The sequence below is a fragment of the Pseudomonas sp. KK18 genome (genome assembly GCF_037094675.1).
GTDB lineage: Bacteria > Pseudomonadota > Gammaproteobacteria > Pseudomonadales > Pseudomonadaceae > Aquipseudomonas.
The window spans coordinates 2334620-2390963 of sequence record NZ_CP146605.1; the positions used below are offsets into that span (position 1 = coordinate 2334620).

A 56344-nucleotide genomic window follows, 5' to 3' on the forward strand; every position below is an offset into this window, starting at 1 on the left:
GTGCAGGCGTTCACCGGCACCGGAGAAGCTGCCGGTCTCGGCGATGGCGATAAAGGCATTGAGGTTGGCCAGGTCCATTGTGCTATTCCAGTTGGTAATCCAAAGCATAAAAAATATGAATTTGAGTTATTTAATGTAGCGCCATACCATCAGCCTCACAAGCCAAAGGGTTATTGAATCGTTCAAGGCCCGGGGCATAGAAACACCTGATGAGGACCGCGTGATGGCCGGCAAAACGCTTTACGACAAGCTTTGGGATTCCCATGAAGTGAAACGGCGCGATGATGGGTCGTCGCTGATCTACATCGACCGTCACATCATCCATGAAGTGACCTCGCCCCAAGCGTTCGAAGGCCTGCGACTGGCCGGGCGCAAGCCTTGGCGCGTCGACTCGATCATCGCCACCCCGGACCACAACGTGCCGACCACACCGGAGCGTAAAGGCGGGATCGACGCCATCGTCGACACCGTGTCGCGCCTCCAGGTGCAGACCCTCGATGATTACTGCGACGAATATGGCATCACCGAATTCAAGATGAATGACGTGCGCCAGGGCATCGTTCACGTGATCGGCCCGGAGCAGGGCGCTACCTTGCCCGGCATGACCGTGGTTTGCGGCGATTCCCACACCTCTACCCACGGGGCGTTTGGCGCCCTGGCCCACGGTATTGGTACCTCCGAGGTGGAACATGTATTCGCCACCCAGTGCCTCGTCGCCAAGAAAATGAAGAACATGTTGGTGTCGGTGGAAGGTGAGTTGCCTTTCGGCGTCACCGCCAAAGACATCGTCCTCGCGGTGATCGGCAAGATCGGCACCGCCGGCGGTAACGGCCACGCCATCGAATTCGCCGGCAGCGCGATTCGCGACCTGTCCATCGAGGGCCGCATGACCATCTGCAACATGTCCATCGAAGCCGGTGCCCGCGTGGGCATGGTGGCGGCGGACGAAAAGACCATTGCCTACGTCAAGGGTCGCCCGTTCGCACCTGCCGGTGCTGATTGGGACGCCGCTGTCGAAGCCTGGAAAGACCTGGTTTCCGACGCCGATGCGGTGTTCGACACCGTGGTTACTCTTGATGCCGCCCAGATCAAGCCGCAAGTCAGCTGGGGCACCTCGCCGGAAATGGTGTTGGCCGTTGACCAGAACGTGCCGGACCCGGCCAAGGAAACCGACCTGGTCAAGCGTGGTTCCATCGAGCGCGCCTTGAAGTACATGGGCTTGAAAGCCAATCAGGCGATTACCGACATCCAACTGGATCGCGTATTCATCGGCTCCTGCACCAACTCGCGGATCGAGGATTTGCGCGCTGCGGCGGTGATCGCCAAGGGCCGCAAAGTCGCCTCGACCATCAAGCAGGCGATCGTGGTGCCAGGTTCGGGCCTGGTCAAGGCCCAGGCTGAAGCCGAAGGCCTCGACAAGATCTTCCTCGAAGCCGGTTTTGAATGGCGCGAGCCGGGTTGCTCGATGTGCCTGGCGATGAACCCGGACCGTTTGGAGTCGGGCGAGCATTGCGCGTCCACCTCCAACCGTAACTTCGAAGGGCGTCAGGGCGCCGGTGGCCGTACCCACCTCGTCAGCCCGGCCATGGCTGCTGCGGCTGCCGTCAACGGTCGTTTCATCGACGTTCGCGAATTGATCTGAGGAATACCCGATGAAAGCTTTTACTCAACACACCGGTTTAGTCGCGCCGTTGGACCGTGCCAACGTGGACACCGACCAGATCATTCCCAAGCAGTTCTTGAAATCGATCAAGCGCACCGGTTTTGGCCCGAACCTGTTCGACGAGTGGCGCTACCTGGACGTAGGCTACGCCTACCAGGACAACTCCAAGCGCCCGCTGAACAAGGACTTTGTGCTCAACGCCGAGCGTTACCAGGGCGCCAGTGTATTGCTGGCCCGGGAAAACTTCGGTTGCGGCTCCAGCCGTGAGCACGCGCCGTGGGCCCTGGAAGAATATGGCTTTCGCAGCATCATCGCGCCGAGCTACGCCGACATCTTCTTCAACAACAGCTTCAAGAACGGCTTGCTGCCGATCATCTTGAGCGATGCCGAAGTGGATGAGTTGTTCCAGCAGGTGGAAGCCGATGTGGGCTACCAGTTGACCATCGACCTGGCGGCGCAGACCGTGACCCGTCCGGACGGCAAGGTGTATCACTTTGAAGTGGACGCCTTCCGCAAGCACTGCCTGATCAATGGCCTGGACGACATCGGCCTGACCTTGCAGGACGGCGATGCGATTGCCGCGTTTGAAACCAAACACCGGGCCAGCCAGCCTTGGTTGTTTCGCGACGCTTGATTCCATGTAGACCGGACTGGCCCCTTCGCGAGCAAGCCCGCTCCCACATTTGATTGCATTTCAACTGAAGGAACTCGGTCGAATGTGGGAGCGGGCTTGCTCGCGAAAGGGCCAGCAACAGCAACACAAAAACCAGGGACATCATCATGACCAGCACCGCCCACACCCAAGTCGTGCAAAAACAATTCGGCGAACAGGCCTCGGCCTACCTGAGCAGCGCAGTACATGCTCAAGGCACCGAATTCGCGCTGCTCCAGGCCGAACTGGCCGGGCAGGGCGCTGCACGACTGCTGGACCTGGGTTGCGGCGCCGGTCATGTGAGTTTCAACGTGGCACCGTTGGTCAAGGAAGTGGTGGCGTACGACCTGTCCCAGCAGATGCTTGACGTGGTCGCCGCCGCTGCCGTGGACCGTGGCCTGGACAACATCCGCACTGTGCACGGCGCCGCCGAGCGCCTGCCGTTTGCCGATGGCGAATTCGACTTCGTGTTCAGCCGCTACTCGGCGCACCATTGGAGCGACCTGGGCCTGGCCCTGCGTGAAGTGCGCCGGGTGCTCAAGCCGGGTGGCGTGGCCGCTTTCGTGGACGTCTTGTCACCGGGCAGCCCGCTGTTGGACACTTACCTGCAAACCGTCGAAGTGCTGCGCGACACCAGCCACGTGCGTGACTATTCCGCCGGCGAGTGGATGCGCCAGCTCAGCGAAGCCGGTTTGCATGTGCGCAACAGCAGCCGCCAGCGCCTGCGCCTGGAATACACCTCGTGGGTCGAGCGCATGCGCACCCCAGAGGTATTGCGTGCCGCGATCCTGGAGCTGCAAAAGGCAATGGGCCAGGAAGTGCGCGATTACTTCGAGATTCAAGCCGACGGCACCTTCAGCACCGACGTGCTGGTGGTGTGGGCCGAACGCTGATTAATTTTTCCCGACCTGCCCACGGGCGGGTCGCTTGATGAAATGAGGAACGCATGAGCAAGCAGATTCTGATTCTCCCTGGCGACGGCATTGGTCCGGAAATCATGGCCGAAGCGGTCAAGGTGCTGGAAGTGGCCAACACCAGGTACAGCCTGGGCTTCGAACTGAGCCACGACGTGATCGGCGGCGCGGCCATCGACAAGCACGGCGTGCCTCTGGCCGACGAAACCCTGGAGCGTGCCCGCGCAGCCGACGCCGTGCTGCTGGGCGCCGTGGGTGGCCCGAAGTGGGACAAGATCGAGCGTGACATCCGCCCTGAGCGCGGCCTGCTGAAAATCCGTGCGCAACTGGGCCTGTTCGGCAACCTGCGCCCGGCGATCCTTTACCCGCAACTGGCGGACGCTTCCAGCCTCAAGCCGGAAATCGTCGCGGGCCTGGACATCCTGATCGTCCGCGAACTGACCGGCGGTATCTACTTCGGCTCGCCACGGGGCGTGCGCGAGTTGGAGAATGGCGAGCGTCAGGCCTACGACACCCTGCCGTACAGCGAGAGTGAAATCCGCCGTATCGCCCGTGTCGGTTTCGACATGGCCCGTGTGCGTGGCAAGAAGGTCTGCTCGGTGGACAAGGCCAACGTATTGGCGTCCAGCCAGCTGTGGCGTGAAATCGTCGAGGAGGTCGCCAAGGACTACCCGGACGTCGAGCTGAGCCACATGTACGTCGACAACGCCGCCATGCAGCTGGTGCGTGCACCGAAGCAGTTCGACGTGATCGTCACCGACAACCTGTTCGGCGACATCCTGTCCGACCAGGCCTCGATGCTTACCGGTTCCATCGGCATGCTGCCGTCGGCCTCCCTGGATGCCAACAACAAGGGCATGTACGAGCCGTGCCACGGTTCGGCGCCGGACATCGCCGGGCAGGGCATTGCCAACCCGTTGGCGACCATTTTGTCGGTGTCGATGATGCTGCGTTACAGCTTCAACCTGACCGACGCCGCGGATGCCATCGAGCAGGCCGTGAGCCTGGTGCTCGACCAGGGCCTGCGCACTGGCGACATCTGGTCCCAGGGTTGCACCAAGGTCGGTACGCAAGAAATGGGCGACGCAGTAGTCGCCGCGCTGCGGAATCTGTAATCTCTCGGGCCCGCTTGCAGATGTTGCTGCAAGGCGGCCCACTTTTGAACAAGGTGTAGTTGCGATGAAACGTGTAGGTCTGATCGGTTGGCGCGGTATGGTCGGTTCCGTGCTCATGCAGCGGATGCTGGAAGAGCAGGATTTCGATCTTATTGAGCCGGTGTTTTTCACCACCTCCAATGTAGGTGGTCAAGGGCCGTCCGTGGGCAAGGACATTGCTCCGCTCAAGGACGCCTACAACATTGAAGAACTGAAGACCCTCGACGTCATTCTGACCTGCCAGGGTGGCGACTACACCAGCGAAGTCTTCCCCAAGCTGCGCGAAGCCGGCTGGCAGGGTTACTGGATCGACGCCGCTTCCAGCCTGCGCATGCAGGATGACGCGGTGATCGTGCTGGACCCGGTCAACCGCAAGGTGATCGACCAGCAACTGGACGCGGGCACCAGGAACTACATCGGCGGCAACTGCACCGTCAGCCTGATGCTGATGGGCCTGGGCGGCTTGTTCGAAGCCGGCCTGGTGGAGTGGATGAGCGCCATGACCTATCAGGCGGCCTCCGGTGCCGGCGCGCAGAACATGCGTGAACTGATCAAGCAGATGGGCGCGACCCACGCCGCTGTCGCCGATCAACTGGCTGACCCGGCCAGCGCGATCCTCGACATCGACCGCCGTGTGGCCGAGGCCATGCGCAGCGAGGCCTACCCGACCGAAAACTTCGGTGTGCCATTGGCCGGCAGCCTGATCCCGTGGATCGACAAGGAACTGCCTAACGGCCAGAGCCGTGAAGAGTGGAAGGCCCAGGCCGAGACCAACAAGATCCTCGGTCGCTTCAAGAGCCCGATCCCGGTGGACGGTATCTGCGTGCGCATCGGCGCCATGCGTTGCCACAGCCAGGCGTTGACCATCAAGCTGAACAAAGACGTGCCGATCGCCGATATCGAAGGGCTGATCAGCCAGCACAACCCTTGGGTCAAGCTGGTGCCGAACAACCGTGATATCAGCATCCAGGAACTGAGCCCGAACAAGGTGACCGGTACCCTGAATGTGCCGGTTGGCCGTCTGCGCAAGCTGAACATGGGGACGCAGTACCTGGGCGCGTTCACCGTCGGCGACCAACTGCTGTGGGGCGCGGCTGAGCCGTTGCGTCGCATGCTGCGGATCTTGCTGGAGCGGTAATCGCTGCTGGTAATACGAAACCCGCGTTCTGGTGACAGGCGCGGGTTTTTTATTGCGCGCTCGGGCCTCTTCGCGAGCAAGCCCGCTCCCACATTTGATCGCATTTCAACTGAAGAAACTCGCTCGAATGTGGGAGCGGGCTTGCTCGCGAAGAGGCCATCAGCCACACCACAACCCCCAGGTTAATTGCCTCACCCCCAGCCACCCGGTAAAGTGCCGCTCCCCCCGCAATGCCCGAGGCAGCCCCCATGACCCAGACCTTTGATATTGCCGTGATCGGCGCCACCGGCACCGTTGGCGAAACCCTGGTGCAGATCCTCGAAGAGCAGGACTTCCCGGTAGGCAGCCTGCACCTGTTGGCCAGCAGCGAGTCGGCCGGGCATTCGGTGCCGTTTCGTGGCAAGAACGTGCGGGTGCGGGAAGTCGATGAATTCGATTTCAGCAAAGTCCAACTGGTGTTCTTCGCCGCCGGCCCTGCGGTCACCTTGAGTTTTGCCCCGCGCGCCACCGCTGCGGGCTGCACCCTGATCGACTTGTCCGGCGCCTTGCCGGCCGATCAGGCGCCGCAGGTAGTGCCGGAAGCCAACGCGCAGATCCTCGATGGCCTGAAAAAACCTTATCAGGTCAGCAGCCCAAGCCCGTCGGCCACTGCCCTGGCCGTGGTGCTGGCGCCACTGCGCGGCTTGCTGGACATTCAGCGCGTCAACGTCACCGCCAACCTCGCCGTTTCCGCCCAGGGCCGTGAGGCTGTCAGCGAGCTCGCCCGGCAGACCGCCGAGTTGCTGAATGTGCGCCCGCTGGAGCCGAAGTTCTTCGACCGGCAAATGGCCTTTAACCTGCTAGCCCAGGTCGGCAAGCCTGACGCGCAAGGCCACACCCCCCTGGAAAAACGCCTGGTGCACGAATTGCGCGCCGTGCTGGAAATGCCTTTGCTAAAGATTTCCGTCACTTGCGTTCAAGCCCCGGTGTTTTTTGGCGATAGCCTGACTGTGTCACTGCAATTGGGGGCAGCGGTGGATCTCGCTGCCGTCAACCGTGCCCTGGACTCGGCACCGGGTGTCGAATTGGTGGAAGAGGGCGATTACCCCACGGCTGTGGGCGATGCGGTCGGTCAGGACGTGGTCTACGTGGGCCGGGTTCGTGCCGGTGTTGATGACCCCGCGGAACTAAATATGTGGCTGGCGTCAGATAACGTACGCAAAGGGGCGGCACTGAACGCCGTACAGCTGGCGCAGTTGTTGATAAAAGGCCTTGTGTAAAAGATACTTGGCGGCAATTTGTAGATTGATTCTAGCCAAGCGCTATGCTTGGCCCCAAGCTGGAAAAATTGCGCGTCGGTGACCTATCGGCTCGCCATGCCTAATGGCAGCGGTTACCCACCTTCTCGCCGGCCGGGGAGTGTTCAAAAAGGATGAGGCTATGGTTCAAGTTCGCAAACTGGTGTTAGCAATAGCGGCCGCCTCGGCGCTGTCCTCCGGTATGGCGCAAGCACTGCAGCTTGGGGAGATGACCCTCAAGTCGAAGCTGAACCAGCCGCTGTCGGTGGAAATCGAGTTGCTCGATGTCGGTGGCCTGACCGCCTCCGAGATCACCCCCAGCCTCGCGTCGTCCCAGGCCTTTGTGGATGCGGGCGTCGATCGCCAGGCGTTCCTGAACGACCTGACCTTTACCCCGGTGGTCAATCCCAACGGCCGCAGTGTGGTGCGTGTCACCTCCAGCAAGCCGCTGCCGGATTCCTACGTGCGTTTCCTGCTGCAGGTGCAATGGCCCAACGGCCGCCTGATGCGCGACTACAGCGTGCTGCTGGACCCGGCCAAGTTCGACCAGTCGACCCCGGCCGCCGGTGCACCTGCACCCGCGCCACGCTTGAGTGCGCCTGCGACGACGGCTCCGGCAGTCACCAAGGCCAAGGAACACACCACCACTTCCCGTGACACCTTGTGGGAAATCGCCGCGAAAAACCGCAATGGCGCCTCGGTGCAGCAGACCATGCTGGCCATTCAGGCGCTGAACCCTGACGCCTTTATCGACGGCAACATCAACCGCATGAAAACCGGCCAGGTCCTGCGCCTGCCGGATTCGGGGCAAAGCACCAGCCTGCCGCAGCCCGAGGCGATTGCTGAAGTGACGGCGCAAAACGCGGCGTGGCGCGAGGGTCGCCGTGGCGGCAATCAGCTCGCCGGCAAGGCGCAGCTGGATGCGACCAAGCGTACCCAGGCGGGTAATGCACCGTCGCAGACCAATACCAAGGACAATTTGAGCCTGGTCTCGGCCGAAGCGGCCAGGAAGGGCGGGAAGGGCGCGGCGGGCGACAGCCGGGCCTTGAACAACAAGCTGGCGGTGACCCAGGAAAGCCTGGATTCGACCCGTCGCGAGAATGAAGAGCTGAAAAGCCGCATGGCTGACCTGCAAAGTCAGCTGGACAAGCTGCAGCGGCTGATCGAGCTCAAGAACAACCAGCTGGCCAAGTTGCAGACTCCGGGTGGCGCTGCGGCGCAGCCTGCTGCAACGGCGGCGATGCCGGCCGAGCTGGCTGCACAACCGGCGGCGCCGGCAACGGCAGCTCCGGCAGCAACCCCTGCGGCTGCGCCGGTCGAGACCCCGGTCAAGCCGGATGCGGCGCCTGCCAGCACTGAAGGTAAATTCAACGACCTGCTGACCAACCCGATCGTGCTGGGTGTGATCGGCGGCGCAGCGGGTTTGCTGGTGCTGTTGCTTCTGCTGCTGTGGGCCCGTCATCGCAATGCGCGCCTTGAAGAAGAAAAGCACCTGCGCATGGCGCGGGCCCTGGCTGAAGAGCCGGAATTTGCGCCGAACATTGATCACGATCTGCCATCTGACAGTTTCGAAGGCCTTGATGTGCCGCCGCCGAACGTCAAGCTGGCTCCAGCTCCAGCTCCAGCTCCAGCTCCAGCTCCAGCTCCAGCCCCGGCGGCGGTGGTTGCCCCGGTGATTGCGCCGGTGGTCGCACCTGTTGCTGCGCAGCGTCCGACTGACGCCCTGGCGCAAGCCCAGTCGCATATCGACCGTGGCCACCTGAACCAGGCTGCGGAAGTGCTGGAAGATGCAATCAAGCAAGAGCCCGCCCGCAGTGACCTGCGTCTCAAGCTGATGGAAGTCCACGGCTTGCAGGGCAACAAGGACGGGTTTGTCACCCAGGAGCGCCAGTTGGTCGCCAATGGCGACAACCATGCCCAGGTCGAACAGCTGAAAAGCCGCTTCCCGGCCATGGCCGTGTTCGCAGCAGGCGTCAGCGCTGCCGTCGCCGCTGCCGCTCTCGACGCCCAATACGTCAAGGACCTGCTCAAGGACGACCCGGCACCGCCTGCACCTGAGCCTGCGCCGGACGCGTTTGACACTGACTTCGACCTCAGCCTGGACGATCTGGAGGCTGCTTCGCCAGCTGTGGTCCGCCCGACGTCGGACGACGACCTGAGCTTTGAATCGGTGCTGCAACAGCAGACCGAGGCCAAGGCCAGCGCGGAAGACCTGTCGGATTTCGACCTGGACCTGCAACTCGATCCACCCTCGTCGACCCAGTCAGACGACGACTTCCTCTCCGGCCTTGAAGACCAGATGAAGGACCTGCCGCCGGTAGAGCCGCCGACACTGACGCCGGCCGACCTGGACGACCTCGACCTGCCGGAGGATTTCGACCTGTCCCTGGCCGACGAGCCCGAGGCGCCTGCAGCGGCCAAGCCGGACGCGTTTGCGTCGGAGCTTGATGATGTCAACGCCGAGCTGGATCGCCTGTCGCAAAGCTTGGAGCATCCGCCAATCGAACCGTCCTTCACCGCCGACGACGCGGCGTTGGGTGGCGATGAGCCGGAATTCGACTTCCTCTCCGGTACCGACGAAGTGGCCACCAAGCTCGACCTGGCGCAGGCCTACATCGACATGGGCGATGCCGACGGTGCGCGGGACATTCTTGGCGAGGTGCTCAAGGAAGGCGATGACGGTCAGAAGGGCGAGGCCAAGGAAATGCTCAGCCGGCTGGCTTGATACGCGCGGTAAATACAACGGCAGCCTTCGGGCTGCCGTTTTGCCATCCAGGCACCAAATCCATGGCGTCCCAGGCGCGCGGCCTTATAATGGCCGCCTTTGCGCAACTCATCAGGCTCTCAGTTCTTGGCAAATATAGATAACGCGGCCGCCGAAATGGCGGCCGCAGGCTTTTTCAGAATCGCCCTGGGCGTGGAATACAAAGGCTCGCGCTATCGTGGCTGGCAACGCCAGGCCTCCGGTGTGCCGACGGTGCAGGAAACCCTGGAGAAGGCCCTGTCGAAAGTCGCCGACTCACCGGTGTCGCTGATGTGTGCCGGACGTACTGACGCCGGCGTGCACGCTTGCGGGCAAGTGGTGCACTTTGACACTCAGGCCGAGCGCTCGATGAAGGCATGGGTGATGGGCGCCAATATCAACTTGCCCCACGACGTCAGCGTCAGTTGGGCCAAGGTGATGCCGGCGGACTTTCACGCGCGCTTCAAGGCCATCGCCCGGCGTTATCGCTATGTGATCTACAACGATCAGATCCGCCCGGCCCATCTCAACGAAGAAATCACCTGGAACCACCGCCCGCTGGACGCCGAGCGCATGGCCGAGGCGGCCCAGCATCTTGTAGGTATCCACGATTTCAGCGCGTTCCGTGCCGGGCAGTGCCAGGCCAAGTCGCCGATCAAGGAAGTCCACCACCTGCGGGTGACGCGCCACGGCAAGATGATCGTGCTGGATATCCGCGCCGGCGCGTTCCTGCACCATATGGTGCGCAATATCGCCGGGGTGCTGATGACCATCGGTACCGGCGAACGCCCGGTGGAATGGGCCAGGGAAGTCCTGGAAAGCCGGATTCGCCGTACCGGCGGCGTCACGGCGCATCCGTTCGGCCTGTACCTGGTGGATGTGGAGTACCGCGACGAGTTCGAATTGCCCCAGCGATTCATCGGGCCACACTTCCTCACAGGTTTCAGCGAACTTGGCGGCTGACGCCCTCAAAAGCATTTGTTACCATCCGGGACTTTCCCGGACACGCCCTGAGGTTTCATCGACATGTCTGCCGTTCGCAGCAAGATTTGCGGGATTACCCGCATAGAAGACGCGTTGGCGGCGGTCGAGGCGGGGGCCGATGCCATCGGTTTCGTGTTTTATGCCAAAAGCCCGCGGGCGGTGAATGTGTTGCAGGCGCGGGCGATCATTGCCGCGTTGCCGCCGTTCGTGACCACCGTGGGGTTGTTCGTCAACGCCAGCCGCTGCGAGCTCAATGAAACCCTCGACGCCGTGCAACTGGACATGCTGCAGTTCCATGGCGATGAGAGTCCGGACGAGTGCGAGAGCTACCAGCGCCCGTACATCAAGGCGCTGCGGGTCAAGGCCGGGGACGATATTGCTGCGGCATGCGCTGCCTATGGCGGGGCTCGCGGGATTCTTCTCGACACCTACGTCGAAGGCGTTCCCGGTGGTACGGGCGAGGCGTTTGACTGGTCGTTGATTCCCGAGGGGTTGAGCAAGCCGATTATCCTCGCGGGCGGCCTGAATCCGGACAACGTGGCCAGTGCCATCCAGCAGGTTCGGCCGTATGCCGTGGACGTCAGCGGCGGGGTAGAGCAGGGCAAGGGCATCAAGGATCACGCAAGGATTCGCGCATTCATGCAGGCCGTGCGCGACAGCAGCGGGACGATGTGACGGCTGGCAGTCTGCCGCCGTCCATAACTACCACTGTGTAAAACAGCCCGGCGCCGCCTGTGGGAGGCCCGGAAATGAAGTGGCAACCCTGCACGGCAGGTTGTCTGGAAGGCTGAGGGCACAGGCAGGAAATGGCTGGTCGAACGTCTGACCCCGTCCAGTTTGTGTCATCGCCACATATGAATTTAGCTCAAGGGCATACGCGGGGCTGTGTTCAAGCCACCGGTACTGGAGAAAGAAAGCATGAGCAACTGGTTAGTAGACAAACTGATCCCTTCGATCATGCGTTCCGAGGTGAAGAAAAGCTCGGTTCCTGAAGGTCTTTGGCACAAGTGCCCATCCTGCGACGCGGTGCTGTACCGCCCGGAGCTGGAAAAGACCCTGGACGTTTGCCCCAAGTGCAATCACCACATGCGTATCGGCGCCCGCGCCCGCATTGATATTTTCCTCGACGCCGATGGTCGCTCCGAACTGGGCGCTGACCTGGAGCCGGTTGACCGTTTGAAGTTCCGCGACGGCAAGAAGTACAAGGACCGCCTGACCGCGGCCCAGAAGCAGACCGGTGAAAAGGACGCGCTGATTTCCGTCAGCGGCAAGCTGCTGGGCATGCCGGTGGTGGTTTCGGCCTTTGAATTCTCCTTCATGGGCGGCTCGATGGGCGCCATTGTCGGTGAGCGTTTCGTACGTGCCGCCAACTACGCGCTGGAAAACCGTTGCCCGATGATCTGCTTCGCCGCCTCCGGCGGTGCGCGGATGCAGGAAGCACTGATCTCGCTGATGCAAATGGCCAAGACCTCCGCGGTACTGGCGCGTCTGCGCGAAGAAGGTATTCCGTTCATCTCCGTGCTGACCGACCCGGTCTACGGCGGTGTGTCCGCCAGCCTGGCGATGCTGGGTGACGTGATCGTCGGTGAGCCGAAGGCGCTGATCGGCTTTGCCGGCCCGCGTGTTATCGAGCAGACCGTTCGCGAAAAACTGCCGGAAGGTTTCCAGCGCAGCGAGTTCCTGCTTGAGCACGGCGCGATCGATCTGATCATTCCGCGCGGCGAACTGCGTCCGCGCCTGGGTAGCCTGCTGGCGCAAATGATGGGCCTGCCGACACCTGTGTACGTCGCGCCTAAAATCGAGCCGATTGTCGTGCCACCGGTGCCTGCAAACATATGACCCAACGTACCCTGGGCGAATGGCTCGCCTACCTTGAGCAGTTGCATCCGTCAGCCATCGACATGGGCCTGGAGCGCTCGCAACAGGTAGCGGCCCGCCTCGGGTTGGGCCGGCCGGCGCCGCGTGTGATCACGGTGACCGGCACCAACGGCAAGGGCTCTACCTGCGCCTTTGTCGCGGCCTTGCTGCAAGCCCAGGGCCTGAAGGTCGGCGTGTACAACTCGCCGCACCTGCTGCGCTACAACGAGCGGGTGCAGCTCAATGGCGTCGAAGCCACTGACGAGCAACTCTGCGAAGCCTTCGCCGCACTTGATGCCGGGCGTGGCGAGATTTCCCTGACCTATTTCGAGATGGGCACCCTGGCGGCGTTCTGGCTGTTCGAGCGTGCGCAGCTGGATGTGGTGGTGCTGGAAGTCGGTCTGGGCGGGCGTCTGGACACGGTCAACGTGGTGGATGCCGACCTGGCGCTGATTACCAGTATTGGTGTCGACCATGCGGACTACCTGGGTAACACCCGTGAGTCCGTGGCCTATGAAAAAGCCGGGATCTTCCGCCAGGGCAAGCCTGCACTGTGCGGCGACCTGGACCCGCCGCATACCTTGCTGGACAAGGTGCGCGAGCTGGATTGCCCGTTCTTCCTGCGCGGGCGTGATTTCAATCTCGAGATTGGCGACCAATTCTGGCAATGGCGCGGGCTTGACGCGCGCGGTCAAACCGTCGAGTTGCGCGACTTGCCACTGCTGAACCTGCCGATGGAAAACGCCGCGCTCGCGCTGCAAGCCTACCTGTTGCTGGATTTGCCCTGGCATGCCGAGCAGATTGCCGCTACGTTGCAGGCTACTCGCGTGGTGGGGCGCCTTGACCGGCGCACGTTCGACTGGGAGGGCAAGCGCCTGAACCTGCTGCTGGATGTGGGGCATAACCCTCACGCCGCTGAATACCTGGCCAGGCGCCTGGCACGCACGCCGCCCGCCGGTCGCCGCCTCGCGGTGTTCGGGTTGTTGTCCGACAAGGACCTGGACGGCGTGGTTGCACCCTTGCTGGGCGACGTCCAGGCCTGGGCGGTTGCACCGCTGGATACGTCCCGCAGTCGTCCTGCCATCGAGTTGCAGGTTGCCTTGCAGAACCTTGGCGCGTCCGTGACGTCCCATGCAAGCGTGACAGCCGCCCTGGAAGCCCAGTGCGCGGTTGCGACGCCTGAGGATGAGATTCTGTTGTTCGGATCATTTTATTGTGTTGCCGAGGCGCTCGAATGGTTGGCCCGGAACTCCACGGAGGAAGCTGCACATGGCATTACTGGATAGCGCATACAAGCAGCGAATGGTTGGAGCCCTGGTCCTGGTGGCGTTGGCGGTGATTTTCCTGCCGATGCTGTTTTCCCGTCAGGATGAGCAGCGCCAAGTGACCGTTGAAGCGCCAGCTGCGCCCCAGGCGCCTGCGGTGCCTCAGGTTCAGGTTGAGCCGGTGGTGGTTCCCGAGCCGCAAGCGCTGCCGGAAGAAGAGCCGGTGCCGACCGATGACGAAGTGGCTGCACAGCAAGCGCCGTCGATGCCGGTGCAGCCGAGCGTGCCGGTGGTTAAGCCTGCGCCTGCTGCTCCTGCAGTTGCTGCGAAGCCTGCGGCGCCGGCGCCAGCACCAAAACCTGTGGCCCCGCAACCTGCGGCACCGGGCAAGCCGGACGTGGGCCAGAGCCGTATTGACCCGAATGGCTTGCCGATCAGCTGGTCGATCCAGCTGGCCAGCCTGGCTAACCGCGAAAGTGCTGATGCGTTGCAGAAGAAGCTGCGCACCCAGGGTTACAACGCCTATATCCGCAGCGCCGATGGCAAGAACCGGGTATTCATCGGGCCGCTGATCGAGCGGGCTGAAGCCGATCGCCTGCGGGACCTGTTGGATCGCCAGCAGAACCTCAAGGGTTTTGTGGTTCGCTTCCAGCCCGAAAAAGGCTGAGGCTGCAAGGATTCAAGCTGGAATGCGGTCAATGTGGGAGCGGGCTTGCTCGCGAAGCGGTGTATCAGTCAGCAGATTTATTGGCTGCCCCACCGCCTTCGCGAGCACGCCCGCTCCCACAAGTGTTTTGGGTGTGCCGCAACAGGCCGGTTTCCCCTATAACTCATTGATTTCAAATGCACTGCCAATCACAGCTTACCGATAGCCCAGCGCTCTGCTAAAATGCGCCGCCTTATCCGTCTGTAGGCTGAACTGTGCCATTTACCTGGGTTGATTGGGCGATCGTTGCAATCGTCGCCATCTCCGCTTTGATCAGTCTGAGCCGCGGCTTCGTCAAAGAAGCATTGTCGCTGCTGACATGGATCATCGCAGGAGTTGTAGCCTGGATGTTCGGCGGTTCATTGTCTGTCTATCTGGCCGGATACATCGAGACACCTTCGGCTCGCGTCATCGCGGGCTGCGCCATCATGTTCATCGCCACGTTGTTGGTGGGGGCAATGGTCAATTATCTTATCGGCGAATTGATACGCGTCACCGGCCTCTCCGGGACCGATCGATTTCTCGGCATGGCCTTCGGCGCCGCGCGTGGCGGCTTGCTGGTGGTCGTGGCGGTCGGGCTGTTGAGCCTGGGGCCGGTACAGCAGGATTCGTGGTGGCAGGAGTCGGTACTCGTGCCAAAATTTCTATTGGTTGCAGATTGGTCCAAAAACCTCATTTTGGGGTGGAGCAGTCAGTGGCTGGCCAGCGGGATCAGCGTACCCGCTGATCTTCCGTTCAAGGAACACCTCTTGCCGGCCAAAACGCCTCAGTAAGTTGTGTTCAGTCAAGATTCATTAAGTAGGGGTTGCGTCGCATGTGTGGCATCGTCGGTATCGTCGGTAAGTCGAACGTGAATCAGGCGCTGTATGACGCGCTAACCGTCCTCCAGCACCGCGGCCAGGATGCTGCCGGTATTGTGACCAGCCACGACGGCCGGTTATTCCTGCGCAAGGACAATGGTCTGGTGCGTGACGTGTTCCATCAGCGCCACATGCAGCGCCTGGTCGGGCACATGGGCATTGGCCACGTGCGCTACCCGACAGCGGGCAGCTCGACCTCGGCCGAAGCCCAGCCGTTCTACGTCAACTCGCCCTATGGCATCACCCTGGCGCACAACGGCAACCTGACCAACGTTGAACAACTGGCCAAGGAGATTTACGAATCTGACCTGCGCCACGTCAACACCAACTCGGACTCCGAAGTACTGCTGAACGTGTTCGCCCACGAGCTGGCCCAGCGCGGCAAGCTGCAGCCGACCGAAGAAGACGTGTTCGCTGCCGTGACTGACGTGCACAACCGCTGCGTCGGTGGCTATGCGGTAGTGGCGATGGTGACCGGCTACGGTATCGTCGGTTTCCGCGACCCCCACGGCATCCGCCCGATCGTGTTCGGCCAGCGTCATACCGACGAAGGCGTCGAGTACATGATCGCTTCCGAAAGCGTGTCCCTGGACGTGCTGGGCTTTACCCTGATTCGCGACCTGGCGCCGGGCGAAGCGGTCTACATCACTGAAGACGGCAAGCTGCACACCCGTCAGTGCGCACTGAACCCGAAACTTACCCCGTGCATCTTCGAACACGTCTACCTGGCGCGTCCGGATTCGATCATCGACGGTGTTTCGGTGTACAAGGCGCGCCTGCGCATGGGCGAGAAGCTGGCGGACAAGATCCTGCGCGAGCGCCCGGATCACGACATCGACGTGGTTATCCCGATCCCGGACACCAGCCGCACCGCTGCGCTGGAGTTGGCGAACCACCTGGGCGTGAAATTCCGCGAAGGCTTCGTCAAGAACCGTTACATCGGCCGTACCTTCATCATGCCTGGCCAGGCTGCGCGCAAGAAGTCGGTGCGCCAGAAGCTCAACGCGATCGAGCTGGAGTTCCGCGGCAAGAACGTGATGCTGGTGGATGACTCCATCGTACGCGGCACCACCTGCAAGCAGATCATCCAGATGGCCCGCGAAGCCGGTGCGAAGAACGTTTATTTCTGTTCCGCCGCGCCTGCCGTGCGTTACCCGAACGTGTACGGCATCGACATGCCGAGCGCCCACGAACTGATCGCCCACAACCGTTCGACCCAGGACGTTGCGGACCTGATCGGCGCCGACTGGCTGATCTACCAGGACCTGCCGGATCTGATCGAAGCCGTCGGTGGTGGCAAGATCAAGATCGAGGAGTTCGATTGCGCGGTGTTCGACGGCAAGTACGTCACCGGCGATGTCGACGAGGCCTACCTGAACAAGATCGAGCAGGCCCGTAACGATTCCTCGAAGATCAAGACCCAGGCGGTCAGCGCGATCATCGACCTGTACAACAACTGAGTAGACACCGGCCCTGAGGGGCCGGTTTTGTATCTTTGATAAAGCATTCGAGTTGAGGAGTAGAGCATGAGTCAGGAATGGGATGCCGGTCGCTTGGACAGCGACCTCGATGGCGTAGCTTTCGATACCCTGGCTGTGCGCGCCGGCCAGCACCGCACCCCGGAAGGTGAGCACGGTGACCCGATGTTCTTTACCTCCAGCTATGTGTTCCGCACTGCGGCCGACGCCGCTGCGCGTTTTGCCGGTGAAGTGCCAGGCAACGTTTATTCGCGTTACACCAACCCGACCGTGCGCGCGTTCGAAGAGCGTATCGCCGCGCTGGAAGGCGCCGAGCAAGCTGTCGCCACTGCCACGGGCATGGCTGCGATTCTCGCGGTAGTCATGAGCCTGTGCAGCGCCGGCGACCACGTCCTGGTATCGCGCAGCGTGTTTGGTTCGACCATCAGCCTGTTCGAAAAGTACTTCAAGCGTTTTGGTATTGAAGTCGACTACGTGCCGCTGGCGGACCTGTCCGGCTGGGACGCGGCCATCAAGGCCAACACCAAATTGCTGTTCGTCGAGTCGCCGTCCAATCCGTTGGCCGAGCTGGTGGACATTGCCGCATTGTCCGAAGTGGCCCACGCCAAGGGCGCGATGCTGATCGTCGACAACTGCTTCTGCACCCCTGCATTGCAGCAGCCGCTGAAGCTGGGCGCAGACATCGTTGTGCACTCGGCCACCAAGTTCATCGACGGCCAGGGCCGTTGCATGGGTGGCGTGGTTGCCGGCCGCAGCGAGCAGATGAAGGAAGTGGTGGGCTTCTTGCGCACCGCCGGCCCGACCCTGAGCCCGTTCAACGCCTGGATCTTCCTTAAAGGTCTGGAGACCCTGAGCCTGCGGATGAAGGCCCATTGTGCCAACGCCCAGGCCCTGGCCGAGTGGCTGGAGCAACAGGACGGTATCGAGAAGGTCCACTACGCCGGCCTCAAGAGCCACCCGCAACACGAGTTGGCCCAGCGCCAGCAACGTGGTTTCGGCGCCGTGGTGAGTTTCGAGGTCAAGGGCGGCAAAGAGGGCGCCTGGCGCTTTATCGATGCGACTCGCCTGATCTCCATCACCGCCAACCTGGGTGACAGCAAGACCACTATTACTCACCCAAGCACCACCTCTCACGGTCGCCTGGCGCCGCAGGAGCGTGAAGCTGCCGGGATTCGTGACAGCCTGATCCGCATTGCCGTGGGCCTGGAAGACGTCGCTGACCTGCAGGCCGACCTGGCCCGTGGGTTGGCTGCCCTGTGATCGAGTGGTCCATGGAGGCGGCGAGCGCCAGTAACGGGCGGGTCGCGCTGGTGACCGGCGCGGCGCGGGGCATCGGCCTGGGGATTGCCGCCTGGTTGATCAGCGAAGGCTGGCAGGTGGTATTGACGGACCTGGACCGTGAGCGCGGTTCCAAGGTGTCCAAGGTGCTCGGCGACAACGCCTGGTTTATTACCATGGACGTGGCCGATGAGCGGCAGGTTGCCCAGGGCGTGGCCGAGGTACTTGGCCAGTTCGGGCGCCTGGATGCGCTGGTGTGCAATGCCGCCGTGGCCGACCCGCGCAATATCACCCTGGAAAGTCTCGACCTGGCTTACTGGAATCGTGTACTGGCGGTGAACCTCAGTGGTCCCATGTTGCTGGCCAAGCACTGTGCGCCCTACCTGCGGGCCCACGGCGGCGCCATCGTCAACCTGGCGTCGACCCGGGCACGCCAGTCGGAACCGGACACCGAAGCCTATGCGGCGAGCAAGGGCGGTTTGCTGGCCCTGACCCACGCGTTGGCTATCAGCCTCGGGCCGGAAGTACGGGTCAATGCCGTCAGCCCGGGCTGGATCGATGCCCGTGACCCGGCTGCACGCCGTGCCGAGCCGCTGACGGATGCGGATCACGCCCAGCACCCGGCGGGCAGGGTAGGCACTGTGGAAGACGTAGCGGCGATGGTGGCGTGGTTGCTGTCGCGCAATGCCGGGTTTGTCACCGGGCAAGAGTTCGTCGTCGACGGCGGCATGAGCAAGAAGATGATTTACACCGAGTAGGGCGGGTCGCGGTCCTGAAGCCATTTTGTCTTTTTCAGAAAAACTTCAAGCAGGCTATTGACTTAGGTCCGCTACCTGCGTAAATTTCGCGGCCTCAACGAAGCAAAGGGTGATTAGCTCAGCTGGGAGAGCATCTGCCTTACAAGCAGAGGGTCGGCGGTTCGATCCCGTCATCACCCACCACTTCTTGAGAGTTTTGCCATAGGGCAAGACGCAACGTTAAAGGTTGCACCGACGCGCAGCGGTAGTTCAGTCGGTTAGAATACCGGCCTGTCACGCCGGGGGTCGCGGGTTCGAGTCCCGTCCGCTGCGCCATATTTTCCAGGTCTGATGTTTCAGATTTGAGATTGAACAGCCAAGGTTGGTCAATCAGATGTTTGAAGGCGGTTGAAGGTGACACTTCAGCAGTCTGAGCGATACGCAGCGGTAGTTCAGTCGGTTAGAATACCGGCCTGTCACGCCGGGGGTCGCGGGTTCGAGTCCCGTCCGCTGCGCCATATCTGTTCCAGGGCCCACTGAACGCCCTGAGACGCCAAAGCAAGCCGCTGGCTTGGTTGGATCGATAGCAAAGACCCTGGTCGAGAGACCGGGGTTTTTTGTGTCTGCGATGGGGTGCCGGGGCGGCAAGTACAGGGGCCGGCAAGCCAGCCCCGTGGTCCGGGGTCAGAATCCCAGCTTGTCCCGCAACCCGTAATACCATGCCCCCAGCGCCGCAAACGGCGTGCGCAACAGTTGTCCGCCGGGGAAGGGGTAGTGCGGCAGGCCGGCAAACGCATCAAAACGTTCTGCCTGGCCTCTCAGCGCTTCCGCCAGTACCTTGCCCGCCAAGTGGGTATACGTCACGCCATGGCCGCTACAGCCCTGGGAGTAGTAGATGTTATCCCCCAGGCGACCAACCTGCGGCAGGCGCGACAAGGTCAGCAGGAAATTGCCGGTCCAGGCGTAGTCGATCTTCACGTCCTTGAGCTGCGGGAAGGCCTTGAGCATCTTCGGCCGGATGATCGCCTCGATATTCGCCGGGTCACGCGCGCCGTACACCACGCCACCGCCGAAGATCAGGCGCTTGTCGCTCGTCAGGCGGTAGTAGTCCAGCAGGTAATTGCAGTCCTCGACGCAGTAATCCTGCGGCAGCAGCGTCTTCGCCAGTTCATCGCCCAGTGGCGCGGTGGTAATCACCTGCGTACCACATGGCATCGACTTGGCCGCCAGTTCCGGAACCAGGTTCCCCAGATAAGCGTTGCCTGCAACAATAATGAACTTGGCCCTGACCTTGCCGTGCGCCGTATGCACTACCGGATTGGCGCCGCGCTCGATGCGAGTCGCCGCCGACTGCTCATAAATCGTGCCGCCCAGGGACTCCACGGCTGCCGCTTCGCCCAGCGCCAGGTTCAGCGGGTGAATGTGCCCGCCGCTCATGTCGAGCAGGCCGCCCACATAGTTGTCACAGGCGACCACTTCTCGAATGCGCCGCTCGTCCAGCAGCTCCAGCTGGGTGTGGCCGTAGCGCTCCCACAGGCGCTTCTGCGACTCCAGGTGGCCCATGTGCTTGCTGTTCAGTGCCGCAAATACACCGCCGTCCTTCAGATCGCACTGGATCTGATACTTGGCCACCCGCTCCCGAATGATCCTGCCGCCTTCAAATGCCATGTCGCCGAGTAATTTCGCCTGCTGGGGGCCGACACTGCGCTCGATCACATCGATATCACGGCTGTAGCTGTTGACGATCTGCCCACCATTACGGCCCGACGCGCCAAAGCCTACCTTGGCAGCTTCCAGCACTGTCACGCGAAAGCCGTTTTCCAGCAGGAACAGCGCACTGGACAGGCCGGTATAGCCGGCGCCAATCACGCACACATCGGTTTCAACTTCCCCTTGCAGCTCTGGGCGAGGAGGTACCGCATTCGCAGACGCGGCGTAATACGACTGGGGGTAGGGGGTGTTCGCCATCCTGGAACCTCTGTTTTATATTTTTTACGAGTGCGCCGATCCTACCTGAGTTGAAAATCCGCTGCCAGCCGCCGGAAAATACCGTTGTGCTGGCCACAAATAAAAAATTCGCATATTCATAGGCTTAGCTGCAAAAAAGGTGTTGACACCCCTCGGGAATTCCGTAGAATGCCGCCTCACAGCAGGCACGTAGCTCAGTTGGTTAGAGCACCACCTTGACATGGTGGGGGTCGTTGGTTCGAGTCCAATCGCGCCTACCAAACAAAATCCGCTCTGCTGGGCGGTCTAAAAGGGCTCACCGAAAGGTGGGCCCTTTTTTGTTGCCTGGAATTTGCAAAACTTTTGCAAAACTTTTGCAAAACTCCCACCTCAGAACGCCAATTCGGCGCCCACCTCCAGGTACTCGATCTTCTTTTCGTCATGCAGCGAGTAGGGTGGGTTATTCGGGTTCGATGCCGGTCTTGCGGAACTCTTCAAGCTGTCGTGACTGCTTTTCAGTAACCTCGAAAACAGGTCGCGACATGGTGGTGAAGCGGGCAGATTCTTCGGCGGGCGCTGCTGCCAGGTTGATCAGTAGCGTCGAGACCGTCTCCTGCCACTCTTCAAAATCGTGACGTTCGCCCAGCACTTGAAGCGCATCATCTAGCGCTTTCGAGACAATCAGCGTTCGCTTCTCGGCGCCGATCCGGTCGAGCAGCGCCTTCTCTTTCGCGCGCTTGTCCCGCTGGATCTGCGCGTTGTCCTTGGCCATGGCCTACCTCTTCGATTTCATGTGTCGGCAAATCAAGCCATGCCTGCCGCCGGCGCTGCCGCACCTGGTTGTTGATGCGGTTCACGTGGGCAACAGGTGTGAATTTTTCTATGTGGCTACCTTGTGTCATCGACTTGGATCCGGGCTGACCAATCTGCTATTTGGTCGGCCCGGATCCAGGCTTTTCGGTACTCGGATATGAGGAACGGTTACTACTATGAGCGATTGCAGCCAGTTACCGTATCGACCATATCGAGGTAGTGGCATGGGCCTTCTCAGTGCTTTTGAATATCGGGATGCCACTCCTCAATGGTGTCCGAGTATCAGGCGATGTAGCTTGCATCCGTGATGTTATTCAACGTTTGGGCTGTGGTTGTGGCATCGGGAGCGGCCACTTTAAAACCCACTGTAGAAATGTTGCCTAGCAATGAACACTTTGTTGCGCTGCCGATGGTGACAATTGACCCTCCTGATGCAGGAGGAAGATTAAATGTGTTCATGGCGAAACGTGTTGAGCTTGGATTGTTGATCAACAACGACCCGTTGGCCCGCGTGGTTTGATTGATTACGCTATTGTCGAAAAACTCAGAAAATCCAAGGCTTCCAATAGTCCCTAAGTAAAACGACCATTCCGTGACATTGATCGTGTTGCCTCTAGCCCTTAGCCCCTTCCATGCAGCGGTCCCGGTACCCGCTACAGCGGAGGAAGCAGTAATGTGGTTGTTAAGCAAGTCGATGTTTTTAACGGCCGCGCTTATCTGGATTCCGGTATTGATGGACGTAATATTGTTGCCGACAAACCTTGCCTGTGGTGTTTGCCAGTCAATACCAATTGAGCCTCCGCTGATGCTATTTCCTTCAATCAGGGGGGGCTGTGTCGCTGTATTGAGCTGGGACCTAATACCGATGGCATTTATGGACAGCAACTTCAGGATGTTATTCGAAATGATAATTTGGCCGTCGTGTGTAAAGCCCGTGACCGAGCCGACGCTTATCGCGACAGTGAACGAGCCTTGCAAGCTATTGGAAGATGCAATCAGTCTGTCAGTGCCGCTGTTAAAGAAAATGCCTAGTTGCTGTATTCCCGTAATGTTGTTTCCAGTAATAAGACAGTCGCGGCTTGCGACGGTTGTCGCATCCGGAAGTAGTGGTTGCCCGTTCAAGCCTATATTTGACGACTCTACTTTGCAGAAGTGCAGAACATTGTTGCCAGTGTTGTTGCTGATAATTCCCCCGCGAGTTCCCTGGGAGAAGTCTATGCAAAAGCCGCCAGTGAAGGACTCAAAGTTATTACTCGTGGCTCTTGGGCGATAACAGTTGGTAGCGACCATGCCGTGAACGACAATATTTCGAAGGTCACAGGTTTCTATCCAGATATTCGAGCAGTACTTGGATCCAGTGGGGTCCAATGCGTACTGGCGACCGCCGAGCAAACCGATCAACTGCCCATCTAGGGTGCAGTTTTTAAGCCCTACATCGTCAACCGATCCATCAGCAGTCGGATCGATGATAATCGCAGAGTAGCCGCCCGTGAATTTGATGCCCGAGATCACAATATTCTTGGCGTTAACTACTCTGAAAAATGCCTGCTTGGTAGTGTTGCCCCAGATTAATTCCGAGCCCGCACCTTCTCCTGTAACGTTCTGACCGGTGCCTAGCGTCACGGCGGAGGTCCGATTCGGCTCCCGCCCTTCCGGGTAGACAGCGGCCGGTCCAATCGGCGCTACCTTGTATCGGCCAGACGGAATATGTACAGGGAGTCCAGTGCTGAAGCAAGCCAGGTACCCGGCGGTATCGTCAGTGATTCCGTCGCCCTTGCAGCCGAACTGTTTAAGGGTATAAGGCGTAGTTTGGCAAAGCTTCCAACGGTAAGTGCCGTTGTCACCAACGATCACGCTTCCTTTATTGTCCGGTGTAGTGACATCGTCGGGATCCCTGCGATAGACACCTCCACCTCCATCTCCAGGCACGTAATATCCAAGCACATAAACCGCGTCACTCGCCGTAACGAGTGCCTTAAGTGCTGAGATATTGTCGACGACCTGACTGGTGATACCCGCTTCGTTAATGTTTTCTAGCATTTCCTTTGCTCCTTGATGATGGGGTTTTGCTTGTTTACGATGTTCGAAATCTAGCGTTTCCGGCATGTTTCTACGATCGTTTTGGGTAATCGATACCATGGGCGGCGATGATCCGCTCGAAGGCCTTGTTGCCGATCGCCAGCCTGCCGCAGCACTGGCGCCGGGTGATGCCCAGTTCCAGGAAGGCGCGAATCCGCTCGGCGTACTTCGCGTCGCGGGCCTGAACCTGTTCGCTTCGAACTGCGCCGTTGGCGCCGCCCCGGGTTGGCTTCTTGAAGGCGATGCCGTACTCCTTCGCGAAGCTGTAGAGGGTGCGCCGGCTCAGGCCCAAGGCAACCGATGCCTCCGTTTGCGTGTGCGTGGCTCCCAGTTCCCGAATACGCTCGGCAAGCTCGTCGCGTTCCTGCTGGCGTATATCTTTTGAGTGCAGGGGGCAGGGGAGTCGCCTCAACCCGCCGTCGAACAAATGGCTTCAGCGCTGGCGGCATCTGGTTGCTGTAGGTGATGGGTTTGGGCTTATACCCGATGGGCGCCGCTTCTTCGATCTGGCCGCCGCCGGCCAGAAACCGGGCGACCTGGGCCGCCAGTTCATCCGAGGCCGGGCGTAGTGCCTCGACCAGGCTGAGGTAGTTGCTGATCATGAGGGCCTCACTTAATGCGGATTGAACTGTCGCCGCGCTCCAAGTGAGCCCAGGCTGGTTCGGGTAAAAGTTCGTGCTCCGCATCCTCACCGGCCGCCATACGCTTTGTTACGGCTGCGTTGTGATCTCGGATTTCCTTGAGCTTGGTCGCGATAGCACGCTTGTCGGGAGAGAACACGGTTTTGGTGTCGATGAAGTCATCCGGGATATCGTCTTCTTTATCGACGATGACCTTTTCGGGCGCCAAAGCCAGAGTGATCGTGAACAACGGTCGCCTGATCGTCTTGATGTCGGAGGCCTCCATGTTATTGCGCAAGTACTCGTCGAGCTTGCCTACGGTATTCTTCCGGATGCGCTTGAGCTCATTCAGCCGGTCGACTTCTTTGTCTATTGCGTCGATGTCGCCTTGGATGTTCCGACTCAGCATGACGACGCTCTCAGCCTTATCGCCGAACTCGCCCTGGATCTCCTCCATGGCGTACTGCAGAGCCTCCTTCAACCCCTCGTCGTCGGTGTCAGCCATTGCTTGAAGTTCGGCCAGCTTGCCGGTGAGTGTGTAGAGCTGGGTCATGCTGCAGCCTCCTTATCGGCATCGGTGATTCGCTTCCATTCCAGCGAGATACGCTCGGCGCCCTTGGTGTCCTTGCGCAGAGTGAGTTTGCGTACCGCAACGTCATGGATCTTTTTCAGCTCTTGGGGGGACTGGGCTCCGGCCATCGTGTCGATAACCGATTTGATGTAGTCCAGGCGCTCCTGCTGCTGGCGAGCCCTCTCGGCCTCCTGGTCTTCGGCGTGTTCAATCAGCTCTTCGTCCTTCAGTTGATTGACGTACTCCGCGTCGTCAAACATCCCCAGGAACACGTCGGCGCTGAAGCCGAGCATAGATAGCGATTTCTTGATGGCATCGGTCAGCGATTCTTCGGCGCCTCGCCATCGGTTGTCGTACCGAACTTCGATTTGTAGAGGTAGCGAGTGCAGCCGTACTGCTCGATCTCGCCGCGCTTGCCGTCCAGCTCGAACCAGAAGCGAATCTTGATGGTGTGGTTGAGCTCTCGACCCAGTACGAGGCGTTTGTCGCCTTCGCCGCTAGCCATTTCTGAGCCTGCGTCGAAGCGCTCCTCCATGACTGACCACCCAAACCCGATGCCGACAGGCCCGAATATCTCCGTGGCTTTCATGATCATCGCCGTGCCGTTCAGGCTGGTGATCTTCTGTCCGCCAACCTCGGCAGCTTTGGTGTAGCGGGTGTCGGTCGTGCTGACCTTTTCCCAGATCTGCATGTTTGTCGACATGGGGAATCCTTGCCGCGATGCTCGCAGCGATTGAAGGTGTTGGTTATTGGGTGATTCGGTCAGCGAGGGCGCTGAGCAACATCAGGAAGGTGCAGACGGAGAGGGCAGAGAAAGAGCCGCGCCAGATCAGTAGGCGCCTGGTGCGCTGGCGGGTGGTCACGGCCGAACCCTCACCGCGATCCGCCCGCCCTTCATGGTTGCTGTAAGGCGCTTCGGCAGGGTGGCCACGGCACGCTCACGCGGCTGGCCGATCACTTCATTGAAGGGGAGGCCGAAGCCCAGCATGATCAGCTTGGCCTCCACGTCGTCGAGCTGCTCGTCGATTAGCGATTTAACCGGTGCGGTGGTCATGCGTCCTCCTTGCGCTGCGTGGTGATCTTCAGCAGCCGCTGGCAGTAATGGTTGAACTCCTCGACGGTGATTGCGTCGCCAGTGAGCATGTTGGTGATCATCCGCACCACGACGGCTTGGGCGCCTGGTTCACTGCTGGGATGCTCCAGGGCCTCCAGCGCCTCATCGATCAGGATGTGAGGGCTCATAGGTCTGCATCCACATCGTCTTCGCGCTCTTCCCGTTCCGCCGCTACAGCGTCCTCGGCATAGGGCCTCAGCAGCGCCACAGCGATCTTCTCGACCGCCTCAATCGGACGCTGCTGGCCCAGCAAGTCGGCAGCGTGGGCGCGGGCATCGCTCTGGCTGCCGAGCATTGCCGACAGCAGCAGGCGGGCAAACGAATCGCGCTGGTCCAGGCCGTCGATCTGGCGCTGGTTCAGATGGCCTTGCAGGACAGTGCAGAACCGGTCGAACGTCACCACCTGCGGCTGGCCGTAGCGGCGCTTCCACTTGATGTCGACGCCGCACACCAGGCGCTCCGCCGAATGCTCAAGCCAGTCCGTCACCTCGTCGCTCTCGCTGACCTCTGGAGGCAACTGAGCGTCGTAACGCTCCTGGCATATCTTCAATGCTGCGTTCATGGTCGCCTCCGAGGCGGCTGGGTGGGTTAGTCGGTGTAAGCGACGTATTTGAAGTGGCCGTCTTTGAATCCCGGCATAAATAGGTCTGTCGGGCACCTGACCGGTAAGGTTGTTGGTAGTGGGTGGGGAGGTGTCTATGCGGGGGAAAACTGGAAAATCGTCAATCAATAGCGCTATGATAAATTTCAGTTTTTTCAGGGAGATCAATGATGTTTTTAAAGCGAATTACTGCAGCGCTTCTGCTATTGAGCGTTTCCTCGGTCGCAAGTACCTTGGCAAGCGCAGCAGAGGACGACACCGAAAACGCCGTCAATTTGCTGGCCATTGAAAGCCTTTGCGTCAAGGCCAATCCAGATTCGAATAGCAGCGTTGAGAACGCTTTAAATAGCGATCCGGAGACGACCGAGTCGCTTAGAGCAGAAGTTCGCCGAGTCAAAGCTGATCCAGCTTCCAAAGCAAAAATCCAATCGTTGGCGTTCAATATGAGCAACTCTGTCGTCGTATCTAAGCTTCCAGATATGTGCTCGTACTACCTCCCCAAGAAGTGAGAACGCATACCTTATGCTAGGTGTCTCGCACCTGCGGGGTTGGCGTCCGACATCGTTGGAAGGCTCTCATCGCACAGTCAGCCTAAGCTGACCGCAACCGGCGCCGGGTGCCGCCCACCGTTACCGGCGCTGCGGGCATCGATCTCGACCCAGAGATCATTGACGATTGGCGGCCTCCATTGCTTGGGGTTAGGCGGTTGCTTTGGCTGCGATTAGCCGCTTGGCCTCAATCTCTTCGTCGAATGACAGGAGGTGAGGCGCTACTAGGTAAAGGTTGAGCAATCGTTCGCTTTCATCCGTTGACCATGTCTGGTCGGCTAAGCGTTCTTCGTCGCACTTGGCATAAGCCAAAAGAGCCGATTCGATAACTCCACTCATTGTTCTGCGCTGGATGCGACCCATTACATCGAGCATGTACTTAGCGCGGGGGCTGATTCGAACGCCGATTTGGGCGCTCCTGGTTTTTACGCCAACCTTCTTGGCCATGATTTTCTCCGTTCGTTGGTTCACCTGTATTCGTCAACACTCATGCCTCCCGCTGGTTGCCGATGGGCGCGGGGGAGGAGTGCTGACGGGTAGAGGTGGGAATCCGAAAAATCGGATTGATATGAGAGGACAGGGAGTCCTCAATGCATTGCTGTAGGAATGGTGGAGCTGAGGCCCTGTTCAGAGCGGTCAGCCACCACTAGGGGAGGTGCGATTACTGGTGAATGCTGGTCTTGCTGATGGCAATCCAAGAAATAGCGAATATGCCAGCAACAAATATCACCGGACTGCCGAAAACTTTGTAGTAAAGCCAAAAATCAAATGGCGTGGAAAAAGCGACCGCAACGCTCAACACTGCCATAGTTGCGAGAAGCAACGCCAGTGAAAGTGCACACATGCGCCATTGTGGTTTTGACAGATTTAAACGTTTTCCGAAAATGCATTGAAGTAGATTGAGCTTGAATCCGGCTTCAGCGATAACTACTACCAGAGCTAATGATCCGTACAAAATTGTAGGCTTAATCAATATGACGAATGAGCTCGGCAGTAGGAGTTTTCCAAGCAGTACACCAAATACCAAACCGAAAATTTGGAACAATAGAAACGCGCGCCACAAAAGCGCAAAGGACAGCCTCAGCCAATTTTTTGTCACACTCATTCTACGAGACCTTAAGGTGTTCATCATGTAGCGGCGGTATGCCGTTTCACGTTTAGGATTTCAGTTCTAAGCTACTAGATTGTATTGGCTCCATAAAGTACGAAAATTTTGTCATGCAGGTGACCGGGCATTTAACGACAGGCTATCGTGGCGCTGGTTGTTCAGATAACTGCCGTCATGGTCTTGGAGCCGTCGCCGTGTTCCGTGGTGAACGTCAGCGGAGCCGGCCGTCCATTACGGCGGATCAATGCGTTCGCCTGTGCAAAAACAGAGTATGGCTCGCCAGCTCCATCAGGCAGCAACGTGTTGCACGTCAAATTCGAGCAGTCTTCACCGTTCGGGCCTTCGCCATCGTGACCAATGGAAAAGCTCGCCATCATCGCGATGCCGTGTTCCTTACAGATCGCAATGACCTGCCGCATGAGCGGGCTGATCTGAGCGTCGTAAATCTGTTCTTTGTTCATGGTCATGCTCCGGTTATTTTCCCGATGCCCACCGCTCTGGATGGGCATCAGTGAAAAGGTCCGTCAGCCTTCGCAGCCCATCTGGTAGTTGCTTGCATGCTCGGCGCTGCAAAACGACAACTCTCGAGTGCGAAGCACCTGCCGATTGGTGTATGGGTCGCGAGTGCGGTCGTGAATGTTGCGGCGCACCACCTTTTCGGCTGGCTTGCCGCAGTACGTGCACTTCGTTTGTGTTGCTGCTGCATCGGTCATCGTGTTGCCCTCCGTTGATTTCCAATGCCGCCTCATAGAAGCGGCATCAGTAAATCTGTGGGTGTCTCTCGCGCCGCTTACCAGGTCATTCGCCAGTTCGGTCAACACCTCGTCACTAGAATCACTCACCTGGCGCTCAGTACCAGCTAATTGCTACTCTGCCGATATGGTCAGGGATCGGGGTTCCACATGGATGGCGATAAGCTCGAGCGATTGAAGCTCATAAGAAAATCCGGCGAGGGTGAGACTGCGCCGCACATGTCTCGGGATGGATTCAGCGAAGAGTCTGAGCAATATTTCTCTGATCGCGCTGCCAGCAAGCGCAAGGAAATCGAAGAAGGTGTAGTCCGGTCGTTGGCATATAAGGCTGACTATGAGCTTGATGACCTAACCAGAGACCTTCGCTTGGAGTTTGCGCGACTCAACAAAATTATCGAACTTCGAGAAGTCGCAAAGCAAAAGGGCACGAAGCAGAGTCGTAAGGCCGCTCGATCGGCGATCAAAGAGGCAAAAAAAGCCAGCAAGACAGCTAAAAAACCGAAGTTAGCTTCACCACCAAAGCAAACGAAGCCTTCAATCAAGGATTCAGAGTCGAAATGGGTCCGAAAGGTCTGTTGGCGGTGTGATAGCAAGTTTTCAATTCATATCCAATGGCAACAACCGCCTACGCTTTGCCCGGCGTGCACCAAAGACATAGACGAAACTCATCTGAGCTCCGCTCCGCATCGATCCATGCCTAAAGGATGGGTTCAGATCGTTAGCGGTGGAGCGCCGGGCATGGGTAAGCGTCGATAGCCGCTATTCAGTTGGCTTCCGAAAGCGCCCGATTCAGGCGCTGACGTGAAATGTTCTGCTGGTCGGTTTCCCGCTACTGGCGTCAGTCGCCGACCTGATTCAATTGTTCTTCCAGCCGCGGGCCTTTCGGCTTGTTCTCCCGCTGGATAACTGTTCTTGGCGCTTTACGCTGCACGCCCGGGTCAGTTGCCAACCCTCTGAGCCTGATCCGCCAAGAGATCAATCACGTTCGGCAGAGCCTGGACGTGATGGATGCGTCGGTGAAGGCAGCCTGAATTTCAGACACAAAAAAGCCGACGTACGAGGTCGGCGTCTTCAACAGCTTTAGGGGATGCTTTCCTTGGGCCTGATGGTGGGTGGTACGAAATCACCAACATCGCAAGCAATACCGCGCTTTCCATCACGCCAAACTATCGAAGCGCCACCAACGCGCCGGCGTTTATGCGCTGACACCAGTGCAGGGGTATACAAAGGATCTGGCCGACCAAGCCCGGGCGATGATTCAGCAATGGGGCGCAACACTTGCCGGCCTGGGTTCGGTGTCCACGGAAAACATCGTGCCCGTGGCGAAAGGCGGCACCGGGGGCAGCACACAGGCCGCAGCACGCAACGGCCTCGGCTTGGGGTCTGCCGCAGTTGCTGCGCTGCTTGGCCCTGTTTCGCAGGTCGGCGGCGTGCCGACAGGCGCCGTGTTTGAGTCTGGGTCGAACGCAAACGGCACCTACGTGAAGTTTGCCGACGGCACGATGATCTGCCAGCGCCTGGTGACGACCCTCGTTGATATGACGGCCAACCAGCTGAAGGACTTCGGCAACATGCAAATTGCTGCTCAGTTCGCAAGTTCGGCGTTCTCGGTAGTTGCGACCGGCATTCCAACGTCGACGTTTGATACTTACGGGTTTACGACCTCCTACTCCGTGAACTCCAACACAGTCAGGATCGTTTACAGAAACGGCGCAACACCGCAGACGATCGGCACCACACAAATTCTCTGCATCGGACGGTGGTTCTAATGAAGATCAAGTTGTCACCCTATGCCCCGATTGACCCGAGCGAAGCGCTGACGATTGTGCGGCGCGGGGATGTGCTCACCATCGACGGCGAGCGCTTCGATTTCAGCGCACTCCCAGAAGGCGCCACGCTCCCGGCTGAGGCGGTGAAGTGCGATGTCCTGGCCAGCGATGTGACGCGCATCAACGGGCAATTGGTCCTGACCCTGATGTTCCCGTGCAGCCCGGAGGCATCTGTCTCGGCACGGTTCCCCGCGGACATCATCGATCCACCTGACGGAAAAGTGAGCCTGCCAGCATGAGCAATATCGACTTCAGCAAGATGATCACCGCCGAACAGCGCCAGACTGAGCAGTTGCAAGCAGACCTCGACACCGCGCTGTCATTGCGCCGTGCGGCCTACCTGTCCGAATCCGACCCGCTGCGCTTGGATGCTGACTACGACGCGCTGAGCCAGGGCCGCGAACCGGACTATGCCGCCTGGCTTGCGTCCGTCGCCGCCATCAAAGCCCGGTACCCGCTGCCGGTCACGGTCGAGCCCGTCGCGGGCTGATCCGCAATCGAACACCGATGCCGCCTTGAGCGGTTTTTTATTGCCTGGAGAAAAGCATGCCGATCACTGAGCAGCAGCTGCTGCAGATCCTCCCGAACGCCGGCCGCCAATGCCGCCACCACCCAGGCACGGACCGAGCAAGACAAGCGCCTAGTCATCGAGCAGCAACTGGCCGCCGCCGACCAACACCACACCAAGGAATTATCCGATGCCCAGCGCAACCAGGCTCTGCTGCGTGACCGTCTTGCTACTGCTGATGTGCGGCTGTCAGTCCTTCTCGACGCCACGGATTCAGCCAGTGGCTGCAACGTGCCTGCCCCCCCCGGCGCCGTCGGCGTGGTTCATGCAATCCGTCGAGCCCAACTTGACCCAGCGCATGCTCAACGAATTATCACCATCACCGACGACGGGGATAACGCCGTGATCGCGCTGCGGGCATGCCAGGCATACGCAAAGAAAGTATCAATGCGGAAGTAAATAAGCCCGGTTACCTTACCCGATGGCCGTCACTGCAAATTCCGCCAATCCTGTCCAGGTGAATAACCCTGGTACTGGGGATGAAAAGTTGGCCGGCGCCGATGTTGAATTAGCTCGTTGCGTATGTATACTCCCGCAACATTTTGGGGGGGTGGCATTTTGGTATTGTCGCGGCGTGGCTTTATGAAAGCAGGCACAGCATTGATGGCGCTTTCCACGCCAGCAGCGCAAGCCATTGGGGCTTCTGCAAAAGGAGGCTGGAGTGCATCGCCGGAGTCCTATTCAAGTCTATTGAAACTGGGAGCGTTGGTGCCCTCCATGCTTTCTCGGGTGAGGGCTAATGCCTCACCGACTTCAGCTGTTTGCGTGCTGGGCGATTCGATAAGCCATGGTGCATTCGCCGGTGATCTATATCGTAATAGCTGGGTAAACATATTCAAAAGAATGATCAATGCTGAATTTGAAGTGTCTGGCTACGGTTTTGTACCGTTGCTGGAGTTGGGGGCGGGTGATACATTTTCACAAGATATACATGATGTTTTATTGACGAGCATAAATGGTGAGTCAATCCACTGGATTCCACATAATGGATCTAACGGCGAGTATGTTCCTCAGGGTCTTTCTTGGAGATCTACTTTAGTAGGGAATATTATCTCTACGAAAATTCCTACATTTCAAAGAGTCGTTTTGGTCTGGTATATTGGCATGCCTGGCGGCGGGACTTTTGATGTTAAGGTGAATGGCGAAGTAGTTGCTGCTGTAGACACTGATGCAAGTGTCCGTCAGCCCTTTAATTATATTGCTGTACAGGCTTTAGACGACGGATCCGGCTCATGCAAAGTGGAGTGCATTACGACCTCAGCAGGAATAGTTGAGCTATGTGGTTTTAGTTATGTGGCAAAAGAAGGCGAACTAGTTGTCAATAATTTCTCAAATTCCGGTAGGCGATTGCGTTGGCTTGATGAGAATGCCATTGCCAGATTGATGAGCGGAAGCGCGATGTTCATCTGCGCGCTCGGATATAATGATAGTGGAGAAAACTCAAAAAAAGGAACATATTATGCGGAATTTAAAAAAAGAATAGATTGGATTGTAAAGTATTCAATTGCATATGATGTTCCAGTTATCGTGCCTGACTTTGTTTGGAATAAGCCTGGCAATGATGTTACGAGGCGCCAATTGCAACGGCTGGCCAAACAAACTAATGGGGTATATATTCCATTTCCGGACATGTTTAACAAGTTTGGAGGGTTTTCAAGTGATAAGTATAGGATACATGATTTAAAGATGTTTTCTGATGGCGCGCATCCTGGCGTTCTGGGTCACCAGTACATCGCAGAGGTTGTATCCAAGTGCCTCGGACTAACGTGCGGCTCGAAGAAAATTGCACTTCAGCAGTATGATTGGTGGATGCCTATTGCACTAAGTGCAACAGGGATAACTAACGCTGGTACTAATTCAGATACGGTAACAGCTGTAAGAAATTCCGGAAAAAACAGAGCGGATCTGCGCGTGTACGTGAACGGTATAACTGGTGCAACTACTCGTGGAATGTGGGCCTCATGGCCTGTACGCGCAGGAATTCGACAATCATTTGCCCTGCCTTCAATTCCACTGCAACAAAAAACTGATGGCACCTCCAGGGGGACGTTCACCATTCTGGCTGGAGGAGAGAGCACTGCAAATCCCAATGCCTACAATGATATATCGCAGCACTTCATGTTCACATCATTCCCGACAGTTGACTGAGGCTCGGATCAAAATGGATTTGTTCGTTCGGCAGGGACGCCGGAGAGGGGAACCACTGTAGGAATATACAACGCTAAGTTATTGATTCTTATAAGGTGAAATAGCGTATTTGGATGGCGCTGAAGAGCAGTATTTTCCTTTACAGATCATATGCTTGCGCGTGTTCCGGGGTCACCTTGACATGGTGGGGGTCGTTGGTTCGAGTCCAATCGCGCCTTCCAAACAAAATCCGCTCTGCTGGGCGGTCTAGAAGGGCTCACCGAAAGGTGGGCCCTTTTTTGTTGCCTGCGATTTGCAAGGCTCTCATCTCAGCGCGCCATTCGGCGCCGACCTCCACGCATTTGATCATCTTTCCGTCGCCCCCTCCTGATAGTGCTTCGCAAGTCTTTCGCCTGAACGTCCTGGGGATTCCGTTCGGCAACGTTAGGACTTTTCCGAGGTTAAAGATGGCGTCGTACTACTACTCTTCCTGTGTTGTTCCGAAGGATCGATAGGCCTGCCCCGATTCGTCATAAATAACTACAGAGAGCTGCCCCATGCTTCAACTCGACTTCTATTCAACGCTGGTCGCCGCCTCCCTGGTGCTTTTACTTGGGCGCGGGCTGGTCGCTCGAGTCGGTTTCCTGCGCACTTACAATATTCCGGAGCCGGTGGCCGGCGGTTTAGTGGTGGCGGTGCTGCTCCTGGTCCTGCGTATGCTCGCTGGCATTGAGGTCCGGTTTGATTCGTCGCTGCAGACGCCACTGATGTTGGCTTTCTTTGCCACCATTGGTTTGAATGCGGATTTCGCCAGTCTGAAGAAAGGCGGGCGGGTGCTGGGGATTTTCCTGCTGGTGGTGACGGCGCTCCTGGTGGTCCAGAACGCGATGGGGATTGCGCTGGCCAAGGCGCTGGGGCTCGATCCATTGATGGGGTTGTTGGCGGGCTCCATTACGCTGTCGGGTGGGCACGGGACCGGCGCGGCCTGGGGCGCGGTGTTCAGCGAGAAGTATGGCGTGGCGTCGGCGTCCGAACTGGCCATTGCTTCCGCGACCTTTGGCCTGGTGCTCGGCGGCCTGATTGGCGGCCCGGTCGCTCGCCTGCTGATCAAGCGCGTCCAGACGCCCGCCCTGGCGCCGGTACAACCGCGAGGGCCAAAAGGGTTCGAGCAGCCGAATCAAGAGCGCATGATCACCTCCTTCTCCTTTATCGAGACCCTGGCGCTGCTCGCCATCAGCCTGCAAGTGGGCACGTTCCTCAGCGGTTTTATCCAGGGCACGGCCTTTGAGCTGCCGACGTTTGTGTGTGTCTTGTTTGTCGGTGTGGTGTTGCGTAATGGCCTGTCGGCGCTGGGCTGGCACCAGGTATTCGAGCGCGAAGTCTCGGTGCTAGGGAATGTCAGCCTGTCGTTGTTTCTGGCGATTGCATTGATGTCGCTCAAGCTCTGGGACCTCGCCGCGCTGGCCCTGCCGATTTTCATCCTGCTGGCTGCGCAGGCGTTGATGATGGCGCTGTTTGCGATTTTCGTGACGTTCCGGGTGATGGGGAGCAACTATGACGCGGCGGTCCTGGCGGCGGGGCACTGCGGTTTCGGGCTCGGTGCCACGCCAACTGCCATTGCGAACATGCAGGCGGTGACCCAGCGTTTCGGGCCATCGCAGATTGCATTTCTGGTGGTGCCGATGGTGGGCGCCTTTTTCATCGATATCACCAATGCGATCGTGATCAAGTTGTACCTGGCGCTGCCGTTCCTGGGCGTCGCGGGATAAACGCGGTTTACCGGATTTGCCGTTTAATGACTCGCCAGGTCCTGCTTGCCCAGGACCTCGTCAATCACCCCAAGCTGCCAGGTGAAATACGGATTGAACGTCAACCGCGCGTGCATCTTGCCCGGCTCACGGTAGCCCCAGTCCGAATACCACACGTCGGCCCCTTGTTCGCAGGCGCGGGTTGCGTCGTCCGTCTGGCCGTTCCAGCAAAACCGCAGGCTGCCCTGTTCGCCATACAGAGCGTTGTCGGGTGAGAACAGCAACCCCATGTGGGAGAACTGGCTGATCCGCAACTCCGGCAGGTAGTCGGTACGCGCTTTTACACGGCGAGTATCCCAGGCGCTCTCTGGCAATGCGCCGTACCAGGCGAGGCGGCTATGGGGGTTGCTGAAGCGTTGCTGGAAGGTCTCCAGCACGTAGTGCGTATCGAGTACTGAGTCGTGGGCTGCGACGGCAATGAATACCGGCTTGTCATAGGGGCGCCGCTCCAGGTCCTGGCGGGCTAGCCGGCTGCTGCGGTAGAACTGGGCAAAACCGTTGGTGGGCACTGTCATGTAGCGCACCAGGCTCTGTTGTGGCCGGCTGGCGTCTGGCGCCAGCAGCCAGGGGCGCGCCCAACTGATCAGGGGTGTCAGCCAGTCGTAGGTCATGCTGGACTGGAACGCGGGAGAGAACAGCAGCAGCCCCGCGACGTCGTCGTGTTTGTAGGCGTAGTCGAGTACCAGGTTGGCGCCGGTGGAAAAGCCGCCGAGGTAGATTTCTCCTACCTCTGCGCGAAGGATCGCAGCCTGTTCGTCCACCACCCGGCGCCAGTCTTCCATGCGTACCTGCAGCATGTCGGCCGGTTGCGTGCCGTGGCCGGGCAGCAGCACGGTCCTGACCAGGAAGCCGCGGGCGGCCAGTGCGCTGCCGATATCGTGGAAAGACCAGGGTGAGTCACCCAGGCCATGCACGAGAATGATCCCGCGCTTGGGGGCACCCGCCGGGCGCCATTCCTGCGGGGCGTTCCAGTTGAGTTCGGCATCCTTGTCGGTGCCCTGGAAGTCACGATGGTCCCGCAGCCATTGCAAGGTAGCGGCGCGATACGCTTCGAATGATTTCTGGCCAAGCGGCATGCCCGGTTCTGCCAGGGCTGTCGTGCAGAGCAATAGGGCGAGCATGCCGCAAGCAACGCTTCGGAGCGTTCTGCGCATCGATGGACGGGGCTGCATACAGGTGTGGTTGTTCAAGGCAGGTTCTCAACGGAGCGTAACCGTAAGGTCATGCACGATAATGACCTGCCTTGTATCGCCGAAAGTGCGAAACAGTAGCAAGACGTTTCCGATGATCTCAGAAACGATCCAGCCGGTAGGGCTCAAGCGCCGGCAGCCCGTTGGACGCGGCCGCAGGCGATGCCAGCCGTGCAATCAACTCCGCCGTCACCGCAGCCTGCGTCAGGCCCAGATGCTGATGCCCAAAGGCAAGCAGCACCTTGCCCTTGCACACCTTGTCGATAATCGGCAGCGAGTCCGGCAGGGAAGGGCGAAACCCCATCCACGGCGTCGCGTCCTCGGTACTCAAGTCACGACGAAACAGCCCCTGGCTCAGTCGATGCAACTGCCACGCGCGTTCCATGTTCGGTGGGCGATCAAGGCCGGCGAACTCCACGGTACCTGCCAGCCGCAATCCGCCGTCCATGGGCGTCATGATGAACTTGCGCTCCAATGACGTGACCGCAAACGGCAACCGTCCATGCTCATGGGGCAACATCAGGTGATAGCCGCGCTCTGTATCCAGCGGGACCTTTTTGCCAGTCAGTGCGCCGGTCAGGCTGGCTGAGTGCGCACCGCATGCGATCAACACCTGGCACGCGGCCACGATGCCTTGGTCGGTCCGCAATGAAACACCGTGCTCGTCCAGCTTCCCGCCCACGACCTGACGCTTGAGAAATTGCACCCCGCTGGCTTTGGCCGCCTCCATCAGCTCGCAAACCACCCCATAGGGATCGAGAAAATGCCCGGTGCGTGGAAAAAACAACCCGCCCTGAATCCCTTTGCTGAGTTGTGGCGCCGCGTCCTGCACCACGCTCGCGTGCCAGTGGTCCACCGGCACTTCCTGCTGACTCATGCGTGCCTGCAATGCATCAATGGCCTGTCGCGACTCGGCGCGCTCGAAGACCAGCAACGAGCCGTCTTCGCGCATCAGGTGCGGGCGCTCGATGCTGCCCAGCAGCCGGTGCCAGGCGCCCAGGCTGCCTTCATTGAGCGCGCGGATCCCGGCGACGGTGCGCTGGAAGGGCGCCGGGCGCAGGTTCAGCAGCAGCCGGGTAAACCACGGCAGTGCACGCGGCAGGTATTTCCAGTCCAGGCGCAGCGGGCCCATCGGGTCCATGAGCATGGCGGGCAAACGCGTCAGGATCGACGCATCCGCGATGGGGAACACTTGCTCGGTCGCCAGGTGGCCGGCATTGCCGAACGAGGCGCCGTGGCCAGGTTCCTGCTGATCGATGATGACCACCCGCCGGCCCTGGCGCGCCAGTTGCAGCGCGCAGGCGACGCCGATGATGCCGGCGCCCACTACGGCGACGTCTGGCATGACGTTATCGGACATGTTCTAGGCTTCCCTCTGACCGTCGAGCAAGCGCCGCAGCAGCAATGGGTTGCCGTGTTGCAGGGCCGTCGGCAGCAAGCTATCCGGGAAATCCTGGTAGCACACCGGCCGCAGGAATCGCAGGATCGCGGCGGTGCCCACCGAGGTGGTGCGTGAGTCCGAGGTGGCCGGGAATGGTCCTCCGTGCACCATCGCATCACACACTTCAACGCCGGTCGGCCAGCCGTTGACCAGAAGGCGGCCGGCCTTGCGTTCCAGGGTCGGCAGCAGCGCGCGGGCAGTTGCCAGGTCGTCGTCATCCAGATGCAGTGTGGCGGTCAGTTGGCCCTCCAGGTGTTCGCTGACCCGGCGGACCTCATCGACGTTGGCACATTGCACGATCAATGACGCGGCGCCGAATATCTCGGCTTGCAGGCTGTGATTGGCGAGAAAGTCCCGGGCCTGGGTCACGAACAAATGGGCCTGTCCCTGGTTCGGCCCTTCTGCCGGCAGACCGGTACCTGCGAACTGAGCATGCCGGGTCAGGGCGCTGACGCCGTCTTCGTAAGCCTTGAAGATCCCCGGTGTCAGCATGGTCTGGGCAGTGCTGTGTTGAAGCAGGTTGGCAGCCGTGCCGACGAAGTGGTCCAGCGCTTGCCCTGCAACGGCAATCACCAGCCCGGGGTTGGTGCAGAACTGGCCGGCACCCTGGGTCAGGGACGCGACAAAACCTCGTGCCAATGCTTCACCGCGTGCGCTCAACGCAGCGGGAAACAGGTAGACCGGATTGATCGAACTCATCTCTGCATACACCGGGATCGGCTCGGGGCGCGCCTGGGCCGCCTGGCACAAGGCAATACCGCCGCTGCGCGAGCCGGTGAAACCCACGGCCTTGATGCGCGGATCGCACACCAGCGCGATACCGACCTCGCGGCCCGAGCCATACAACAGCGAAAACACACCCTCAGGCAGGCCACATTGCTGAACGGCCCGGGCCACCGCGCGGCCCACCAGTTCGCTGGTGCCAGGATGCGCGCCGTGTGCCTTCACGATCACCGGGCAACCGGCCGCCAGTGCCGACGCTGTATCACCGCCCGCCACCGAGAATGCCAGCGGAAAATTGCTCGCGCCGAACACGGCCACCGGCCCCAGCGGTACGTGGCGTTGACGCAGGTCCGAGCGAGGCAGCGGCTGGCGGTCCGGTTGTGCAGTATCCACCCGCACATCCAGCCATTCACCCGCGCGCACGGTGCGGGCAAAGGTGCGCAATTGCTGGCAGGTGCGCCCGCGTTCGCCCTGGATGCGTGGGCGGGGCAGGCCGGTCTCGGCCATCGCCCGTTCAATCAGTTCATCGCCCAGGGCTTCGATTTCGTTGGCGATGGTTTCAAGGAATTCGGCGCGAGCCGCCAACGGCGTTTCGCGATAGTTATCGAAGGCGCTCCAGGCCAACGCACAGGCGTGTTCGACATGTTCGGCGGTGCCGCCGGCGTAGGCGGGTTCCAACGCAAGGTTGGTGGCAGGATTGATCGCCCGGATGGCCTCGCGGCTGCCTGGAATGGAGTGCTGACCAATCAGCATGGTGCCCGTCAGAGTCATGGCGTAGTCCTGGAAAGTAAAGATGGGCTTGGCGAAGAGAATCCACTGTGGGAGCTGTCGAGCCCCAGCGAGGCTGCGATGCAGGCGCTGCGGTCTGGCAGGTACACCGCAGTGATCCCATCGCAGCCTCGCCGGAGCTCGACAGCTCCCACATTTGATCTTTGCTGCCTTGAATAGTGTTAAACGACGTTCTGCTCGGCCGACCAGTTGGCGTACCACTGGCGGAACAGCGCGTACTGGTTCTCTGCATAACGACGCTGGGCATCGCTGAGGGCATCGGTGTCGTTGAAGTGCAGGGTGTATTCCTTGTCGCCGTTGAGCACCATCAGATGTTTGTAGAACAGCACCAGATCGCAGCCTTCGTCGAAGGACGACAGCACCGCCAGCGCCGACTCCAACTCCCGCGCCTGGCGACGTGCAGTGGCGTCGCCCTTGGCGGCTTTCTTGCTCAAGGCCACCAGTTGCAGGACTTCCCGTGGCAGTGCATTGCCGATGCCGGTGATTGCGCCGGTGGCGTTGCAGTTGACGAAGCCGTGCACCACTTGGGTATCCACGCCGACCATCAAGGTCACGTCATCGTCCTTGGAGGTGATGTGTTCGGCCGCGTAGCGCAGGTCTGCAGCACCGCCGAATTCCTTGAAGCCGATCAGGTTCGGGTACTCGCGACGCAGTTCGAAGAACAGGTCGGCGCGGGTGGCGAAGCCGTAGTAAGGGCTGTTGTAGATCACCGCCGGCAGGTTTGGCGCCGCCTTGAGGATGGCTGCAAAGTGATCCTTTTGCGCCGTCGCCGATGCGCCACGGGACAGCACCCGCGGGATGACCATCAAACCATGGGCGCCGACCTTCGCCGCATGCGCTGCATGGGCCACGGCTTCACGGCTGTTGACCGCGCCGGTGCCGACGATGGTCGGCACACCGGCGGCCACCAGGCGCGCCACGCCTTCCTGGCGCTCGGCCTCGGTCAGCAACGGCCAGTCGCCCATGGAGCCGCAGTACACCACCGCGCTCATGCCGATATCGATCAGTTCGCGGCCCTTGGCGACCAGTGCGTCAAAGTCCGGTTTGCGCTGGGCGGTGCACGGCGTCATCAATGCAGGGATGCAACCGGTGAAGATAGTGGTATTCATTGTTTCAGCTCCAGTTTGATTGAAGGGGCGGGGGCGGTTCAGATGCCCCACGCGAAGGGGTCCTGTTCGTCGATCAGCAAGGTGCTGTCGGCGGTCATGTAGGCGCGGCCGGTGATGGAAGGGCGCACACGTTCGCCCTCCCATTCATAGCTGCCTTCGAATTGGCTGCCGGTGATGCTGGCTTGTATCCACGGCTCACCGGCGGCGAGTTTCCCGTCGGCCGCCAGGCATGCGAGCTTGGCGCTGGTGCCGGTGCCGCAGGGCGAGCGGTCGTAGGCCTTGCCTGGGCACATGACAAAGTTGCGGCTGTCGGCCTGGGGGTCGTCGGCGAACAGTTCGATATGGTCGATCAGGGCACCGTCTTCGCCGTGGATGCCCTGGGCTTCGAGGGCCTTGAGCATTGTCCAGGTGTAGTCGGTCAGTGCTTCGACGTTGTTCATTTCCAGCGCTTGGCCATGATCGGAAACCAGGAAGAACCAATTGCCGCCCCAGGCGATATCGCCGTAGACCAAGCCATGTCCAGGCACTTGCACCGAGACATGCTGGCGATAGCGATAGGCGGGCACATTGCGCAACGTGACCGCGCCGTTGGCGTGCAACGTGGCGCTGACCGGGCCGACCGGCGTGTCGATCTTGTGCACCCCCGGCGCGATCTGCCCCAGGTGATGCAGCGAGGCAACCAGGCCGATGGTGCCGTGGCCGCACATGCCGAGGTAGCCGGCGTTATTGAAGAAAATCACGCCGCAGGTGGCATCGGCCGAGACCGGCGCGCAATACAGCGCGCCCACCAGTACATCGTTGCCACGGGGCTCCAGCAGGCACGCCCTGCGCCATTGGTCATGCCGGGTGCGCAGGTCGTCGAGCTTGTCGACCATGGTCTCGCCGGCCAGCGTGGGAAACCCCGTCATCACCAGGCGCGTGGGTTCGCCGCCGGTGTGGGAATCAATGATGTGCACTCGTTTCATAGAACAATCCATCCAGTGGTTGGCTGAGGCTCAGGAAGCAAGCTGCACTCGGCCGATGTCGGGCTCAGGGGCTTCGCTTTCGTCGTCTTCGGTTTCCAGGCGAACCAGGTGCGCCGGCACGCCGGTGGCCGCGCCCCAGTAATAAATCCCCAGCGCGCAAGCGGCGACGACCACGGTGTCGAACGGGTGGCTGAGGATGCCCAGGCCACCGAAGCTGCCGAGCTTCGACAGGATGATGGTCACGGCGTAGAAGCCGATCAGCCAGGCGGAGGAGCGAACCTGGCGGCCCAGGCTCAGGTGCAGGGTCGGCACAAAGCGCCCGCACAGCAGGTACACCACGAACATCAGGATTTGCAGGCCGAGCAGCCACGACACGGTGCTCCAGCCGGACCAGTAGACGATCAGCGCGGCGATGATGAACGACAGCGGGCCGAGCAGGCCCATCCACTTGACCCGGAACGGGCGCGGCAGGTCAGGCGCATTGCGGCGCAGGGCGGCCACGGATACCGGCGCCACGGCGTAGCTCAACACCAGCGCGGCGGACACCACGTTGATCAGCGCCTCCCACGACGGGAAGGGCAGCGTCCAGAACACCGACAGGCCAAAGGTCAGCCACAGCGCCGGGCGCGGGATGCCGGACTTTTCGTCGATGCGGGTGAAGATCTTGAAGAAGGTTCCGGTTTGCGCCCAGCCGTAGATCACCCGTGGCGTGGCGTTCATGTAGATATTGCCGCAGCCGCTGGGGGAGATCACGGCGTCGGCGACCACCAGGTACGCCAGCCAGCCCACGCCCAGGGCGAGCGCGATGTCGCGGTACGGCAGGGCCAGTTCCTTGGCGACGCCGGCCCAGCCGTTGGCGAGCATTTCGGTGGGGATGCCGCCGAGGAAAGCGGTCTGCAACAGCACGTAGATTGCAGTGGAGAGCAGCACCGACAGGATCAGTGCAATTGGAATGGTGCGTTGCGGGTTCTTCACTTCGCTGGCCACCGAGATGATCGGCGTCAGACCCAGGTAGGCGAAAATCACCCCGCCGGCAGACACGGCCATTTCAATCCCCGACAGGCCGAACGGCGCGAAGCCCTGGGCGTGGAAATTCTCCGGCTTGAAAAAGGTGAACAGCACGCCGATCACCAGCAGCGGCACGATGAACTTGAACACGCTGACCAGGTTATTGGCCATGGCGAAGGTCTTCACGCTGCGGTAGTTGAGGGCGAAAAACAGCGAGAGCAGCGCAAACTGCACGAACCAGCCGAGGACGGTGGGGTTGCTGGAACCCGCCTGCGTCAACTCGGGAAACCACGCCGCAGCGTATTGGCGCGAGGCGACCACTTCAATTGCCACCAGGCTTGAAAACGCGATCAGCGTGATAAAGCCCATCAGGTAGCCCAGCAGCGGGCCGTGGGAATAGACCGGGTAGCGCACCACGCCGCCGGCGCGGGGCAATGCCGCCCCCAGTTCGCAGTACACAATGCCCAGCAGCAACACGGCGAAGCCGCCCAGCAACCAGGAAAAAATCCCCGCCGGCCCGGCGATGGCGGAGACGTGACTGGCCGCGAACAGCCAGCCCGAACCGAAGATCGCTCCCAGTCCGATAAAGGTGAGGTCGATCAATGAAAGCTGTTTCTTGAACTTGCCTTGGGCTGACATGGCGGCGCCTTCTTGTGGGTTATTGGATAGGCATGCAGTGGCCATACAGTGAACCCATCAACGGCGCCGCGATTGATGTTTTGCGCAGGCTGCGATGACGAAATCAGCACAATTGCGAGTGCTCGACAGGGCCACCGCCATGCGGCAATCTGCTCGCCAGGCACCGCCCGCCGGGCGCCTGGCCTGTCCGTAAAATGCAGGAGAGAGCGTCATGATGCAGAGCGCGTTCGCGACCCTATGCCAAGGGAGCGAGTCGAATCGTCCACAGACCATCGAAGAATTACTGGCCGGCGTGGGGTTGCTGTTGCCGATGCTGGACGTGATTCCCAATGCCGCGATCTTTATCAAGGACGTGCAGGCGCGCTACGTATTGGCCAACCGCACCCTGGTGCAGCGGTGCGGCTTGAAGGACTTGCAACCGCTGTTGGGAAAAACCAGCGCCGAGGTATTTCCCGCGCAGTTGGGGCCCGGCTATACCGAGCAGGATCGGCGGGTGCTGGAGCAGGGATTTGTCCTCGAAGACCAGTTGGAACTGCACCTCTACGGTACCCGCGAGCCGGGTTGGTGCCTGACCCACAAATGGCCGCTGTACAGCCGCGACGCTGCAATCATCGGCCTGGCGGGCATCTCGGTCGACCTGCAAACCGCCAGCGAAACCCACCCGGCCTATCAACGGCTGGCGGCGGTGGACGAGCACATCCGGGCGCATTTCAATCGGCGGGTCACGTTGGGTGAGTTGACGCGGATTGCCGGGATTTCCGTGGCGCAGCTGGAGCGCTACTGCAAGCGCGTGTTCCACCTTACACCGCGCCAGATGATCCAGAAGGTACGCCTGGAACATGCGCACCGGCTGCTGCATACCGAGCTGCCGATCACTGAGGTGGCGTTGCAGTGTGGGTATACCGATCACAGTGCGTTTACCCGGCAGTTCAAGGCGTTGACCGGGTTTACGCCGCGCCAGTATCGGCAGGCGACCGGTATGTACTGATGTCTAATGGCCATTATTTGGCTACAATACAATCTGCATCGTGTGATATTCGCGCAGAGGAATGGCAGCAAAACAATGCATTCCATTTATGGTGTAACTGTGGCGATCCAGTTATTAGCAAGCTCCATGGTGAATAATGTTTTAAGGGATTAGTGTAATGTCGGATGGATATGTTTTTTGTGATAAGTTGTTTAACGCGTTAGAGCCGCAGCAGTTATATGCTCCAAATACATTTTTTGCTTGTTATAATGAGCGTGGGCTCTATCATTCAGCTCAGTTTGTCTTAAGGCTCAGCCCAGTTGTGCATGGGCTGGTTGATAGCATTACGAGCAAGACAGAGGGGCAAGAGATAACATATGAAGAGATATCCGCCTATGCTACGTTTATTCATGAGAATGTTCATTGGTGGCAGCATGTTGGGTCAACGGTAGGGTTGATTCTTAGTCTTGGGTACCCCGCGCAAACACATGAAAGTATAAAGTCTTTACTTCATTTGGCAAAGTCCAGAGAAGTCAGTAAATCAATAAGGTCATGGTCTGAGCGAGGGTTTACGCCCGGCAATGGTCTGGATGATGATATTAAGCATGCAAACATTGTCATTAATAATGCTAAAGATTTTGAATTTTTCAGGGCGCTTGTTATTCAGCCTGAAAATATAAGGGAGATACTCGGAGATCCTTATTTCTTATCGGTTGACCACTCTTTTTCTATGGCCTATCAGTTGGTGGTTGGCTTGTTGAAGGCGACCTTCGATCCCGAAGGCAATTATTTGCCAGGAATAGATAGTTGGAATGAGGGTTTTACCGAACTGGCCAATGAGAAGTCAGGGGAAGTGAACCGGGAGAAAACCGTCGCACTATATCAGATAACTGGCCTGGACATTCTTGAAGGTCAGGCTAGGTTAATTCAACTTCAGTTTTTATGTTTGAGCCATGCATCGAGTCCGACCTTTGGTGAAGCAGCTCAAGATGGATACCTTAAGGGGGTGTATGGCAAGGCATTTGAATACTTTCTCAGCAAGGTTGGATGTGAGTGCCCAGTTTCAGTTGAGGATCCGCTGATCGCAATATTTCTTCTGATTTGTGATATATCACTAAATTCAGGGGTGGGGCTGCCTTTTGAAATAGTCGATTTTGATAGATTTATATATGATGCTGATCCGAAGTATCGATTTGTAATGTTGTGCGGTGCTGCGGCTTTTGAATTGGAGTCGTTAAGTGAGATTATAATGGGGTACACTCGTGAAGAGTATATAGAGGCTGCCCGTGTGTTAACGTCGTTGTGTGATTATAATCACCCGCTGGAAATATCAGAGCAGATAGCGGATTGGGCGTTGACGCAGGAGAATATTGTGCAGCTTCTGTCCGAACGGGAGGAGTTTAAGTTTGCAAGGGAAAATATGCTGGTGAGAGTTGTTTTTTCGAGTTTTGTAGCGTTCAATGTTGATAAGTTTAAGGAACCTCAGTTTTTTTGCTGGGCTGGCTACCACCTGGCTAAAAGCAGTGATAGAGAGAAGGATAAGCAGTTGTGGCTGAAAAATTTATCACTGTTCACAGATAAAGAAGACGATAATGGGATATTTGTTAGAGACTTTCCCGGGAAAAGTCCCGAAATTATACATGAGACGTATAGTCAGTTTTACGCTTCTTGCATAACCTATGATATGACTAGGCAGTGGACGTTTTCTGATCGTCCGTTTAATTATGACTATTCATGGTTGACTGAGCAGCACGCGCCCGCTGATATGAAGAAGGAAGTTAAGCGGATTTTCAAGGAGCTTTATGGCATAGGTCCCGATGATATAAAGTGTAATTATGTTGGAAAAGACTCAAGTAGCAGTAGCTTGTAGATAGGGATACGTTACGGCGGGCTATCGCCCGCACTCACTTTTTGGACTTAACAAGCATCGACTCTGCCGCAGGACTGTCCCGCCCGCGACAGTCGTTCCTCAGTTGACGACGGTGATCGCGCCTATCGCAATCGCCGCCAGCAACATCACCATCACCGTGCCCACGGTCCATTTCAGCGAGACGCGCTGGTTGTCGCCGTAGTCGATGTCCAGCAGGCCGCACAGCAGGTACGTCGAGGCCACCAACGGGCTGAGCAAGTGCACCGGCTGACCGATCAGCGAGGCAATCGCCATTTCCTTCGCATCAATTCCGTAGTGGGCAGCGGTCTGTGCCCAGATGGGCAGTACGCCGAAATAGAATGCATCGTTGGACAGCACATAGGTGAACGGCATGCTCAGCAGCGCGGTGATCACCGACAGGTAAGGCCCGGACTGTTGCGGCAGCAGCGCGATCAGGTTGTCGGAGATCGCCTTGACCATGCCGGTGCCGCCCATGATCCCGACAAAAATCCCCGCGGCAAAGATCAGCAAGGTCACCGCCATCACGTTGTCGGCATGCCGCGCGATGACTTCCTTTTGCTGCTTGATGGACGGGAAGTTGACCAGGCAGGCCAGGCCGAAGGCGATCATGAACAGGATCGGCAAGGGCATCAGGCTGATCATCATGCAGGTGATCAGGGCGATGGTCAGCACCACGTTGAACAGAAAGCGCGGATCGCCCAGGCGGATGTGCGCATAGCCCTTGAGCACTTCTTCCTCGCTGATGCTCACTTTGCCCAGGCGGCGGAACTCCATGCGCCCCAGCCACCAGGCGGCGAACAACACCCACACTGCACCGGCCAGCATGATCGGTACCATGCTCACGAACAGCTCGGTGATGTCCACATGCATCGCACTGGCCGCCCGGGAAAACGGCCCACCCCACGGCAGGATATTCATCACGCCAATCGACATCAGCAGCACGGTGGCCATGACTTGCAGGCGGATGCCGGTCAGCCGGTACAGCGGCAAAAACGCAGCGGTCGCAATGATGTAAGTGGTGGCGCCGTCGCCATCCAGGCCTACACACAGGCCAAGTACGGCGGTACCGACCACGATCTTGCGCGGGTCGCCCTTGACCAGGCGCAGGATCACTTTGATCAGCGGGTTGAACAGGCCTGCGTCGGTCATCAGGCAGAAATACAGGATCGCGAACGTCAGCATGATGCCGGTGGGGGCGAGCATCTTCAGGCCGTCGTACATCATGCCGCCCAGTAGCGGGGCGAAGCCGGCCAGGCAGCCGAAGACGATCGGTACCAGCAGCAGCGCCACCAGCGGTGACAGGCGCTTGCTCATGATCAGGTACATGAAGCAGACGATCATGGCGTAGCTCAGGAATATCAACATGGGTGTGCCTTCTTGTTGGTCTTATAGGGCGCAGGCAAGTGACTGCCGGCTTTTTTCAGGGCGAACAAAGTCCCTGCGTGCTGCGCGCAGCGTTCAGTGCCGGTGGATTCAGCGGTGGGAAAACATCGGTTGGCCGGCGTGCTCCAGGTCGGCGACCAGGATCGAGCCGGTCGACGAATCGGTGATGAACAGTTGCCGGTTGCCCTCGCCGCCGAACGCCAGGTTGGTCAGGGTGCGGCCCTCGGTGCAGCTGCGGATGCGATAGAGCGGTACGGCGTGGGGATCGAATACCCAGACGCAGGCATTGCCGGCATCGCACACGTAGAGGTTGCCGAGCGCGTCGAGGGCCATGCCGTCGGCGCCACTCACGCCGCCCGCCAGTGCGGTGAAGATCCCGACTTTGCTTGTGCCGCCGTCGCGCTGGATCGGCAGGCGCCACACCGCGTTGCCCCGGGTCATGGCGACGAACAGCGCGTTTTGCGCCAGGTCCATGACCAGGCCGTTGGGGCTCGGGCCGTTGTTGATCAGGCAGGTGAGCGTCTGATTTTCCAGGTCGTAGGCGAATACACGACCGGTGGGATCCTGTTGGCCGGTCTGCCCCTGGTCGGTGAAGTAGAGCTTGCCGCCAGCGTCGAAGAACAGGTCGTTCACACCCTTGAAGCCTTCGCTGCGGTGGTGAGTCAGAAACGGTGTGATGACGCCACTGGCAGGGTCCAGGGTCAGGATGCCGTGCTTGTAGTCGGCAATGAAAATACGCCCGTCGCGATGGATCTTCAGGCCGTTGGGCCAGCCGTCGTATTGCACCACCAGGGTCCAGTTGCCGTGCGGGTCGATGCGAAAGATCCGGCCGTAGGGAATGTCCGTGACATAGAGATTGCCCTGCACATCGAAGGACGGTCCTTCGAGGAAGCTTTTCACTCGCTGGCCGGGTTTGTTGGCGTGCACCCACTCGGAGTCTCCGTCCTTGCAGAAAACCTGCGGCAATGTGCTGAAGACGCGAGTGGGCAAATCACGAGGCGGGGCATACAGGCTCACAGGATCAACTCCTACGGAACGGGCAAGGCACCTCTGAAAAGGAGGTAAGCCTTGTCTCATTATTGTTTTGTTCTGCTGAATAGAACGATGTACTTTCTAATAGAACAAATGTCGAGGTTATTTCTTGGGCTGTCAACCCTGTCTTTTGCCATATCAGATCAATGCAATGGATTGGCTTGCCCGTTGATCAACCAAATATAAGTAAAAAGCGCTGGGCGCTTTTCGGACGTTGACAGTGAAAATTAACGCGCTCATTATTTATTTCAGAACATCGTTCTGTCAGATAGAACAAGTATGAATTGACCTTTAAAGGCCTGGTGATGACCCCTAATAAAAACATCGACATTCTGATCAGCGAGGTAGGCCCGCGTGATGGCCTGCAAAGCGTCGCCGCGACGATGCCTACCGCGCTGAAATTGCAGTGGCTAACGGCTTTGGCCGACGCCGGCCTCAAGGAAATCGAGATAGGCTCATTCGTCTCCCCCAAGCTGCTGCCGCAGATGGCCGATGCGGCGCACTTAGTGGTGCATATGCGTCAACGCCGGGACGTGTTTGTCACGGCGCTGGTGCCGAACCTCAAGGGCGCCCAGGCCGCTTTCGACGCCGGCGTGCAGAAAATCACCCTGCCGATCTCCGTCAGCGAGCCGCATTCCTTGGCCAATATCCGCAAGACTCATCAACAGGTGTTCGAGGAGGTTCGCCAGGTCATTGCCCTGCGCAACGAACACTTCCCGAAGGTGCAAGTGGAGGCTGGGTTGTCGACGGTATTCGGTTGCACGATCCAGGGCGAAGTGCCTGAGGACGATGTGATTCGCATGGCGCTGCGCATGGCCGAGCTGGGCGTGGATGAGGTAGGGCTGGCGGACACCGTCGGCTATGCCAACCCGGCTCAGGTGCGCCGGGCGTTTATCCGCTTGCACAGCGAAATCGGCGCCAAGGCTGGCAGTGCCCATTTCCATAACACCCGCGGCCAGGGGCTGGCGAATGTGCTGGCGGCGCTCGATGTGGGGGTCACCACGTTCGATGCCTCACAGGGCGGGATTGGCGGCTGCCCATATGCGCCGGGCGCGTCGGGCAACATCGTGACCGAAGACCTGGTTTACCTGCTCGAATCCATGGGCCTGCGTACCGGCGTCGATATCGACAAGCTGGTGGCGGCACGTGAATGGCTGCAAAAAGGCCTGCCAGGCGAGCCGCTCTACGGGTTCATTCCGGATGCCGGCGTGGGCAAGAACTTCCACTACGCAGGGGCTGTACGATGAACACGCAGAATCACAAGATCCAGGCGCTGCCATTGGCGGGCATCCGCGTGGTCGAGTTTGTGCACATGGTCATGGGCCCGACCTGCGGGCTGGTGCTGGCCGATCTTGGTGCCGAAGTGATCAAGGTCGAACCGACGCCGGCTGGCGACAACACCCGGCGGTTGACCGGTTCGGGCGCCGGCTACTGGATGACCTACAACCGCAACAAGAAAAGCTTCGCCGTCGACATCAAGACCGAGGAAGGGATGGCGGCGGTGCGCAAGCTGATCGAAAGCGCCGACGTGGTCACCGAAAACTTTCGTCCAGGCGCCATGGAAAAACTCGGCCTGGGCTTTGAGCAGGTCAAGGCGATCAAGCCCGACGTTATCTACAGCTCCATGAAAGGCTTTTTGCCGGGCCCTTACGAACACCGCACTGCACTGGATGAGGTGGTGCAGATGATGTCCGGGCTCGCGTACATGACCGGCCCCGAAGGCCGCCCGCTACGCGCTGGTGCTTCGGTGAATGACGTGATGGGCGGGATGTTCAGCGCCATCTCGATCCTGGCCGCACTGTGGCAACGCAAGGCGACCGGGGAGGGCCAGTTTGTGCAGACCGGCCTGTTCGAGAACTCCGCGTTCCTGGTCGGCCAGCACATGATGCAGATGGCGACCACCGGCCAGCCGGCAGCGCCGATGCCCAGCCGTCTTTCAGCGTGGGCGATCTATGACGTGTTCAACGCCCGGGATGACGAGCAGGTGTTCATGGGCGTGGTGAGTGACAGCCAATGGCTGAGCTTCTGCCAGGCGTTTGGTTTTGAACAACTGGGCAGCGACCCCGAACTGGCGCGCAACACCCAGCGTGTGCATGCCCGTTCGCGAATCCTGCCGCTGGTGCGGGAGCGGCTGGCCACGCTGCCCAAGCAGCAAATCATGGACATGTGCGAGCAGGCCGGCTTGCCGTTCTCGCCGATCCAGCGGCCTCAGGATCTGTTTGACGATGTGCACCTGAATGCCTCCGGCGGCCTGGCGCACCTGACGCTGGATAACGGCGAGGAAGTGAAGGTGCCGATGCTGCCGTTTGAAATGAATGGCCGGCGTTTCGATACGCGCCTGAACGTGCCACAACTGGGCAGCCATTCGCAGGCGTTGCTTGAAGAGCTGGGTTATGCCGCCAGGGATGTCGACGCCTTGCGCGCTCGTGGCGTGGTCCGCTAGGTCCTTTTGTCGCCATTCCAATAACAATAATGTCGAGGAAACCCGTCATGGCAATTGTCACGACACCTGCATCAGGCGCCCCAGCCATCACCGCCGTGGTGCTGGATGCAGAGCAAACCCGCGTCCTGCACAAGGCCGCCTGGCGTCTGATCCCGCTGCTCGCCCTGGCTTACTTTTTCAACTACCTGGACCGCACCAGCGTTGGCTACGCCGCCTTGCAAATGACCGAACAGCTGGGTTTGACCGCCACGCAATTCGGCCTGGGTGCGGGGATTATGTTCGTTGGCTACTGCCTGTGTGAGGTGCCGAGCAACCTGGCGATGTACCGCTTTGGCGCCCGGCGGTGGATGGCGCGCATCATGATTACCTGGGGGATTGCGGCGGCTGCCACCGCCTGGGTCGTCGGCCCCTACAGCTTCTACGCCATGCGCCTGGTGCTGGGTGTGGCCGAGGCCGGGTTCTTTCCCGGCGTGATCTTTTTCCTGACCCTGTGGTTTCCTGCGCAGTACCGCACGCGGGTGCTGGCATGGTTTACCGCGGCCACGCCGATTTCGTTCCTGGTGGGCGGCCCGCTGTCGGTGTGGCTCCTGCAAATGCACGGCATCTGGGGTTTGGCAGGCTGGCAATGGATGTTTCTGATCGAGGGCGTCCCGGCGTGCATCCTCGGGCTGATCACGTTGAAAGTGCTGACCAACCAGCCTTCCGAAGCCAAATGGCTGTCGGCACAGGAACGTGCCGTGCTCACCGGCTTGCTGGCTGAAGAGCAAAGCCAGGGCCAGCACCGCCACGGCTTCAAGGCTGCCCTGAAAGACCCTCGGGTGTGGATCCTCAGCTCGATTACCTTCAGTTTTACCCTGGGCTCCTACGGCATTGGAATCTGGCTGCCGCAGATGCTCAAGGCCCACGGTGTCGAGATCAGCATGATTGGCTGGGTGGCGGCGATTCCCTACTTTTTTGCAACCATCGGCCTGTTGGTTTGGGCGAAACACGTGGACCGCACCGGCAAGGGGATTTTCAACCTGACCGTGGCCATGCTGCTGGCTGGCCTGGCGCTATTGGTCGCCTTGCAGATGGACACATTGGTGGCCGCCCTGGCCGGGATCACCCTGGCGCTGGTGGGGACGATTGCCGGCAAGACCATTTTCTACACCTTGCCGGGCAAGTTCCTGCGTGGCCAGGCCGCTGCCGGTGGTATTGCGCTGATTAACTCGATTGGTGCCTTTGGCGGTTTTGTCGGGCCATACCTGATGGGCTTTCTCAAGGACTACACCGGCTCGTTCACGGCGGGCCTGATGGTGATGGGGTGCATCATGTTCGTCGCGGCCGCGATGGTTATGTCGCTGCGGCTTTTCCTGCGGGAAGCATAATGCGGTGGCTGCACCCCGGCGCAAAAGGGTATGTTACGGCGACTGAAAGTGTCTGGCGCGACCGGGACGGCAATGATGCCGCCGCTTGCGCCGGCGATGAATACCCAATGAGTGGCCATGAGTACCGAACCCAACAACAGTCTTGCTGATCAAGCCGGCAGTCCGGAAGGCGGCGTTGCTGCAGTCGATCGCGCGTTTTCCATTCTCGCGGCCTTCAATATCGACCAGGAGAGCTTGAGCCTGGCGGAGATCGCCCGGCGCACCGGCTTGTATAAAAGCACCATCCTGCGCCTGATCACCTCGCTGGAAAAAGCCGGGTTTGCGCGGCGCTTGAGTGACGGCCAATACGCCGTCGGGCCTGAACCTCTGCGCCTGTCCCAGCTATATCAAGCCTCGTTCCGCTTGCGGGATGTGATCCTGCCGCTGCTGGAATCCATCACCGAAGAGAGCGGCGAGACCTCGTCTTTTTACGTCTATGAAAACGGCAGCCGGGTGGTGTTGTTCCGTGTCGAGCCCAAGCGCGCGGTGCGGGTCTCGGTGCTGGAAGGCGCGCGGTTCCCGCTGCATGCCGGGGCTTCCGGCAAGGTCCTGCGCGCGTTCTCACGCCAGGGTGACGCCACACTGACTCAGGAGCGTGAACGCTGCTGGGCCTGCTCGTTCGGTGAACGCGACCCGGAAACCACCGCCGTCTCCGTCCCCGTATTTGCAATGGGCGGTGAGCTCAAGGGCGCGTTGACGCTGTCGGGCCCCTCCGACCGATTGCTGAAAGAACACATCCCCCACGCCGCATCGATCCTGCTGCGCAACGCGGCGATCGCCACCAGCGCGTTGGGCGGCAACAACACCGAGTTGCGAGCGGCCCTGGAAAAACTCAATCCTTGAAGGGGTGGTGTTTTTGTGGGGTGATCTGGAATTCAACACAGGACGATCAAGATGGACGTGGCAATGGAACTGTCGTTTGAGGTGACGGAGCAAGAGCGCCAGGCCATCCTCCAGCCGCTGCGGACGTACAACATCAGCCAATGCGGCGAGAACCCGTTCGAAACGTTCGGGTTGTTGTTGCGCGATCCCGTGAGCCAGGAAGTGGTAGGCGGCCTCTACGGGAAAATCTCCTATGGCTGGATGTTCGTTGAACTCTTGAGCGTGCCGGAATCGCTGCGCACCCAAGGCATGGGCTCGCGGCTGATGCTCGCGGCTGAGGAGCTGGCACGGGAGAAAGGGTGTGCGGGGATCTGGCTGGACACCTTCAGCTTCCAGGCGCCCGGGTTCTACCGGAAGCTGGGTTTCAGCGAGTTCGGGCATATTGCCGAGTACCCGCCAGGACACACGCGCCACTTTTTCCAGAAGCACCTGGGCTGAGGGCTAGCGGGTCACCGACCGCCACGTGACCAAGCCGTCCAGCCCTTTATCGGACTTCAAGTACCTGAGCACGTTCTGCGCCTGGGCCTTCTCTTCAAACGGGCCGACAAATGCCCTCTGACGCTTCAAACACCCACAAACTTTATTGGATTGCAGCAACAATTTTTCTTGTTGGACACCTCCCTCCCCAAGCAGCAAAGATGCGGCCACTGACGCTCGACCTTCCAGGTCAACAATAAAAAATCGAGCCGGGCTGCACGCCGTTTTCTTGCAGTGAACCCTTTGTTCACTACCTGCTTTACTGGCGCCGCAGCGCGCACTTAAGGACCTCACCACCATGCAAACTGTTGTGAACCTATGGCCGCTGATTGGCGTACTCGTCATCGTGGTCGGCTTTGTGTTGCGCTTCAATCCGCTGCTGGTCGTCACGGCGGCAGCGATTGCCACCGGGTTTGCCGCCCACTTTCCACTGGAAAAGATCCTCGCCACCATGGGCGACGGCTTTCTCCAGACTCGCGCCTTGCAATTGATCCTGTTGTTGCCCCTGGCTGTCATCGGCTTGCTGGAGCGCCATGGCTTGCGCCTGCATGCGCAAAACTGGATCGCGCGCTTTGAGCGGGCCACGGTTGGGCGCTTGCTGATCATCTATCTGTTTGTGCGTGAATCCACAGCGGCCATGGGCCTGACGAGCCTGGGCGGGCACCCGCAGATGGTGCGCCCGTTGCTGGCGCCGATGGCGGAAGGTGCGGCGGAAAAACGCTATGGCAAACTCCCCGACAAGCTTCGCCACAAGGTCCTGGCCATGTGTGCCGCGACCGACAACGTCGGGCTGTTTTTTGGCGAGGATATCTTCGTCGCCTTTGGTGCGATTGCGTTGATGCACACCTTCCTGTTGGGTTCGGGGATTGATGTCGAGCCTCTGCACATTGCGGTCTGGGGCATCCCGACGGCGATCTGCGCCTTCATCATTCACGCCATCCGCTTGCACCGCTTTGACCGAATGCTGACCCGAGAGCTGTTGCCGGCCAACACAGCGGAGGCGGCGCAATGATCATTTCCATTCAATACCTGTACTGGCTGGCCGGCGTTCTGCTGGTGATCACCGCCGGGATGATCCTGATGGATCGCACCCACCCCAGGCGCTGGTCGAGTTCGTTGTTCTGGCTGCTGTTTGCCATTCCGTTCCTGGTGGGGGAGCGCCTGCCCTCGGTGGTGGTCGGCGTGGGCGTGGTGGTGATGGCACTCATCGCGGGCCTGGGCGGTGTAGGCCGCGGCGCGCATGCCCAGTTGCATGACAAGGCCGCACGGGCCAGCGCTGGTCGCCTGGGGCATAAATTGTTTATCCCGGCATTGGCCATTCCGTTGACCACGGTGATCGGCTCGGTATTGCTCAAACACACCGAGATCGGCGGCGTGCCGCTGCTGGACCCGAAGAACACCACCTTTGTTTCCCTGGGTATCGGCTGCCTGATTGCACTGGCGCTGGCCTGCTGGCTGACGCGGGACACCCCGGTGCAAGCCCTTCGCGAATCCCGGCGCCTCACCGAAGCGCTGGGCTGGGCGATGGTGCTGCCGCAGATGCTGGCGATGCTCGGGCTGTTGTTCAACGAAGCGGGCGTGGGCACAGCGGTGGCGCACATCACCACCACCTATATCAACCTGGATTACAAGCTGGTAGCGGTGATGGTGTATGTGTTGGGCATGGCACTGTTTACCGTGATCATGGGCAATGGCTTTGCCGCCTTCCCGGTGATGACCGGCGGCGTTGGCGTACCGGTGCTGGTAGGCATCTACGGCGGCAACCCGGCGGTGATGGCTGCCATCGGCATGTTCTCCGGTTACTGCGGTACGCTGATGACACCCATGGCGGCCAACTTCAATATTGTCCCGGCAGCGTTGCTGGAGCTGCCGGATAAAAACGCGGTCATCAAGGCACAGATGCCGACCGCGTTGATGATGCTGGTGGTCAATATTGTCCTGCTCTACCTGCTGATGTGAGGCTGTAATGCGCACTGTATTGCTGACGGGTTTCGAACCGTTTGACCAAGACCTTGTCAACCCGTCCTGGGAGGCGGTACGCCTGTTGGAGGGTGTGCAGCTGGGCGCTGATGTGCGGATTGTCGCGCGGCAGTTACCCTGTGCCTTTGCCACGGCGGGCGAGCGCCTGGCTCAGCTGTTGGCCGAACACCGCCCGCAGATGGTCATTGCTGTCGGGCTGGGCCCCGGGCGCAGTGATATTTCCATCGAGCGGGTCGCGATCAACCTCAACGACGCGCGGATCCCGGACAACCTGGGTGAGCAACCTGTCGACACGGAAGTGCTGCCCGGCGGCCCTGCGGCCTACTTCGGCACCTTGCCGAGCAAGGCCATGGTAAGGGCCGTGCGCGAGGCCGGCATTGGGGCCAGCGTGTCGCAAACCGCCGGCACTTTCGTGTGCAACCAGGTGTTCTATCTGTTGCAGCACGCGCTCGCCGGGTCAGGGGTACGCAGCGGTTTCATCCATGTGCCGTGGCTGCCCGAGCAGGTGGTGGGCCGAATACCCGAGCCGGCCTCGATGGCGTTGCCGATGCAGGTCGAGGGCTTGCGGATTGCGCTGCTGACGGCCTGGAATACCCTGGTGGATATCACTGAAACGGGTGGGCAAGTCAGCTGAGGTTTTCGGCTTCGCGTCCCGGGAAAAACAACGCGAAGCAGGTCACACCGTTCTCGCTGCTCACGCTGTATCGGCCGTTATGCAACTGCATGATGGTCGCGACAATCGACAGCCCCAATCCATTGGAATGCGCCGAACGCTCCCGTGATTCATCCACGCGATAAAACCGCTCGAACAACCTGGGCAAGTGCTCC

55 protein-coding genes, 4 tRNA genes and 3 pseudogenes (2 of these 62 cut by a window edge) are annotated in these 56344 nt (G+C 59.6%); 38 read left to right on the forward strand and 24 right to left on the reverse strand.

The window, feature by feature from the left end:
• Window positions 1-78, reverse strand: the 5' end (the start) of a protein-coding gene (locus V6607_RS10565; RefSeq protein WP_102606279.1) for a LysR family transcriptional regulator. It extends 813 nt beyond the left edge of the window; 78 of the gene's 891 nt are visible here — the first part of the coding sequence; the start codon lies at window positions 76-78; the stop codon falls past the left edge of the window.
• 145 nt (window positions 79-223) lie between these two features.
• Here V6607_RS10565 and leuC point away from each other — a divergent pair, with 145 nt between their 5' ends.
• The 19 genes from leuC (at window position 224) to V6607_RS10660 (ending at window position 19224) form a co-directional block, all read left to right on the forward strand.
• On the forward strand, window positions 224-1642 hold the full coding sequence (gene leuC / locus V6607_RS10570; RefSeq protein ID WP_008438759.1) for a 3-isopropylmalate dehydratase large subunit: 1419 nt from the start codon (window positions 224-226) through the stop codon (window positions 1640-1642).
• A 10-nt stretch (window positions 1643-1652) separates the two neighbouring features.
• Complete coding sequence (gene leuD, locus V6607_RS10575) at window positions 1653-2297, forward strand: 3-isopropylmalate dehydratase small subunit (RefSeq protein ID WP_003212660.1); 645 nt, start codon at window positions 1653-1655, stop codon at window positions 2295-2297.
• Between the two features lie 146 nt (window positions 2298-2443).
• A complete protein-coding gene (locus tag V6607_RS10580) occupies window positions 2444-3208 on the forward strand; it encodes a class I SAM-dependent methyltransferase (protein WP_003212662.1) in 765 nt (254 codons plus the stop codon).
• Between the two features lie 53 nt (window positions 3209-3261).
• Window positions 3262-4344, forward strand: coding sequence for a 3-isopropylmalate dehydrogenase (gene leuB, locus V6607_RS10585; RefSeq protein ID WP_134326074.1), 1083 nt, complete (start codon window positions 3262-3264; stop codon window positions 4342-4344).
• A 64-nt stretch (window positions 4345-4408) separates the two neighbouring features.
• On the forward strand, window positions 4409-5521 hold the full coding sequence (gene asd / locus V6607_RS10590; protein WP_003212667.1) for an aspartate-semialdehyde dehydrogenase: 1113 nt from the start codon (window positions 4409-4411) through the stop codon (window positions 5519-5521).
• A 248-nt stretch (window positions 5522-5769) separates the two neighbouring features.
• Window positions 5770-6780, forward strand: coding sequence for an aspartate-semialdehyde dehydrogenase (locus V6607_RS10595; protein WP_134326075.1), 1011 nt, complete (start codon window positions 5770-5772; stop codon window positions 6778-6780).
• Window positions 6781-6940: 160 nt separating this feature from the next.
• Complete coding sequence (locus V6607_RS10600; RefSeq protein ID WP_338743775.1) at window positions 6941-9523, forward strand: FimV/HubP family polar landmark protein; 2583 nt, start codon at window positions 6941-6943, stop codon at window positions 9521-9523.
• A gap of 156 nt (window positions 9524-9679) precedes the next feature.
• Window positions 9680-10504, forward strand: a complete 825-nt coding sequence (gene truA, locus V6607_RS10605) for a tRNA pseudouridine(38-40) synthase TruA (RefSeq protein ID WP_003212671.1) — start codon at window positions 9680-9682, stop codon at window positions 10502-10504.
• A gap of 63 nt (window positions 10505-10567) precedes the next feature.
• Window positions 10568-11200: a phosphoribosylanthranilate isomerase gene (locus V6607_RS10610; RefSeq protein WP_003212673.1), complete on the forward strand. Its 633-nt coding sequence runs from the start codon at window positions 10568-10570 to the stop codon at window positions 11198-11200.
• A gap of 243 nt (window positions 11201-11443) precedes the next feature.
• Window positions 11444-12364 (forward strand): acetyl-CoA carboxylase, carboxyltransferase subunit beta, encoded by a 921-nt coding sequence (gene accD, locus V6607_RS10615; protein ID WP_003212675.1) that lies wholly within the window; start codon window positions 11444-11446, stop codon window positions 12362-12364.
• Window positions 12361-13668: a bifunctional tetrahydrofolate synthase/dihydrofolate synthase gene (folC, locus tag V6607_RS10620; RefSeq protein WP_134326077.1), complete on the forward strand. Its 1308-nt coding sequence runs from the start codon at window positions 12361-12363 to the stop codon at window positions 13666-13668. Before accD ends, folC begins: the two co-directional genes overlap by 4 nt.
• Window positions 13652-14314, forward strand: coding sequence for an SPOR domain-containing protein (locus tag V6607_RS10625; protein WP_087693954.1), 663 nt, complete (start codon window positions 13652-13654; stop codon window positions 14312-14314). Before folC ends, V6607_RS10625 begins: the two co-directional genes overlap by 17 nt.
• A gap of 254 nt (window positions 14315-14568) precedes the next feature.
• Window positions 14569-15126: a CvpA family protein gene (locus tag V6607_RS10630; RefSeq protein ID WP_003212681.1), complete on the forward strand. Its 558-nt coding sequence runs from the start codon at window positions 14569-14571 to the stop codon at window positions 15124-15126.
• Window positions 15127-15167: 41 nt separating this feature from the next.
• Window positions 15168-16673 carry an amidophosphoribosyltransferase gene (gene purF / locus V6607_RS10635; protein ID WP_003212683.1) on the forward strand — a complete coding sequence of 502 codons (1506 nt, stop codon included), beginning with the start codon at window positions 15168-15170 and terminating at the stop codon, window positions 16671-16673.
• A gap of 66 nt (window positions 16674-16739) precedes the next feature.
• Window positions 16740-17951, forward strand: a complete 1212-nt coding sequence (locus V6607_RS10640; protein WP_008438742.1) for an O-succinylhomoserine sulfhydrylase — start codon at window positions 16740-16742, stop codon at window positions 17949-17951.
• An 11-nt stretch (window positions 17952-17962) separates the two neighbouring features.
• Window positions 17963-18727: an SDR family oxidoreductase gene (locus V6607_RS10645; protein ID WP_003212687.1), complete on the forward strand. Its 765-nt coding sequence runs from the start codon at window positions 17963-17965 to the stop codon at window positions 18725-18727.
• Between the two features lie 107 nt (window positions 18728-18834).
• Window positions 18835-18910 (forward strand) — tRNA-Val (locus V6607_RS10650).
• A 55-nt stretch (window positions 18911-18965) separates the two neighbouring features.
• Window positions 18966-19042, forward strand: a tRNA-Asp gene (locus tag V6607_RS10655).
• Window positions 19043-19147: 105 nt separating this feature from the next.
• A tRNA-Asp gene (locus V6607_RS10660) sits at window positions 19148-19224 on the forward strand.
• A 166-nt stretch (window positions 19225-19390) separates the two neighbouring features.
• Here V6607_RS10660 and V6607_RS10665 read toward each other — a convergent pair.
• Window positions 19391-20674, reverse strand: a complete 1284-nt coding sequence (locus V6607_RS10665) for an FAD-binding oxidoreductase (protein WP_003212689.1) — start codon at window positions 20672-20674, stop codon at window positions 19391-19393.
• Between the two features lie 183 nt (window positions 20675-20857).
• On the opposite strand from V6607_RS10665, the gene V6607_RS10670 reads away from it, so the two are divergent.
• Window positions 20858-20934: transfer RNA gene (locus V6607_RS10670), tRNA-Val, on the forward strand.
• Between the two features lie 179 nt (window positions 20935-21113).
• Here the strand turns inward: V6607_RS10670 and V6607_RS10675 are convergent.
• From V6607_RS10675 to V6607_RS10735, 13 genes and pseudogenes are all read right to left on the reverse strand, one after another.
• Window positions 21114-21425, reverse strand: a complete 312-nt coding sequence (locus V6607_RS10675; protein ID WP_102606034.1) for a hypothetical protein — start codon at window positions 21423-21425, stop codon at window positions 21114-21116.
• Between the two features lie 323 nt (window positions 21426-21748).
• A complete protein-coding gene (locus V6607_RS10680; protein ID WP_173406088.1) occupies window positions 21749-23605 on the reverse strand; it encodes a hypothetical protein in 1857 nt (618 codons plus the stop codon).
• On the reverse strand, window positions 23577-23837 hold the full coding sequence (locus tag V6607_RS10685) for a hypothetical protein (RefSeq protein ID WP_080673251.1): 261 nt from the start codon (window positions 23835-23837) through the stop codon (window positions 23577-23579). Before V6607_RS10685 ends, V6607_RS10680 begins: the two co-directional genes overlap by 29 nt.
• Before the next feature lie 317 nt (window positions 23838-24154).
• A complete protein-coding gene (locus V6607_RS10690) occupies window positions 24155-24718 on the reverse strand; it encodes a siphovirus Gp157 family protein (protein WP_102606480.1) in 564 nt (187 codons plus the stop codon).
• A pseudogene (locus V6607_RS10695) lies at window positions 24715-25439 on the reverse strand (hypothetical protein). Before V6607_RS10695 ends, V6607_RS10690 begins: the two are co-directional and overlap by 4 nt.
• A gap of 156 nt (window positions 25440-25595) precedes the next feature.
• Window positions 25596-25790 (reverse strand): hypothetical protein, encoded by a 195-nt coding sequence (locus tag V6607_RS10700; protein ID WP_003212713.1) that lies wholly within the window; start codon window positions 25788-25790, stop codon window positions 25596-25598.
• A complete protein-coding gene (locus tag V6607_RS10705) occupies window positions 25787-25978 on the reverse strand; it encodes a hypothetical protein (protein ID WP_102368932.1) in 192 nt (63 codons plus the stop codon). Before V6607_RS10705 ends, V6607_RS10700 begins: the two co-directional genes overlap by 4 nt.
• Window positions 25975-26412, reverse strand: a complete 438-nt coding sequence (locus V6607_RS10710; RefSeq protein WP_003212717.1) for a hypothetical protein — start codon at window positions 26410-26412, stop codon at window positions 25975-25977. Before V6607_RS10710 ends, V6607_RS10705 begins: the two co-directional genes overlap by 4 nt.
• A gap of 160 nt (window positions 26413-26572) precedes the next feature.
• Entirely contained in the window at window positions 26573-26893 is a 321-nt protein-coding gene (locus tag V6607_RS10715) for a hypothetical protein (RefSeq protein WP_158244087.1), read from the reverse strand.
• 256 nt (window positions 26894-27149) lie between these two features.
• Window positions 27150-27446 (reverse strand): hypothetical protein, encoded by a 297-nt coding sequence (locus tag V6607_RS10720; protein ID WP_003212721.1) that lies wholly within the window; start codon window positions 27444-27446, stop codon window positions 27150-27152.
• Between the two features lie 214 nt (window positions 27447-27660).
• On the reverse strand, window positions 27661-28104 hold the full coding sequence (locus tag V6607_RS10725) for a septation protein IspZ (protein ID WP_003212723.1): 444 nt from the start codon (window positions 28102-28104) through the stop codon (window positions 27661-27663).
• A 161-nt stretch (window positions 28105-28265) separates the two neighbouring features.
• The gene (locus V6607_RS10730; RefSeq protein WP_003212724.1) at window positions 28266-28568 is read right to left on the reverse strand and encodes a hypothetical protein; all 303 of its coding nucleotides are present in this window, start codon (window positions 28566-28568) and stop codon (window positions 28266-28268) included.
• Window positions 28569-28631: 63 nt separating this feature from the next.
• The gene (locus V6607_RS10735) at window positions 28632-28820 is read right to left on the reverse strand and encodes a hypothetical protein (protein WP_003212725.1); all 189 of its coding nucleotides are present in this window, start codon (window positions 28818-28820) and stop codon (window positions 28632-28634) included.
• A 189-nt stretch (window positions 28821-29009) separates the two neighbouring features.
• Between V6607_RS10735 and V6607_RS10740 the strand changes: the two genes are divergently transcribed.
• From V6607_RS10740 to gltS, 8 genes and pseudogenes are all read left to right on the forward strand, one after another.
• Window positions 29010-29615 carry a hypothetical protein gene (locus tag V6607_RS10740; RefSeq protein WP_102606482.1) on the forward strand — a complete coding sequence of 202 codons (606 nt, stop codon included), beginning with the start codon at window positions 29010-29012 and terminating at the stop codon, window positions 29613-29615.
• A 200-nt stretch (window positions 29616-29815) separates the two neighbouring features.
• A pseudogene (locus V6607_RS10745) lies at window positions 29816-29890 on the forward strand (Rha family transcriptional regulator); the annotation flags it as partial.
• A gap of 81 nt (window positions 29891-29971) precedes the next feature.
• Window positions 29972-30628 carry a phage tail protein gene (locus V6607_RS10750; protein ID WP_134326078.1) on the forward strand — a complete coding sequence of 219 codons (657 nt, stop codon included), beginning with the start codon at window positions 29972-29974 and terminating at the stop codon, window positions 30626-30628.
• Window positions 30628-30927 (forward strand): hypothetical protein, encoded by a 300-nt coding sequence (locus tag V6607_RS10755; RefSeq protein ID WP_102605131.1) that lies wholly within the window; start codon window positions 30628-30630, stop codon window positions 30925-30927. Before V6607_RS10750 ends, V6607_RS10755 begins: the two co-directional genes overlap by 1 nt.
• On the forward strand, window positions 30924-31178 hold the full coding sequence (locus V6607_RS10760) for a hypothetical protein (RefSeq protein ID WP_102605130.1): 255 nt from the start codon (window positions 30924-30926) through the stop codon (window positions 31176-31178). The genes V6607_RS10755 and V6607_RS10760 overlap by 4 nt, the downstream gene beginning before the upstream one ends.
• Window positions 31179-31307: 129 nt before the next feature.
• Window positions 31308-31655 (forward strand): annotated as a pseudogene (locus V6607_RS10765) (lysis system i-spanin subunit Rz); the annotation flags it as partial.
• A gap of 183 nt (window positions 31656-31838) precedes the next feature.
• Window positions 31839-33404, forward strand: coding sequence for an SGNH/GDSL hydrolase family protein (locus V6607_RS10770; protein ID WP_134326079.1), 1566 nt, complete (start codon window positions 31839-31841; stop codon window positions 33402-33404).
• A 536-nt stretch (window positions 33405-33940) separates the two neighbouring features.
• Window positions 33941-35152, forward strand: a complete 1212-nt coding sequence (gene gltS, locus V6607_RS10775) for a sodium/glutamate symporter (RefSeq protein WP_008438737.1) — start codon at window positions 33941-33943, stop codon at window positions 35150-35152.
• Between the two features lie 23 nt (window positions 35153-35175).
• Here gltS and V6607_RS10780 read toward each other — a convergent pair whose 3' ends face one another.
• The 6 genes from V6607_RS10780 to V6607_RS10805 all read right to left on the reverse strand — a co-directional run bounded on the left by V6607_RS10780 (window position 35176) and on the right by V6607_RS10805 (window position 43055).
• Window positions 35176-36267: an alpha/beta fold hydrolase gene (locus V6607_RS10780; RefSeq protein WP_008438736.1), complete on the reverse strand. Its 1092-nt coding sequence runs from the start codon at window positions 36265-36267 to the stop codon at window positions 35176-35178.
• 214 nt (window positions 36268-36481) lie between these two features.
• Window positions 36482-37741: an FAD-dependent oxidoreductase gene (locus tag V6607_RS10785; protein WP_134326080.1), complete on the reverse strand. Its 1260-nt coding sequence runs from the start codon at window positions 37739-37741 to the stop codon at window positions 36482-36484.
• Window positions 37742-37744: 3 nt separating this feature from the next.
• On the reverse strand, window positions 37745-39316 hold the full coding sequence (locus V6607_RS10790) for an aldehyde dehydrogenase (NADP(+)) (RefSeq protein WP_134326081.1): 1572 nt from the start codon (window positions 39314-39316) through the stop codon (window positions 37745-37747).
• Window positions 39317-39495: 179 nt separating this feature from the next.
• Window positions 39496-40443: a dihydrodipicolinate synthase family protein gene (locus V6607_RS10795; protein ID WP_102605126.1), complete on the reverse strand. Its 948-nt coding sequence runs from the start codon at window positions 40441-40443 to the stop codon at window positions 39496-39498.
• 38 nt (window positions 40444-40481) lie between these two features.
• On the reverse strand, window positions 40482-41408 hold the full coding sequence (locus V6607_RS10800; RefSeq protein ID WP_134326082.1) for a 4-hydroxyproline epimerase: 927 nt from the start codon (window positions 41406-41408) through the stop codon (window positions 40482-40484).
• Window positions 41409-41438: 30 nt separating this feature from the next.
• Window positions 41439-43055 (reverse strand): APC family permease, encoded by a 1617-nt coding sequence (locus tag V6607_RS10805; protein ID WP_134326083.1) that lies wholly within the window; start codon window positions 43053-43055, stop codon window positions 41439-41441.
• A 211-nt stretch (window positions 43056-43266) separates the two neighbouring features.
• Here V6607_RS10805 and V6607_RS10810 point away from each other — a divergent pair, with 211 nt between their 5' ends.
• The gene (locus V6607_RS10810) at window positions 43267-44043 is read left to right on the forward strand and encodes an AraC family transcriptional regulator (RefSeq protein WP_173883040.1); all 777 of its coding nucleotides are present in this window, start codon (window positions 43267-43269) and stop codon (window positions 44041-44043) included.
• A 157-nt stretch (window positions 44044-44200) separates the two neighbouring features.
• Window positions 44201-45892, forward strand: coding sequence for a hypothetical protein (locus tag V6607_RS10815; RefSeq protein ID WP_102605123.1), 1692 nt, complete (start codon window positions 44201-44203; stop codon window positions 45890-45892).
• Window positions 45893-45991: 99 nt separating this feature from the next.
• On the opposite strand, the gene V6607_RS10820 is transcribed toward V6607_RS10815, so the two are convergent.
• Window positions 45992-47278: a citrate:proton symporter gene (locus V6607_RS10820; RefSeq protein WP_134326084.1), complete on the reverse strand. Its 1287-nt coding sequence runs from the start codon at window positions 47276-47278 to the stop codon at window positions 45992-45994.
• Between the two features lie 108 nt (window positions 47279-47386).
• Window positions 47387-48313, reverse strand: coding sequence for an SMP-30/gluconolactonase/LRE family protein (locus V6607_RS10825; RefSeq protein ID WP_003219997.1), 927 nt, complete (start codon window positions 48311-48313; stop codon window positions 47387-47389).
• A gap of 320 nt (window positions 48314-48633) precedes the next feature.
• Between V6607_RS10825 and V6607_RS10830 the strand changes: the two genes are divergently transcribed.
• The 8 genes from V6607_RS10830 to pcp all read left to right on the forward strand — a co-directional run bounded on the left by V6607_RS10830 (window position 48634) and on the right by pcp (window position 56150).
• Window positions 48634-49575, forward strand: coding sequence for a hydroxymethylglutaryl-CoA lyase (locus V6607_RS10830; protein WP_023659009.1), 942 nt, complete (start codon window positions 48634-48636; stop codon window positions 49573-49575).
• On the forward strand, window positions 49572-50771 hold the full coding sequence (locus V6607_RS10835; protein ID WP_134326085.1) for a CaiB/BaiF CoA-transferase family protein: 1200 nt from the start codon (window positions 49572-49574) through the stop codon (window positions 50769-50771). The genes V6607_RS10830 and V6607_RS10835 overlap by 4 nt, the downstream gene beginning before the upstream one ends.
• Window positions 50772-50818: 47 nt before the next feature.
• Window positions 50819-52138, forward strand: a complete 1320-nt coding sequence (locus V6607_RS10840) for an MFS transporter (RefSeq protein WP_003219994.1) — start codon at window positions 50819-50821, stop codon at window positions 52136-52138.
• Between the two features lie 117 nt (window positions 52139-52255).
• Window positions 52256-53020: an IclR family transcriptional regulator gene (locus V6607_RS10845; RefSeq protein WP_134326086.1), complete on the forward strand. Its 765-nt coding sequence runs from the start codon at window positions 52256-52258 to the stop codon at window positions 53018-53020.
• Window positions 53021-53071: 51 nt separating this feature from the next.
• A complete protein-coding gene (locus V6607_RS10850) occupies window positions 53072-53497 on the forward strand; it encodes a GNAT family N-acetyltransferase (protein ID WP_134326087.1) in 426 nt (141 codons plus the stop codon).
• A gap of 337 nt (window positions 53498-53834) precedes the next feature.
• Entirely contained in the window at window positions 53835-54548 is a 714-nt protein-coding gene (locus V6607_RS10855) for a DUF969 domain-containing protein (RefSeq protein ID WP_003219990.1), read from the forward strand.
• Entirely contained in the window at window positions 54545-55495 is a 951-nt protein-coding gene (locus V6607_RS10860; RefSeq protein WP_102605117.1) for a DUF979 domain-containing protein, read from the forward strand. Before V6607_RS10855 ends, V6607_RS10860 begins: the two co-directional genes overlap by 4 nt.
• Before the next feature lie 7 nt (window positions 55496-55502).
• Window positions 55503-56150: a pyroglutamyl-peptidase I gene (gene pcp / locus V6607_RS10865; protein ID WP_008438704.1), complete on the forward strand. Its 648-nt coding sequence runs from the start codon at window positions 55503-55505 to the stop codon at window positions 56148-56150.
• Here pcp and V6607_RS10870 read toward each other — a convergent pair.
• On the reverse strand, window positions 56143-56344 hold the 3' end of the coding sequence (locus tag V6607_RS10870; RefSeq protein WP_134326088.1) for a heavy metal sensor histidine kinase. 1211 nt of this gene lie beyond the right edge of the window; only the last 202 of its 1413 coding nucleotides appear in the window; the start codon falls outside the window, past its right edge; it ends in the stop codon at window positions 56143-56145. The genes pcp and V6607_RS10870 overlap by 8 nt on opposite strands.

Coding starts and splice junctions, on each gene's coding strand:
- V6607_RS10740 (WP_102606482.1), top strand. CDS start 29,010: ATGGATGGCGATAAGCTCGAGCGATTGAAGCTCATAAGAAAATCCGGC.
- asd (WP_003212667.1), top strand. CDS start 4,409: ATGAAACGTGTAGGTCTGATCGGTTGGCGCGGTATGGTCGGTTCCGTG.
- V6607_RS10610 (WP_003212673.1), top strand. CDS start 10,568: ATGTCTGCCGTTCGCAGCAAGATTTGCGGGATTACCCGCATAGAAGAC.
- leuB (WP_134326074.1), top strand. CDS start 3,262: ATGAGCAAGCAGATTCTGATTCTCCCTGGCGACGGCATTGGTCCGGAA.
- leuD (WP_003212660.1), top strand. CDS start 1,653: ATGAAAGCTTTTACTCAACACACCGGTTTAGTCGCGCCGTTGGACCGT.
- V6607_RS10800 (WP_134326082.1), bottom strand. CDS start 41,408: ATGAAACGAGTGCACATCATTGATTCCCACACCGGCGGCGAACCCACG.
- V6607_RS10830 (WP_023659009.1), top strand. CDS start 48,634: ATGACCCCTAATAAAAACATCGACATTCTGATCAGCGAGGTAGGCCCG.
- V6607_RS10595 (WP_134326075.1), top strand. CDS start 5,770: ATGACCCAGACCTTTGATATTGCCGTGATCGGCGCCACCGGCACCGTT.
- V6607_RS10700 (WP_003212713.1), bottom strand. CDS start 25,790: ATGACCACCGCACCGGTTAAATCGCTAATCGACGAGCAGCTCGACGAC.
- V6607_RS10820 (WP_134326084.1), bottom strand. CDS start 47,278: ATGTTGATATTCCTGAGCTACGCCATGATCGTCTGCTTCATGTACCTG.
- V6607_RS10665 (WP_003212689.1), bottom strand. CDS start 20,674: ATGGCGAACACCCCCTACCCCCAGTCGTATTACGCCGCGTCTGCGAAT.
- V6607_RS10785 (WP_134326080.1), bottom strand. CDS start 37,741: ATGTCCGATAACGTCATGCCAGACGTCGCCGTAGTGGGCGCCGGCATC.
- V6607_RS10735 (WP_003212725.1), bottom strand. CDS start 28,820: ATGACCGATGCAGCAGCAACACAAACGAAGTGCACGTACTGCGGCAAG.
- V6607_RS10640 (WP_008438742.1), top strand. CDS start 16,740: ATGAGTCAGGAATGGGATGCCGGTCGCTTGGACAGCGACCTCGATGGC.
- V6607_RS10710 (WP_003212717.1), bottom strand. CDS start 26,412: ATGAACGCAGCATTGAAGATATGCCAGGAGCGTTACGACGCTCAGTTG.
- V6607_RS10780 (WP_008438736.1), bottom strand. CDS start 36,267: ATGCCGCTTGGCCAGAAATCATTCGAAGCGTATCGCGCCGCTACCTTG.
- accD (WP_003212675.1), top strand. CDS start 11,444: ATGAGCAACTGGTTAGTAGACAAACTGATCCCTTCGATCATGCGTTCC.
- V6607_RS10795 (WP_102605126.1), bottom strand. CDS start 40,443: ATGAATACCACTATCTTCACCGGTTGCATCCCTGCATTGATGACGCCG.
- V6607_RS10705 (WP_102368932.1), bottom strand. CDS start 25,978: ATGAGCCCTCACATCCTGATCGATGAGGCGCTGGAGGCCCTGGAGCAT.
- V6607_RS10850 (WP_134326087.1), top strand. CDS start 53,072: ATGGACGTGGCAATGGAACTGTCGTTTGAGGTGACGGAGCAAGAGCGC.
- V6607_RS10855 (WP_003219990.1), top strand. CDS start 53,835: ATGCAAACTGTTGTGAACCTATGGCCGCTGATTGGCGTACTCGTCATC.
- V6607_RS10580 (WP_003212662.1), top strand. CDS start 2,444: ATGACCAGCACCGCCCACACCCAAGTCGTGCAAAAACAATTCGGCGAA.
- V6607_RS10835 (WP_134326085.1), top strand. CDS start 49,572: ATGAACACGCAGAATCACAAGATCCAGGCGCTGCCATTGGCGGGCATC.
- V6607_RS10815 (WP_102605123.1), top strand. CDS start 44,201: ATGTCGGATGGATATGTTTTTTGTGATAAGTTGTTTAACGCGTTAGAG.
- V6607_RS10840 (WP_003219994.1), top strand. CDS start 50,819: ATGGCAATTGTCACGACACCTGCATCAGGCGCCCCAGCCATCACCGCC.
- V6607_RS10760 (WP_102605130.1), top strand. CDS start 30,924: ATGAGCAATATCGACTTCAGCAAGATGATCACCGCCGAACAGCGCCAG.
- V6607_RS10730 (WP_003212724.1), bottom strand. CDS start 28,568: ATGAACAAAGAACAGATTTACGACGCTCAGATCAGCCCGCTCATGCGG.
- V6607_RS10805 (WP_134326083.1), bottom strand. CDS start 43,055: ATGTCAGCCCAAGGCAAGTTCAAGAAACAGCTTTCATTGATCGACCTC.
- purF (WP_003212683.1), top strand. CDS start 15,168: ATGTGTGGCATCGTCGGTATCGTCGGTAAGTCGAACGTGAATCAGGCG.
- V6607_RS10625 (WP_087693954.1), top strand. CDS start 13,652: ATGGCATTACTGGATAGCGCATACAAGCAGCGAATGGTTGGAGCCCTG.
- V6607_RS10600 (WP_338743775.1), top strand. CDS start 6,941: ATGGTTCAAGTTCGCAAACTGGTGTTAGCAATAGCGGCCGCCTCGGCG.
- V6607_RS10810 (WP_173883040.1), top strand. CDS start 43,267: ATGATGCAGAGCGCGTTCGCGACCCTATGCCAAGGGAGCGAGTCGAAT.
- gltS (WP_008438737.1), top strand. CDS start 33,941: ATGCTTCAACTCGACTTCTATTCAACGCTGGTCGCCGCCTCCCTGGTG.
- V6607_RS10645 (WP_003212687.1), top strand. CDS start 17,963: ATGGAGGCGGCGAGCGCCAGTAACGGGCGGGTCGCGCTGGTGACCGGC.
- truA (WP_003212671.1), top strand. CDS start 9,680: ATGGCGGCCGCAGGCTTTTTCAGAATCGCCCTGGGCGTGGAATACAAA.
- pcp (WP_008438704.1), top strand. CDS start 55,503: ATGCGCACTGTATTGCTGACGGGTTTCGAACCGTTTGACCAAGACCTT.
- V6607_RS10860 (WP_102605117.1), top strand. CDS start 54,545: ATGATCATTTCCATTCAATACCTGTACTGGCTGGCCGGCGTTCTGCTG.
- V6607_RS10720 (WP_003212721.1), bottom strand. CDS start 27,446: ATGGCCAAGAAGGTTGGCGTAAAAACCAGGAGCGCCCAAATCGGCGTT.
- V6607_RS10770 (WP_134326079.1), top strand. CDS start 31,839: ATGAAAGCAGGCACAGCATTGATGGCGCTTTCCACGCCAGCAGCGCAA.
- leuC (WP_008438759.1), top strand. CDS start 224: ATGGCCGGCAAAACGCTTTACGACAAGCTTTGGGATTCCCATGAAGTG.
- V6607_RS10790 (WP_134326081.1), bottom strand. CDS start 39,316: ATGACTCTGACGGGCACCATGCTGATTGGTCAGCACTCCATTCCAGGC.
- V6607_RS10845 (WP_134326086.1), top strand. CDS start 52,256: ATGAGTACCGAACCCAACAACAGTCTTGCTGATCAAGCCGGCAGTCCG.
- V6607_RS10680 (WP_173406088.1), bottom strand. CDS start 23,605: ATGGTATCGATTACCCAAAACGATCGTAGAAACATGCCGGAAACGCTA.
- V6607_RS10725 (WP_003212723.1), bottom strand. CDS start 28,104: ATGAGTGTGACAAAAAATTGGCTGAGGCTGTCCTTTGCGCTTTTGTGG.
- V6607_RS10690 (WP_102606480.1), bottom strand. CDS start 24,718: ATGACCCAGCTCTACACACTCACCGGCAAGCTGGCCGAACTTCAAGCA.
- V6607_RS10755 (WP_102605131.1), top strand. CDS start 30,628: ATGAAGATCAAGTTGTCACCCTATGCCCCGATTGACCCGAGCGAAGCG.
- folC (WP_134326077.1), top strand. CDS start 12,361: ATGACCCAACGTACCCTGGGCGAATGGCTCGCCTACCTTGAGCAGTTG.
- V6607_RS10675 (WP_102606034.1), bottom strand. CDS start 21,425: ATGGCCAAGGACAACGCGCAGATCCAGCGGGACAAGCGCGCGAAAGAG.